Source organism: Runella salmonicolor, from assembly GCF_024158025.1.
Classification (GTDB): Bacteria; Bacteroidota; Bacteroidia; order Cytophagales; family Spirosomataceae; genus Runella; species Runella salmonicolor.
The window spans coordinates 461371-519041 of sequence record NZ_JAMZEL010000002.1 but is presented as its reverse complement, the minus strand read 5'-3'; the positions used below and the strand labels follow the sequence as shown (position 1 = coordinate 519041).

The 57671-nt window shown below is 45.8% G+C and carries 41 protein-coding genes and 2 tRNA genes (2 of these 43 only partly in view); 22 read left to right on the top strand and 21 right to left on the bottom strand.

Going from position 1 to position 57671, the window contains the following annotated elements; genetic code table 11:
• Together NCI00_RS08060 and NCI00_RS08055 are read left to right on the top strand one after the other, a co-directional pair.
• On the top strand, positions 1-501 hold the final stretch of the coding sequence (locus tag NCI00_RS08060) for a glycoside hydrolase family 95 protein (protein ID WP_253526590.1). It extends 2181 nt beyond the left edge of the window; the window shows 501 of its 2682 coding nt (coding positions 2182-2682); the start codon falls outside the window, past its left edge; its stop codon occupies positions 499-501.
• Positions 498-2648, top strand: coding sequence for a glycoside hydrolase family 31 protein (locus tag NCI00_RS08055; RefSeq protein ID WP_253526589.1), 2151 nt, complete (start codon positions 498-500; stop codon positions 2646-2648). Before NCI00_RS08060 ends, NCI00_RS08055 begins: the two co-directional genes overlap by 4 nt.
• 167 nt (positions 2649-2815) lie before the next feature.
• On the opposite strand, the gene NCI00_RS08050 is transcribed toward NCI00_RS08055, so the two are convergent.
• A complete protein-coding gene (locus tag NCI00_RS08050) occupies positions 2816-4798 on the bottom strand; it encodes a S9 family peptidase (protein WP_253526588.1) in 1983 nt (660 codons plus the stop codon).
• A 252-nt stretch (positions 4799-5050) separates the two neighbouring features.
• Here NCI00_RS08050 and NCI00_RS08045 point away from each other — a divergent pair, with 252 nt between their 5' ends.
• The 4 genes from NCI00_RS08045 (at position 5051) to NCI00_RS08030 (ending at position 9244) form a co-directional block, all read left to right on the top strand.
• Positions 5051-5737: an ABC transporter ATP-binding protein gene (locus NCI00_RS08045; RefSeq protein WP_253526587.1), complete on the top strand. Its 687-nt coding sequence runs from the start codon at positions 5051-5053 to the stop codon at positions 5735-5737.
• Between the two features lie 18 nt (positions 5738-5755).
• The gene (locus tag NCI00_RS08040) at positions 5756-6715 is read left to right on the top strand and encodes an HlyD family secretion protein (protein ID WP_253526586.1); all 960 of its coding nucleotides are present in this window, start codon (positions 5756-5758) and stop codon (positions 6713-6715) included.
• A gap of 89 nt (positions 6716-6804) precedes the next feature.
• Complete coding sequence (locus tag NCI00_RS08035) at positions 6805-7923, top strand: ABC transporter permease (protein ID WP_166557633.1); 1119 nt, start codon at positions 6805-6807, stop codon at positions 7921-7923.
• Positions 7924-7933: 10 nt separating this feature from the next.
• Entirely contained in the window at positions 7934-9244 is a 1311-nt protein-coding gene (locus NCI00_RS08030; RefSeq protein WP_253526585.1) for a TolC family protein, read from the top strand.
• A gap of 154 nt (positions 9245-9398) precedes the next feature.
• Here NCI00_RS08030 and NCI00_RS08025 read toward each other — a convergent pair whose 3' ends face one another.
• From NCI00_RS08025 to NCI00_RS08010, 4 genes are all read right to left on the bottom strand, one after another.
• Entirely contained in the window at positions 9399-11864 is a 2466-nt protein-coding gene (locus tag NCI00_RS08025) for a TonB-dependent receptor (RefSeq protein WP_253526584.1), read from the bottom strand.
• A gap of 257 nt (positions 11865-12121) precedes the next feature.
• Positions 12122-12195, bottom strand: a tRNA-Asp gene (locus NCI00_RS08020).
• 35 nt (positions 12196-12230) lie between these two features.
• Positions 12231-12307, bottom strand: a tRNA-Asp gene (locus tag NCI00_RS08015).
• Between the two features lie 28 nt (positions 12308-12335).
• Positions 12336-12500 (bottom strand): hypothetical protein, encoded by a 165-nt coding sequence (locus NCI00_RS08010; protein WP_253526583.1) that lies wholly within the window; start codon positions 12498-12500, stop codon positions 12336-12338.
• Positions 12501-12527: 27 nt separating this feature from the next.
• Between NCI00_RS08010 and NCI00_RS08005 the strand changes: the two genes are divergently transcribed.
• Both NCI00_RS08005 and NCI00_RS08000 read left to right on the top strand, forming a co-directional pair.
• Positions 12528-13628 carry a Nif3-like dinuclear metal center hexameric protein gene (locus tag NCI00_RS08005; protein ID WP_253526581.1) on the top strand — a complete coding sequence of 367 codons (1101 nt, stop codon included), beginning with the start codon at positions 12528-12530 and terminating at the stop codon, positions 13626-13628.
• Between the two features lie 42 nt (positions 13629-13670).
• The gene (locus tag NCI00_RS08000; protein WP_166557617.1) at positions 13671-14402 is read left to right on the top strand and encodes a zinc ribbon domain-containing protein; all 732 of its coding nucleotides are present in this window, start codon (positions 13671-13673) and stop codon (positions 14400-14402) included.
• A 166-nt stretch (positions 14403-14568) separates the two neighbouring features.
• Here the strand turns inward: NCI00_RS08000 and NCI00_RS07995 are convergent, their stop codons facing one another.
• Both NCI00_RS07995 and NCI00_RS07990 read right to left on the bottom strand, forming a co-directional pair.
• Positions 14569-16266 carry a sodium:solute symporter family protein gene (locus NCI00_RS07995; RefSeq protein ID WP_253526579.1) on the bottom strand — a complete coding sequence of 566 codons (1698 nt, stop codon included), beginning with the start codon at positions 16264-16266 and terminating at the stop codon, positions 14569-14571.
• 88 nt (positions 16267-16354) lie between these two features.
• Positions 16355-16519 (bottom strand): hypothetical protein, encoded by a 165-nt coding sequence (locus NCI00_RS07990; RefSeq protein ID WP_253526577.1) that lies wholly within the window; start codon positions 16517-16519, stop codon positions 16355-16357.
• Positions 16520-16735: 216 nt separating this feature from the next.
• On the opposite strand from NCI00_RS07990, the gene NCI00_RS07985 reads away from it, so the two are divergent.
• From NCI00_RS07985 to NCI00_RS07975, 3 genes are all read left to right on the top strand, one after another.
• Entirely contained in the window at positions 16736-17494 is a 759-nt protein-coding gene (locus tag NCI00_RS07985) for an SDR family NAD(P)-dependent oxidoreductase (RefSeq protein ID WP_253526575.1), read from the top strand.
• Positions 17495-17606: 112 nt separating this feature from the next.
• Positions 17607-18083: a nuclear transport factor 2 family protein gene (locus NCI00_RS07980; RefSeq protein ID WP_166557614.1), complete on the top strand. Its 477-nt coding sequence runs from the start codon at positions 17607-17609 to the stop codon at positions 18081-18083.
• A 40-nt stretch (positions 18084-18123) separates the two neighbouring features.
• The gene (locus tag NCI00_RS07975; RefSeq protein WP_114065495.1) at positions 18124-18900 is read left to right on the top strand and encodes an SDR family NAD(P)-dependent oxidoreductase; all 777 of its coding nucleotides are present in this window, start codon (positions 18124-18126) and stop codon (positions 18898-18900) included.
• A 49-nt stretch (positions 18901-18949) separates the two neighbouring features.
• On the opposite strand, the gene NCI00_RS07970 is transcribed toward NCI00_RS07975, so the two are convergent.
• The 5 genes from NCI00_RS07970 to NCI00_RS07950 all read right to left on the bottom strand — a co-directional run bounded on the left by NCI00_RS07970 (position 18950) and on the right by NCI00_RS07950 (position 28585).
• Positions 18950-19450 carry a dihydrofolate reductase gene (locus tag NCI00_RS07970; protein ID WP_253526573.1) on the bottom strand — a complete coding sequence of 167 codons (501 nt, stop codon included), beginning with the start codon at positions 19448-19450 and terminating at the stop codon, positions 18950-18952.
• Positions 19451-19805: 355 nt separating this feature from the next.
• Positions 19806-22133: an OmpA family protein gene (locus tag NCI00_RS07965; RefSeq protein ID WP_253526572.1), complete on the bottom strand. Its 2328-nt coding sequence runs from the start codon at positions 22131-22133 to the stop codon at positions 19806-19808.
• A 141-nt stretch (positions 22134-22274) separates the two neighbouring features.
• On the bottom strand, positions 22275-23690 hold the full coding sequence (gene tilS, locus NCI00_RS07960) for a tRNA lysidine(34) synthetase TilS (RefSeq protein ID WP_253526571.1): 1416 nt from the start codon (positions 23688-23690) through the stop codon (positions 22275-22277).
• A gap of 42 nt (positions 23691-23732) precedes the next feature.
• Positions 23733-24728, bottom strand: coding sequence for a sugar phosphate isomerase/epimerase family protein (locus NCI00_RS07955; protein ID WP_253526570.1), 996 nt, complete (start codon positions 24726-24728; stop codon positions 23733-23735).
• 107 nt (positions 24729-24835) lie between these two features.
• Positions 24836-28585 carry a ThuA domain-containing protein gene (locus NCI00_RS07950; protein ID WP_253526569.1) on the bottom strand — a complete coding sequence of 1250 codons (3750 nt, stop codon included), beginning with the start codon at positions 28583-28585 and terminating at the stop codon, positions 24836-24838.
• 164 nt (positions 28586-28749) lie between these two features.
• Between NCI00_RS07950 and NCI00_RS07945 the strand changes: the two genes are divergently transcribed.
• The 3 genes from NCI00_RS07945 (at position 28750) to NCI00_RS07935 (ending at position 33362) form a co-directional block, all read left to right on the top strand.
• Positions 28750-29469: an NUDIX hydrolase gene (locus NCI00_RS07945; protein WP_253526568.1), complete on the top strand. Its 720-nt coding sequence runs from the start codon at positions 28750-28752 to the stop codon at positions 29467-29469.
• Between the two features lie 112 nt (positions 29470-29581).
• Complete coding sequence (gene pepT, locus NCI00_RS07940; RefSeq protein ID WP_253526567.1) at positions 29582-30829, top strand: peptidase T; 1248 nt, start codon at positions 29582-29584, stop codon at positions 30827-30829.
• A gap of 64 nt (positions 30830-30893) precedes the next feature.
• On the top strand, positions 30894-33362 hold the full coding sequence (locus NCI00_RS07935; protein WP_253526566.1) for a TonB-dependent receptor: 2469 nt from the start codon (positions 30894-30896) through the stop codon (positions 33360-33362).
• 64 nt (positions 33363-33426) lie between these two features.
• Here NCI00_RS07935 and NCI00_RS07930 read toward each other — a convergent pair whose 3' ends face one another.
• A complete protein-coding gene (locus NCI00_RS07930; RefSeq protein WP_253526564.1) occupies positions 33427-34407 on the bottom strand; it encodes a phytanoyl-CoA dioxygenase family protein in 981 nt (326 codons plus the stop codon).
• Positions 34408-34662: 255 nt separating this feature from the next.
• On the opposite strand from NCI00_RS07930, the gene NCI00_RS07925 reads away from it, so the two are divergent.
• Both NCI00_RS07925 and NCI00_RS07920 read left to right on the top strand, forming a co-directional pair.
• Positions 34663-34986 carry a GxxExxY protein gene (locus tag NCI00_RS07925; protein WP_253526862.1) on the top strand — a complete coding sequence of 108 codons (324 nt, stop codon included), beginning with the start codon at positions 34663-34665 and terminating at the stop codon, positions 34984-34986.
• A gap of 182 nt (positions 34987-35168) precedes the next feature.
• Positions 35169-36020, top strand: a complete 852-nt coding sequence (locus NCI00_RS07920; protein ID WP_253526562.1) for a helix-turn-helix domain-containing protein — start codon at positions 35169-35171, stop codon at positions 36018-36020.
• 38 nt (positions 36021-36058) lie between these two features.
• Here the strand turns inward: NCI00_RS07920 and NCI00_RS07915 are convergent, their stop codons facing one another.
• The 4 genes from NCI00_RS07915 to NCI00_RS07900 all read right to left on the bottom strand — a co-directional run bounded on the left by NCI00_RS07915 (position 36059) and on the right by NCI00_RS07900 (position 45766).
• Entirely contained in the window at positions 36059-38656 is a 2598-nt protein-coding gene (locus tag NCI00_RS07915) for a penicillin-binding protein 1A (protein WP_253526560.1), read from the bottom strand.
• Between the two features lie 211 nt (positions 38657-38867).
• On the bottom strand, positions 38868-39746 hold the full coding sequence (locus tag NCI00_RS07910) for a transglutaminase family protein (protein ID WP_253526558.1): 879 nt from the start codon (positions 39744-39746) through the stop codon (positions 38868-38870).
• Entirely contained in the window at positions 39736-42303 is a 2568-nt protein-coding gene (locus tag NCI00_RS07905; RefSeq protein WP_253526556.1) for a circularly permuted type 2 ATP-grasp protein, read from the bottom strand. Before NCI00_RS07905 ends, NCI00_RS07910 begins: the two co-directional genes overlap by 11 nt.
• A gap of 49 nt (positions 42304-42352) precedes the next feature.
• A complete protein-coding gene (locus NCI00_RS07900) occupies positions 42353-45766 on the bottom strand; it encodes a transglutaminase family protein (RefSeq protein ID WP_253526554.1) in 3414 nt (1137 codons plus the stop codon).
• Positions 45767-46052: 286 nt separating this feature from the next.
• Here NCI00_RS07900 and NCI00_RS07895 point away from each other — a divergent pair, with 286 nt between their 5' ends.
• The 5 genes from NCI00_RS07895 (at position 46053) to NCI00_RS07875 (ending at position 52564) form a co-directional block, all read left to right on the top strand.
• Complete coding sequence (locus NCI00_RS07895) at positions 46053-47567, top strand: glycoside hydrolase (RefSeq protein WP_253526552.1); 1515 nt, start codon at positions 46053-46055, stop codon at positions 47565-47567.
• 194 nt (positions 47568-47761) lie between these two features.
• Complete coding sequence (locus tag NCI00_RS07890; protein ID WP_253526550.1) at positions 47762-48496, top strand: hypothetical protein; 735 nt, start codon at positions 47762-47764, stop codon at positions 48494-48496.
• 101 nt (positions 48497-48597) lie between these two features.
• Positions 48598-49104 carry a DUF2911 domain-containing protein gene (locus NCI00_RS07885; protein ID WP_253526548.1) on the top strand — a complete coding sequence of 169 codons (507 nt, stop codon included), beginning with the start codon at positions 48598-48600 and terminating at the stop codon, positions 49102-49104.
• Between the two features lie 242 nt (positions 49105-49346).
• Positions 49347-50282 carry a sugar phosphate isomerase/epimerase family protein gene (locus NCI00_RS07880; protein ID WP_114065517.1) on the top strand — a complete coding sequence of 312 codons (936 nt, stop codon included), beginning with the start codon at positions 49347-49349 and terminating at the stop codon, positions 50280-50282.
• A gap of 224 nt (positions 50283-50506) precedes the next feature.
• On the top strand, positions 50507-52564 hold the full coding sequence (locus NCI00_RS07875) for a BatA domain-containing protein (protein WP_253526546.1): 2058 nt from the start codon (positions 50507-50509) through the stop codon (positions 52562-52564).
• Positions 52565-52666: 102 nt separating this feature from the next.
• Here the strand turns inward: NCI00_RS07875 and NCI00_RS07870 are convergent, their stop codons facing one another.
• Complete coding sequence (locus tag NCI00_RS07870) at positions 52667-53911, bottom strand: hypothetical protein (RefSeq protein ID WP_253526544.1); 1245 nt, start codon at positions 53909-53911, stop codon at positions 52667-52669.
• 58 nt (positions 53912-53969) lie between these two features.
• Positions 53970-54308 (bottom strand): potassium transporter KefB, encoded by a 339-nt coding sequence (locus NCI00_RS07865; RefSeq protein WP_253526542.1) that lies wholly within the window; start codon positions 54306-54308, stop codon positions 53970-53972.
• Positions 54309-54580: 272 nt separating this feature from the next.
• On the opposite strand from NCI00_RS07865, the gene NCI00_RS07860 reads away from it, so the two are divergent.
• The gene (locus NCI00_RS07860) at positions 54581-55426 is read left to right on the top strand and encodes an MBL fold metallo-hydrolase (RefSeq protein WP_253526540.1); all 846 of its coding nucleotides are present in this window, start codon (positions 54581-54583) and stop codon (positions 55424-55426) included.
• 106 nt (positions 55427-55532) lie between these two features.
• On the opposite strand, the gene NCI00_RS07855 is transcribed toward NCI00_RS07860, so the two are convergent.
• Positions 55533-56156: a CatB-related O-acetyltransferase gene (locus NCI00_RS07855; protein ID WP_253526539.1), complete on the bottom strand. Its 624-nt coding sequence runs from the start codon at positions 56154-56156 to the stop codon at positions 55533-55535.
• A gap of 63 nt (positions 56157-56219) precedes the next feature.
• Positions 56220-57671: the 3' portion of a TonB-dependent receptor gene (locus NCI00_RS07850; RefSeq protein ID WP_253526538.1), read on the bottom strand. Its footprint extends 954 nt past the window's final position; only the last 1452 of its 2406 coding nucleotides appear in the window; its start codon lies beyond the right edge, outside the window — the gene reads right to left on this strand; its stop codon occupies positions 56220-56222.

Genomic DNA, 57671 nt, shown 5'->3' with positions numbered 1-57671 from the left:
AACGGCGCAAACTTGTCTACACAGTCGGGTGGTGGAACCTATCCCAACTTATTTGACGCGCACCCTCCTTTTCAGATTGACGGAAATTTTGGGGGTACTGCTGGTATTACCGAAATGTTGCTGCAAAGCCATACGGGCGAAATCAGCTTGCTGCCTGCCCTGCCTGAGGCTTGGCCCAAAGGTTCTGTGAAAGGAATCAAAGCCCGTGGGAATTTCGACGTAACTATTGAATGGGAGGGGGGAAAACTAACCCAAGCGAGTGTGTTGTCCAACCTCGGCGGTGTGTGTCGGTTGCGTACAAAGGTACCCGTTAAAGTGGTTGAAATGCCCTCATTATCAACTCAATCCGTCGCAATTAACCCGCTCAATCCCGAAACCGAAACTTTGAAGTTTGTCAAAAACCCCGATGAAAAGTTGGTGGATGTACCGTTGGAAGAAACTTATCTCATTGAATTTCAGACCGAAAAAGGAAAACGTTATACCCTTGTACCATCAAAATGAAAAAATCTATTTATAAAACAGTGTTGTTGCTGGGCTTGCTTTCGGCAAACTTCAGGGTTTCTGCCCAATTAATGCAATGGAAAGAAATCGCTTCGGGTGTCTGGAAAGTGTCTGTGGGTAAGCCCGAAGCGTATAATCTGCTGACGGCTTCGGGCGCTCAGCCCAATACCAATGCCTTGAAAAATATGGGTACGACGGGATTTCCGTTGAACCAAAACGAGATTTCGGTGCAGCTCCGAGATGGTAAAACCTATCTACGCTTTCCTCTGGATAGGGGAGAACAACTCTTTGGCTTCGGGCTCAACTTTCAGACCGTTCATCAACGGGGAAAAATCTTGCAGCTGCACATGGACCATTATGGTAACAAAGACAACGGCCGTACTCATGCGCCCGTTCCTTTTTATGTGTCGTCCAAAGGTTACGGGGTGTTTGTGAATTCGGCGCGTTATATCAATGTGTACGCGGGCACCGCCGTCCGGACCGACAGCAAAAATCCGCCGTTGCTGAAAGACCGTAATACTGACAAAAACTGGCAAGCCCAACCATATTCCGATGCGGTCGAAATGCTCGTACCAGCGGGGGGCGTGGAGCTGTATGTTTTTGGTGGGCCATCGCCGATGGAAGCCGTGCGGCGGTTTAATTTATTCAACGGTGGGGGCTGCCTGCCGCCGCGTTGGGGGCTAGGTTTTACGCAACGCGTCAATCGTTTGTATTCTGATAAAGATGTGCAAAAAGAAGCGGCCGAATTTGAAGAAAAGGGCTATCCGTTGGATTTTATCGGTCTCGAACCTGGCTGGCAGAGCAAATCCTATCCTTGCACTTTTGAGTGGGACAAAACCCGTTTTCCTCAGCCTGCTGCTTTTGTAAATGAGATGCTCAGCAAGGGCGTTCGCATCAATCTTTGGACCAATCCTTACGTATCACCCGAGGCCTCAATTTTTCCCAAAATTGCGCCTTTTACGGGCTCACATTCGGTTTGGGTGGGAGCCGTGCCCGATTTAACGATACCCAAAGCGCAGTCCATTTATTGGGGGCAATTTGACAAAGACCACGTCAGTATAGGCGTTAGCGGGTATAAAATCGACGAAGTGGATGGCTTTGATTCGTGGCTTTGGCCCGATGTGGCTACGTTTCCTTCGGGGCTCAGTGCCGAGCAAATGCGCCAGACATACGGGGTGTTGGTGATGAAACAAAGCACCGATATGTTTCGTAAACACAACCGACGTACCTACGGGTTGGTGCGGGCTTCCAATGCAGGCGGAGTATCGTTGCCGTACGTTATTTACAACGATAATTACAGCCACGAAGATTTTATTACGGGCTTGATTAACAGCGGTTTTTCGGGAACCCTGTGGACTCCAGAAGTGCGGGCTTCCAAGACGGGTGAAGAATGGTTGCGGCGGTTTCAATCGGTGTGCTTTTCACCGATGGCCATGATTAATGCGTGGGCTAGCAGCACTAAACCTTGGACATTTCCTGAAGTGGCGGAGCAAATCAAAGAAATTTCGCAACTACGGATGCGCATGATGCCGTATTGGTACACCGAATTTGCCAAGTATCATTTTGAAGGTACGCCGCCGTTTCGGGCCGTTAATCTTGAACCCGATTTTAAGACGGAGCTAAAAAAGGAACTTCTGAATGCCAATTTGGAAGAAAATCCCTACGCCGTGGCCGTCAACAAAGAAATCAAAGACCAGTACATGGCGGGAGAATACCTGTTGGTAGCGCCAATGTTTACGGGCCAGACCTCCCGTAAAGTGGTGTTGCCGAAAGGAAAATGGTATGATTTTTACACGGGCAAGTTGGTGGGAGAGGGCGAGGTGATTACCGTTACGCCGGGGTTGGATAAAATTCCCGTTTTCGTCAAAGACGGGGGGATTATTCCGATGATGCCCGTAATGTTACACGCCCCTAAACCCGACCAAAAAGTAGACCTTGAAGTTCGTCATTACGGTCAAAAACCTGCTCAATACAAGCTCTACGATGACGACGGTGAAACCTTCGATTATGAAAAAGGTCAGTTTAGTTGGCGAACTCTCACCGCTGAGCGCCAAGCTAACGGCGAATGGAAAGGAACTATCTCCAATCCCGAAAACGGCAAACCCAACACCGTTGGGAACGTGACTTGGAAATTTATGACGCCTTAGAAGGAAGTATTTTTCTGATTAATTTTATTGAAGAAGTAAAAAATCAAAGGTAAGAATTAATAGAGGTATAAAAAGCCGCCGTTGGTGGAATAACACCAACGGCGTTGCTTCAGCTTTTCCTATTTCTGAGCTCTTATTTCATACCTCCTACTTCTAAATTCCTACCTTTACTTCTTCAAATAAGCATTAAACCATTTGATGTAGCGTTCAAAACGGTCTTTTTGGAAGCTTGGGTTGGTGATACCGTGGAACTGGCCCGGATAAATAATCAATTCCGTGGGTGTGCCAAGTGAGCGTAAGGCCTGATACATCTGTTCGCTGCCTACCGACGGAACGTTAAAGTCACTTTCGCCCACCATAAATTGGGTAGGTGTTTTGATGCGGTCGGCTTTGAGGAAAGGATAGGACAGGGCCACGTATTTATCGAAATTTTTCCACGGGGAGCCTAGTTCGTTTTCGTACTGCAAAATGTACTGATCTACGCCGTACAGCGACGAAATCATCGCCACACCTGCCCCGCTGGAGGCCGCTTTAAAACGCGTATCCGAAGCAATCGTGTAATTCGTTAAAATACCGCCGTAGCTCCAGCCGCCGATGCCCAATTTTTCGGGGTCAGCAATGCCGTTTTGGACCAAATAATCCGTTGCCCCCAAAATATCCAATACTTCTTTGTTGCCCCAATCGGCCGAAATAATTTTGCTATACTCTAATCCGCGGCCGTTTGAACCGCGATAATTGACGGCCACAACGGCATACCCTGCCGCAGACAACATCTGGCGACTCAAATCAAAACTAAATTCATCCTGCGCTACTGGGCCACCGTGAATAAACAGAATCGTGGGCAACTTAACGCCTTTTACCGCGTTGGCGGGGCGGTACAGAAGGTTGGAAACGCTAGCTCCATCTTTGCTTTTTGAGGTAAACCCTTCGACGGTGGCCAAAGCCAGTGGCGCCAGAAAAGCCTCTTGATGGGTGGTCAAGCGGCGAAGGTTGCCGCTTTCGAAAGCGTATAGTTCACTAGGCGTTTGTGGGTCGCTCATGACCGTGAGTATAGCGCCTGAAGGGTGCCGTTCGAGCGCCGAAACGCTTCGGTTACCTGTCAATGTTTTGGTCATTTTTCCGTCAGCTACGGCAAATTGAGCCACGTAACGAGTGCGGTCGTCAGTGACTAAGGCGTGCACATACGCACCGTCTTTGGTCCAAAGTGGAGAACCGACAGGACGGTCGAGCGTTTTGCTCAACAATTTTGGCTCGCCTCCGTCCTTGGATACCACACACAAAATCGTTTGATCATACATGAAGTAATTATCGGAGGAGGTAGAGCGCACATAAGCGATTTGTTTTCCGTCGGGGCTCCATTCAGGGCCTGAATCGCGGCCCGTCCAAGTAGTGACCTGCTTCATGACGGCATTGGGTTTGGCATCTATTATCCAAATATCGGTATTGGCATTGCGGTCGGGGTCGGCGGTGCGGTTGCTCACAAAGGCAATCTGCGTACCATCAGGCGACCATCTAGGCGACGATTCATTGTAGATGCCTTTGGTCAGGGTGTCTATTTTCTTAGTAACCAAGTCGTACAGGTACAAATGTGTCGTTTTTTTTGTGAGGTAGCCCTCTACATCCTGTTTGAATTTAAAACGGTCGATGACGATGGGCTTAGCGGTTTTGGATTTTGAAGTGTCTGGGTCGTTGCTAATCACTAAGGCGATTTTTTTACCATCTGGTGACCATGCATAGTCCGACAAACTCCCTTTTTTCAAATCGGTCAATTGCCGTGCTTCGCCGCCGCGAACGTCCATCAGCCAAATCTGACTGCTCGTTAGCCCATTACGGGAAGAGGTAAACGACAAATATTTACCGTCTGGGCTCCAGCGAGGCTGTGATTCTCCATCGGGGCTGTAAGTGAGTTGAATCGACTCTTTGCCATCCCATGAGTTCATCCAAATGTCAGCGTTGCGTTTGTTTTTGACTGAATCTACCGACGACAGGGTGTAAGCCACCCACTTTCCGTCGGGCGAGATTTGAGGGTCACTTAGCGTTTGGAGACGATATACATCTGAGGGTTTTAAGGGGCGTTTGGTGGTGGTTTGGGCATAAGTGCCAAAAACGAAAATCAGTGCTGTAAAAGTTAAAATAAAGCTTTTTTTCATGTTGGATTGCTAATGAAGTTTGATGGTTGAGAGAAATAAATATGGAGCGGCAAATTATGCAATAAAACTTAAATGACCACGTGGGCCGTAGCTTGATAATGAATAAACTTGAGCGACAAATTGTTTACCCTTCATAAAACAATTTTCATTTAATCATAAAAATTTTCGACTTATTTGTCGTACTTAAAAACAATTTCAATGTAAATTGATTATTATAGTACAATTTCGTACTAATTACGATGATGCTTATTTATGATTGCAGAATTAAAAGGGGCAAGTAAGGAATACCAAACGGGCGACCAAACGATTGTTGCATTACAGCCTACGGATTTCCAGTTGAACGAAGGTGAGCTGACGCTCATTATAGGGCCCTCTGGCTCAGGGAAAACCACCCTTCTCTCTATGTTGGGGTGTGTAATATACCCAACTCATGGAGATTTGTGGGTGGATGGTAACCATATTAATGAGATGAAACAAAGCCAATTGGCTCGGTTACGGCTGGAAAAAATTGGATTTGTGTTTCAGAGCTTCAATCTACTTTCTCCCCTCAGCGCCCAAGATAACATAGAATTGCCCCTAAAACTGCTGGGCGTTGGTGCAGATGAACGCAAACGACGCGTGCAAAAAGCCCTCGAAACCGTTGGTATGACCGACAGAAGAAAAAATTTACCCAAGACCCTATCAGGAGGGCAACAGCAACGGATTGCAATCGCCCGCGCCTTAGTAACTGAGCCTAAGTTGGTGCTCTGTGATGAGCCCACGGCTTCATTAGATAAAGATTCTATGGTTGTAGTAATGAAAGAATTACAAACATTGGCCCGGCAGGGTAAAGCCGTGGCCGTGGTGACGCACGACCCACGTTTACAACAATACGCAGACCGTGCCGTGGAAGTGAAAAACGGTTTTGTAACTCCCATTGATTTGACAAAATTAGGATAATAAAAGCCTTAAAACGCGATGAATAAAATTGCACTAATGAAAAATGGATGCTGTATCCTTGTGATGGTATTGACCTTGGCGAGCTGTGGCGACAAAAAAAACAAAGAAGAAACGACCGCCAAGGCCGACTCGATTCCTAAGCCCACGACCAAGAATCAGATTTTGGGAGTGGCGCGTATTGAGCCCGAAGATGGCATTATGAGCCTTACCGCAGGTACCAGTGGGCGGGTGTTGAGCGTAATGATAGACGATAATCAAGCGGTAAAAAAAGGGCAAGTGCTGCTAGATGTTGAAGTAGTTTTGGAAAATGCCCAATTGCGCCAAGCTCAGAGTAAAGTTGGTACCCAACAGGCCACTATCGCAGCCAATCAGGCAACGCTCGAAGCGCTGAAAATAACTCAAAACAATGCACGGGATAATTATGAACGCAATCTTGAACTATATAAAGGGAACGCCCAAACCCAACAAGCTTTGAACGATAGTAAAGCAACATTTGACAAACTCACCAAAGATATCCAGACCGCCGAGGCCAACATCCGCCAAGCACAAGCTAAGGTAGAAGAGATAAAAGCAGATATTAATTACTTCAGAGCCGTAGTCGAAAAAAAGAGAGTAGGGGCTTTGATGGGGGGAAAAGTGCTGAAGGTTTTGGTAAAAACGGGTGATTATGTGAATAATGATACCAAAATCGCTGATTTTGCCCCAGATGGTGCATTGTTTGCCAAAACCGAAGTAGATGAACTCTACGCCGAACGAGTGCAGTTAGGACAAAAAGCCTTTATTCTCTCTCAAACATCAGGCGATACCTTGGCCACGGGTACTGTGACTTACGCGGCGGATTATCTAAAGCAAAAATCGCTTTTCAAGGACCAATCAACCGAGCAAGAGGACCGTCGCGTGAGGGATGTATCGATTCGCCTTGAATCAGGCAAAATGCCGCTGATTGGTAGCCGCGTAGATTGTATTATTGTTTTGTAGTAACGGAAAACGGAAATAGGAAGTCGGAAATCAGAACCGCGCGGGCAATTCCGTTGGAAATCAGAAAATGCCTAACGAACTAACAAAAAATGCTGAAAGAAGCCTTTAAATTTATGTGGTACGACAAGGCCAAGATGTTTGGAATCTTGTTTGGTATCATCTTGTCCGTGTTTTTGATTGGGCAACAACTCGGTATCTGCTTTGCACTTTTGGGAGGAACGATTTCGTTGGCCGAAAACAACAAGCAGTACGTTTGGGTAGTAAGCGACAAAAGCCAGCAAGTCAGTGATTTGCCCCTGTTGGATATGCGTATATCGCGGGAATTGATGACGGTGGCAGGGGTGTTGAGGGTCAATACAATGGTGGTAGGGGCGGGGAGTGCTAAGTTTAAAGACGGAACCAAAACCCCCATCACGCTCATTGGGACACAATCGCCGAGACACATCGGTGGGCCTTGGAATTTTGTCAAAGGGAGTCTGGAGGATTTGCAGCAAGAAGGGGCCATAATTACCGATGAATACGACCAGATTTCTTCCAAGAAAATCAAGATGGGTGACCATTTTGAATTCAACGGCAACCGCGTTTTTTTGAGCGGAAATACCCGAGGAGCAAAAGGCTTGGGCGTAGCGTATGGTTTTACGACCGTTGAACGTGTACGTAAACTGTGCAAAATTCCCACGACCCAGGCGTCGGCATTTTTGGTGGAGATTGAAAAAGGCTACACCAATCAGCAAGTTGTTGAAAATATTAACAAGGAAATCATGGGCGTCAAAGCCCGTGATGGACAAGCATATACCGACGAAAGTTTAAAATATTTTGCGCTCAATAGCGGCATTGTCGCTTCGTTTGGGTTGTTGGTTATTTTTGCCATTGTCACGGGTTTTGCCATCGTGGGCTTGACGATGTTTTCGGCCGTCAACGACCGCCTTAAAGACTACGGAACGCTCAAAGCCATTGGGGGTACCAACGGCATCATTCGTCAACTGATTCTATGGCAAGCGGTACTCTATTCGGTGGTGGGTTTTGGGGTGGCCTATGTGCTGCTCAGGGGCTTTGTAAATGTGACAAAAACCAGCCTCAATATTAAAATTACGCCTTATTTAACGCTCTTCCTGATTGGAGTTACGCTTTTTATTGCCATTCTGGGGAGTTTGTTTGCCATGCGTAAAATCATCAAAATGGAGCCTGCACAGGTATTTAGAACTTAAAAATTTAGCCATGAAAAAGGCATTCGTTTGCATCTACATAATTTTATTCTGTTTTCAAATGGCATCGGCGCAGCGACTAACGCTCGATGATGCCATTAAAATGGCGTTGGAAAACCGCTGGGAACTCAAAAATCAACAATTGCAAGTTCAGTTGGCCGAAGGAGAAAACGACAAATTGAAAGCCAAGTGGCTTCCCCAAATCAACGCATCGGCCGATATGCGCTGGAATACGCAGTTGCAAACCTCGGTTTTTAAAAATGCGCCTTTTGCCAACGGGCAAGATGTAAAATTGGTTTTAGGGGTACCATTTAATAATAATGTGGGGCTCAGTGCCGAGCAAAAAGTCTATGATGCGGCCACAAAATACGACCGTCAGCTCAACCAAGCCACGGTTGAAAGTCAAACCGTGACGATTGAAAAAATAAAGTCAGATTTAAAATTGGCCGTGACGGAGGCTTACTTCGGGGCATTGTTTCAGGGGGAGAAACTGGTTTTGGCCCAGAAAACCGTGGAGCGAACAAAGGCATATTGGGAAGCGGGAAAAACGAAGTTTGAAAAAGGGACATTGCTCAAAAATGACTTCGAGCGCCTACTATTGGATTACAATAATGCCCAATCCAACCTCAATAAATCTCGACAAGACGAGGCGTTGAGCATCGAAAATTTAAAATACCAAATCGGCTTAAAAAGTGAGGGAAGAGTTGAATTGACCGAAAACTTAACCTCTTTGTTTCAACAAAATCAATCGTTGTCATTGGACGGCCCAGTTGATCAGCGTCCCGAAATTTTGCAAGAGCAGGCTGCTTTGAAAATCAATGAGTTGACCGAACAAAAACAAAAAGCGCGTCTAGCCCCAGTGGTATCGGCCTATGGAAATTATACGGCCTTACAGCTGAATGATACTTTCAACCCTTTTGCTGCTGGTACGTGGTTTCCGTTCAATTACCTTGGCCTGAAGCTCAACGTTCCCGTTTTTGACGGAAAACAAACGACTTTTTTGAAACGTGATTACGCAATTAGGGCCCAAGTAAATCGTAATAACGTGGAGAAACTCAAGGCAGATTTTGACCATGAGGCTCGGAGCGCTATCAAGACCCTGAACCAAGAAAAAATCAACTTGGAGGATACAAAAGCCAATTTGACCTTGGCCCAACAAATTTTAGAAACCGATCGTTTTCGCTACGAAAAAGGCACTATTTTGCTTTCAGATTTAAAAAATACCGAATACAGCCTGCAAAGTGCCGAAAACAATTACCTCACGAGCGTTTATAACTTTTTGGTGGCCGCTGTGCGATACAAAAAAGCCGTGGGAGTATTATGATTTTTTGTGTAAAGTGCTTCTCCATCGGCGTCAGAAAGGACATAAAACAAAAAAAGCTCAGATTTCTCTGAGCTTGTGGTGGATATGAATAAAGCCAGAAATAGCCATTTCTGGGAAACAAAATCATGGCTTTTGGCGAAACAACCTTTGGGGCTTAGAACTCGCGCTCGCCAAATTCGCTCGCTGGCAACTTGGTTTTTCGATCGGTTTTGTTGAAACTATACGAGAGGTTTAACAAGAAAATATTGGTTTCTTGGACGTAATTGGTAGTGGTGTAAAAATTGCTACCCCAAGTCGAAATTCGTTGTTCGTTGACTTTCATTTTCCCGAATGATGTATTTTGCCAAAGCAGCGAAACACTCATTTTGTTGTTCATAAATGATTTCTTGACCGAAAAATTAGGCTGATAAAACCGCGAGTCCTCGCCCTGCGCGGTGTTTCTCGCCGATAAATACGACAAATTGAACTGCGTACTTAGAGTTGGCGTAATTTGATAATTAAGGTTGGAATTTATGGAATACACCCAGCCTTGGCTATTGACCACCACCGACTTATCAAACAATGTTCCTTTGATTTTCAGGTTATAAACGTTTCCGCCGACAAAGACTTTTAGCTTTTTAACGGGCGAAATTGTCACCCCTATTTCCGAACCCATCAACCGCGCCTTGCCTGCGTTGGTGTAAATTCTGTTTAAAATGGTATCGTTATAAACACTGTTGACGCGGTTAACGATGTCGGTAATTTGCTGGCGATACACATTCCAGTACAACGACACTTTCTTAAAATCTTTGGTCAATCCCAACTCATAAATTCCCACAAATTCAGGGCGGATGTTGGGGTCGCCTTGTTCGAGGGTTTCGCTGTGTTCGCGTTCGGGATAAGGATTCAGCTCATTATTGGTCGAACGTTGCACGCGGCGGCTGTAGGCGGCTTTGAGTCGCAGGTCTTTTCCCATATCGTACAGCAAATTGGCCGAAGGGAACAAATTTGACAATTTCAAGTCATTGGGTTTGCCACCACGGTCGTCTGTAAATTCACGAAGGGCATTCTCATACCGCAATCCCGACGAAAATTCTAGTTTTTTGTACTTGCCTGCGTACTGCGCATACAGGCCATGAATGCGGTTATAAATGGCAACGTTGGCCGTAAAAGCAGGATTGACCACCAACGGCTGATTATTGCCGTTTTTATCCGAATAAACAAACACACCCTCTTGGTTTTGTTGACGGTACTGGTAGCCCATTGATAGTTTTCCAATGCCTATTTGCTTTTCATAATCTGCTTTGAGGCGAAGGGCCCGGAGCGGATTAGAGCCTGTGTTGAGGGTGTATTGAAGGGTGTCTCTGAGATTATTGATGTTGATATTGCTGTTTTTGGTAAAGCCATCAATCAGCGCATTTTCGTACAGACCCGAAACGCTCAAGGTCGAGGCGTTTTTGAATTTGTGGGTATAATCGAGGTTTACCACCTTAAACTGGCCCGATTTTAGTACCAAGTTGGGGTTAAAATACTGCGTTCTTCCCACTACTTGATTGGTAAGCAGGTTGGTTTTGGTGTTGTTTCGGTAATAAATATCGGCCGTGCGATACTGGTCGCGGGCACCAAGATACACCCCCGCAGAAAGCTCATCCGATTTTGAAATGGTATAAATGACCGATGCCCGGGCGCCGTAGTTATCTCGTTTTAGGCTCCGCTCGCCGTCGCTTGGAAATTGGGTCAATACGTTATTAATAATGGTATAAACATCTCCTTCTCTTCTCCCAGCAATGTCGTTTTTGAGGTAATTTCCCGAAACTGTCACGTCCCACTTTCCTTTGCGATAATTGAGCGTGGCATCGGCCCCGTAGCGAAGGGGTTCAGTCGCGTTTTCGTAGGCTTTCAGGCGCGGCAGGCCGTATTGGACGTTGGTGGTCAGCGACAAACCGTCGTTGGTGCCTGTTTTCGTAACAATATTGATGATTCCTGCTTTGCCGTCGGCGTCGTATTTGGCCGAGGGAGCCGTTATCATTTCTATTTTTTCAATGGTATTGGCAGGAATTTGCGACAAAATCGTGGCGGCATCAATCTGCGAAGGTTTGCCATTGACCAAAATCAAAAAGCCTTTTGACCCTCTGACCGTAATTTCTCCTTCGGCATTGACCATCACCGAGGGGATGTTTTTGAGGACGTCGGTGGCCGTACCACCGCGTGCCACTTCAAACTGTTCGGCTTTGAAAACCTGTTTTTCGAGGGTCGCTACCACGTTGGGTTTGATGCCCGTTACCGTCACTACGTCCAGTTGTTGACTCGATGGACTGAGCGCAATCGAGCCTAAATCAAGCCTTTGGCTGGCTTTGTCATAACTTACCTCAATGTATTTGGTTTTATACCCTACATATTCGACCTTAATAACGTACTTATCATCTTTTAAGCCCACAAACTGAAATGACCCTTTGTCGTCGGCCACTTCTCCCTTAACCATACTCCCCTGCGACTTAGACTCCAGTCGAATCGTGGCAAAAGCCAGTGGCTCTGTCGTCAGCGAGTCAACGAGTTTGCCTTTGATAAAACTACCTGATTGGGTAAAAGCCGCCAGAGAAATGTGCAGCAGCAAAGGGAGAAGCAAAATTTTTCTTAACATGTGAATGGGGTGAGATAAACAAACACCCAAAAATACGACAAAATACGTTCAAAAGTTTCGGTTTTTGAATCAATCTCAAAATGGAGGTGGGGGAAATTAAACCCATTTGTGGTTCTAATGGGTGATGTTTTTGATACCCGTACAATTTTAATCAAAACGGTATCAAAAATAAGCAATATGATTGTCCAAAAAAGTGCCCTAGAAGCGCCAGAAAGGGCATAAAACAAAAAAAGCTCAGATTTCTCTGAGCTTCCAAGCGGTCCGGACGGGACTCGAACCCGCGACCCCCTGCGTGACAGGCAGGTATTCTAACCAGCTGAACTACCGAACCATTTTTACTTTGAAAGAACGTTACTAAAACACTGTTGGCGGTCCGGACGGGACTCGAACCCGCGACCCCCTGCGTGACAGGCAGGTATTCTAACCAACTGAACTACCGAACCATTGTATGTTTTATTTACTAAACTACTTTTATGGGTGACCAAAAACATTAGAAACTGTTGTAACGTTTTGTGTTTTGGTTTCTGCTAAAAGTGGTGCAAAAGTAGTATTTTTAGCGTTCAATGCAATACATTCACCAAATAAAAGCACGCTTTTTTTATAAAAAAATGTGCTTTTATGTTCGAAAATTCTCATTTCTAAAGAGTTACAAAATTAAATAAAATGACGATTGTCAAAGAAATTACCCATTACTTAGAACAACTTGCCCCCCTTTCTTACCAAGAGTCGTATGATAATGCAGGTTTGATTGTCGGAAATACGCAAACTGAGGTGACGGGCGTACTGCTCACGCTTGACTCGACGGAGGCCGTAGTGGAGGAGGCTATTGCTAAAGGCTGTAATCTGATTGTGGCGCACCATCCGATTGTGTTTAAAGGACTCAAAAAATTAAACGGGCGCAATTACGTTGAGCGGACTATCATCAAAGCTATTAAAAATGACATCGCCATTTACGCCATCCATACCAATCTAGATCATGTAATGGGGGGAGTAAACTCAATGATTGCCGAGCGACTTCAACTTCAAAAGGTCAGGGTTTTAGCGCCCAAATCGGATACACTACTAAAATTAGTTAGTTTTGTCCCGACAGAAGTTACCCAAGCAGTCTTGGACGCACTGTATGAAGCGGGTGTGGGGGCCATTGGAAATTATGACCATTGTAGTTTTCGGGTAAATGGTACGGGCACATTCCGACCTAATGAAATGGCAAATCCCTTCATCGGGAGCGCTCAGAAAGATGAAGAAGTAACCGAAAATCGGATTGAAGTAATCTTTCCGGCTCATTTGCAGGGAAAAGTACTCAATGCGCTCAAACAGGCTCATCCGTATGAGGAAGTAGCGTATTATATTTCCGCTTTGCAAAATCTAAACCAAGAAGTGGGGGCGGGTGCCGTAGGCGAATTGCCGAAGGCCATGACGGGAGATGAATTTTTAACGCATTTGAAAGACACAATGGGCTTGCAGATGATTCGCCATACCGCTTTGGTGAGCGATTCTATCAAAAAAGTGGCGGTGTGCGGGGGGGCAGGTGGCTTTCTCCTCAACGACGCCATTGGAGCCAATGCCGACGTTTTTGTCACGGCCGATTACAAGTACCACGAGTTTTTTGATGCCGACGGACGAATTCTCATTTGTGATGTCGGACATTATGAAAGTGAAGTTTACACAAAAGAATTATTACAGCGATATTTGTCGAAAAAATTCGTTAATTTTGCGACAATTTTGTCGGAAACTAATACAAATCCAGTCTTTTACCGCTCTTGAGTAAAAGGTTGAAAATCGAAAATTGTAAATCGTAAATACTGAATGGAACTGACAGTCGCGCAGAAACTGGACTTGCTCCTTAAATTGCAAGAAATTGACTCTCAATTAGATGACATCAAAAAAATCCGTGGCGACTTGCCCGAAGAAGTAAGAGATTTAGAAGATGACATTGCAGGATTTGAAACCCGCATCGGGAAGTTCAACAGCGAAATCAGCGCTCTTGAAGATGAAATCAGTCGTTACAAAGCCGCAAAGAAAGACGCGGAAAAACTGATTGCCCGCTATAAGGAGCAACAGATGAACGTTCGTAACAACCGTGAATACGACGCCATCACCAAAGAAATGGAGCTTCAATCCCTTGAAATTGAGCTTGCCGAAAAGAAATCTCGGGAGGCTGATTACAAAGTGAAGGCCAAAAAAGAAGAAATCGCCGCTACTGATGCTTTACTCAAAGAGCGTCGCGAAGACTTGAAAGCTAAAAAACAAGAGCTGGATGTTATCACTTCTGAAAGTCACGAAGACGAGAAAAAGCTTTTAGAAAAACGCGATCTCCAGGCTACCAAAGTAGAAGACCGTTTGTATAAATCCTACACGAAGATTCGTAACAACTCAGGCAACGGCCTTGGTGTAGTAACGGTTCGTCGCGGGGCTTGCGGAGGTTGTTTCAATGTTGTACCTCCACAACGTCAGGCTGATATTCGTGAGAAGAAGAAAATCATCGTTTGTGAACACTGCGGCCGTATCTTCGCCGATGTAGACACTGAATATAAGTAATCAATCGTCGGTGATGCTTTTCGTTTGGAGGGCATTGCTATGGGTACTAACAAAAAAGCTGCACAACGACTGTGCAGCTTTTTTGGTTTACAAAGTATCGGTTGTGAGCAACCGATACCAGTGTCTTTGGTTGCTCACAACCAAAGACACTGGTGTGGTGAACCTTTTAGGCTTTATCGGGGGCTTTTTCGACCGTAAATTGCCAAAGCCAGGCAAACAAAATGACCAGAATACAGCCAACGACGTTGAGCCATAAAAACGCCATTACGTCAGAAAGCCAGCATACCACTACGCCAATTTCGGCCAGTACAGCTCCCCAAAATGTGGCTTTTCCACCGAGATTTTTAAAATAGAAAGCTACCAAAAATATTCCCAAAATAACCCCGTAAAACAATGACCCTAAGATGTTTACAGCTTCAATCATGCTGCCCAATTTGCTGGCGTATTGCGCCACTGCCACACAAAATACGCCCCAACCGATGGTAGCCACGCGCGAGGCAGTAAGGTAATGGTTTTCGGAGGCATCTTTACGGTACAGGCGTTTGTAAATGTCCACAATACTCGTAGAAGCCAATGAACTGTAAGCCGCCGCAATAGAACCCATAGAGGCGCTAAAAATAACCGCAATGAGTAAGCCGATGAGCCCGATGGGCAAACGGTCGAGCACAAACCGTAAAAAAACGTAATTTACATCGCTGGTGTCGGCCGTGGGATTGTTCTTTTTGATAAGGGCAACAGTTTCATTACGTATCTCTTTTGCAATGCCTTCATTGGTTTGCAGCATTGTTTTTTGACGGGTTACTTCTGCCTCATCTTCCCTATCCATGGCTTTTGCCAAGGCGTTGACGGTTTGTTGTCGCTCAAAGGTTAGCTTTTGGTGTTTCTGTTCAAGTTGCTGATAGTCAGTTGCATATACGCTTGTTTTGAGTTTGTCGGTTTCTACTTTGTTGAAAAACAAAGGGGCTGGATTGTATTGGTAATACACAAAAACCAGCACGCCCACCAACAAAATCAGGAATTGCATCGGGATTTTGAGCAAACCATTCATCATCAGACCCAAGCGGCTTTGGCCGATAGATTCACCCGTAAGATAACGCCCTACCTGCGATTGGTCGGTGCCGAAATAGGAAAGCTGTAAGAAAAAACCACCGATAATCCCTGACCAGATATTGTAGCGGCTATTGGGGTCAAAATGAAAATCAATGGTGTTGAGTCGGCCTGCTTTACCCGCTATTTTGAGGGCATCTACAAAACCTACATCGGCGGGTAGTAGATGCACCACCATGTAGCCCGCCACGCACATCGCCACGGTCACAATCATCATCTGTTGGACGTGCGTATGGGAGATGGCCTTCGTACCGCCAGACACGGTGTATATTAACACCACGGTTCCCATAAAAATATTGGTCCACATGATGTCCCAACCCAAAATAGTGGCTAAAATGATGGAAGGGGCATAAATGGAGAGTCCAGTAGAAAGGCCTCGGGAAAGCAAAAATAGCGTTACGGTAAACATCCGTACGCGCATATCAAACCGTTTTTCTAAAAACTCGTAGGCGGTAAATACCTTGAGGCGGTGAAAAATAGGAATGAAAGTGATACTCAAAACGACCATGGCGAGCGGTAGGCCGAAATAAAATTGAACGAAGCGCATTCCGTCCGAAAACCCTTGCCCGGGCGCCGACAAAAATGTAATGGCGCTGGCTTGGGTTGCCATCACCGAAAAACAGACGTGATACCACGGAAGCGACTGATTGGCAATGAGGTAATCTTCCATGTTTTGTGTGCCTCGGCTGCGATAAACTCCGTATAAAACGATAAAGCCAAGCGTACCAATCAGTACAATCCAGTCAATAGAACTCATTGAGAAAGTGGTGTTATGACATGGCCCGAAAGCCCGTGCGGTTAAGAGTTAGGAACTATAAATGTTGGAATTTTATTCGGCAGAAAAATCAGTCAAAATAGTGCATCATTGCGTAAAATAATACGATGAGCACGATTAAAGTCCCAATCACAATCCCGTACATTTGGGGCCAAGTTTTTATGAAAGGCGGAAGGCCTTCGTACTCATTTTCGGAAGGGGGCGAGGAGTGCGGCGTTTGGTCAGTTATTTTCATAGGGGGTAGTTAGAGGTAATAGTCTATCAACTTTCGGGTATATTTGTTTTACAACGGAAAATTAACCAAAATGCGTGCCGTAAAATTAGTTCTAATCTACTGGTTTCGATTTTTTATGGTGTAGAAAGTCAAAAAATTAGACTAAATCGTAGTAAAAATGGATTCAATTGCATTTTTTTAGTTTTGAATATACGCATTCATTCATTTTCAACCCTCATGATGTTTAAAGACCAAGTAGTAATTATTACCGGCGGTTGCTCCGGAATCGGGCGGGCGGCGGCTTTTCGTTTTGCACAAGAAGGAGCGAAATTATTCATTGCCGACCTGTCTGAAAAAGCGGGCGATGTTTTGATGGAAGAGCTTGAAAAAGTGGGAGCAGATGCGGCTTTTGCCCGCATTGATGTGACGGATGCCGAAGATGTAGAACGCATGGTTACGGATTGTATTCAGCGTTTTGGGGGGATTCATGTGCTCGTCAACAGTGCAGGTGTTTTGGGGCCGCGCGCTCGGACTGAACGGTATCCTGTCGAAGACTTTAAAAAAGTAATGGAAATCAATGTTTTCGGCCTGTTTAATTGTATGCAGGCTGTTTTACCCCATTTTTTGACGAAAAAAAGCGGGAATATCGTCAATCTTGCTTCGGTGGCGGGCTTGGGGGGCTTTGCGGGGCACGTGGGTTATTCGGCGAGTAAACACGCCGTGGTGGGCATGACCCGCACCGCCGCCCTTGAATACGCCAAATATGGGATTCGCATCAATGCCGTTTGCCCCTCGTTTACGATGACGCCCATGCTCGAAAACGCCATGACCAACGACGACACCAATTACCTAGATGCGCTTCAAAATGCTATTCCCATGAAACGATTCGGAAAGCCCGAAGAAATTGCCGACGCCATTATTTACGCGGCTTCTTCGGCGGCTTCTTTTATGACTGGGCACACGCTTGTGATGGACGGAGGGCTGCTGATAGCGTAGCGCCGTTGGTAATGTGTCGTTGGGTTCTTGAACCCAACAACCAACGATAGCGGTTTCTTAAAACCCTGAAATACGAGTACATCCTTTTTTTGCACAATCCTATTTTAATACAATGCACCCAAATCAAGCCCTCATTGAACGTTTTTATACGGCTTTTCAGCAGAAAGATTTCCGTACCATGCAGGCCTGTTATCATCCAGATGTTCGTTTTTCTGATCCTGTTTTTCCTAAATTAAAGGGCGCTGAAGCAGGACTGATGTGGGAAATGCTCCTGACCAGAAGCGCGGATTTAACGATTACGTTTGGGAATGTTCAGGCCGATTACCGAAGTGGCAGTTGCGACTGGGAAGCTACGTATACCTTTTCTGCCACGGGTCGTACCGTTCATAACGTAATACACGCCGAATTTTTGTTCAAAAATGACCTCATTTCGCGCCACGACGACCGCTTTAGCTTTTATGAATGGTCGTCGCAGGCATTGGGACTGACGGGGAAATTATTGGGCTGGAGCCGATTTTTGGAGAAAAAAATACAACGAAAAGCGGCGGATGGCCTCCGAAATTTTATCCAGAAAAAAGCCAAAAACTAAAAGTCGGATTTTATACCATCATCTTACCTAAACCAAAGTTATGAACAGCGAATCAGCAAAAAATCTTTTTGATTTGACGGGCAAAGTTGCCGTTATCACGGGGGCCAGCAAAGGCATTGGCGAGCAAATTGCGCGTTATTTTGCCCAATTTGGCGCAAAAGTCATCATCAGTAGTCGTAAACTCGCTGATTTGGAGCTGCTCGCTGAAGAAATTCGCCAAACGGGTGCCGATGTCACGGCCGTTGAGGCAAACATGGGCGACGAAGCCCACATCAAACATCTGTGTGACAAAGCCGTTGAAATCTACGGAGGAATTGATATTTTGGTCAATAATGCAGCCTCCAATCCCTATTACGGACCCACCGTTGACTGTCCAGATGCGGCTTTCGACAAAATCATGGACATCAACGTAAAAGCGCCTTTTCAACTCAGTAAATGGGTGCATCCCGTCATGAAACTACGGGGGGGAGGCAGTATTATCAACATAAGTAGTATTGCGGGAGAAACACCCGACCCAGGTTTGGGGATATACAGTGTCAGCAAGTCAGCCTTGAATATGTTGACTAAAGTTTTTGCCAAAGAGTGGGGTGACGATGGCATACGGGTCAATGCGGTCTGTCCGGGACTGATTAAAACGAAATTCAGTAAAGCCTTGTGGGAAAACGAAAAGACGCTGAATCATTTTACCAAACGAATTCCGATTTCTCGCATGGGAACGGTCGAAGAAGTAGCCTCTCTGGTGCTTTATCTTGCTTCTGATGCCTCGGGCTATTGTACGGGCGGAATCTACACCGTAGACGGTGGCACAACCATTTGATTGAGCCCTGACATGTTTTGTAAGGCTAAGAAAATCCCCCATCTGGATTTTATGGATTCTTCGTTTTATCGTACACTAAAAAAGAATAAGCGTAGGCATGTTGCGCGTCGGTGGGGAAATCCTGCCGACTTTTTAGTTTAAATTCAGATTCGGAAAATTCAGGAAAAAAAGCGTCTCCTTCAAATGTACCGTGTACAAGGGTTAAGTGGATGATGTCGGCCAATGGCAATGCCTGACGGTAGATTTCCGCCCCGCCAATGACAAACACCTCTTTGTCATTTTTGCAGGCTTCGAGGGCTTCTTGTAGACTTCCCGCCCGGGTAAAACCTTCTTCCAAAACATAATCTTCTTGACGCGTAATGACAAAATTGCCAACTTCTGACGCTAAACGGTCGGGAGTATCGTAGCTTTTTCGACCCATAATCATTCGGCAACCTTTTGTGACCGCAAAAAAATTGGCCCAGTCGTTGGGTAAATGTGGCCAAGGTAAGCGCCCCTGCAAGCCAATGGCTCGGTTTTCTGACATGGCGCTGATTAATGAAATTTGCATGAGTTGTTAGGTTGGATTAATCGTTAATCTGTGTTTAAGACTTCTAAGTTAATGTAGGTCGGTATCAGTTAACCGTAAAACTGCAAAATAATAAAAGTCAAATGTAAATGTAGGGGCAGGCCTCGCGTCTGCCCGTTTTGAGAGCCGTAAAACTGCTACTGCGACCCCATCCCTTCATTATTCTGTTTTACATTCTGCAGTTTTGTGTTTTGCGGTTATCATTTTTCTGTTTTACATTCTTCATTTTTCTGTTTTGCGGTTCTAAATCTAAAAGGTCTAGGGCCCCAAAAAACAAAACAGCGAAGCCCAATAGCCTCGCCGTTTGTTTCCTATCCTTACTATACTGCTATTACTTTTACTTTCCAGTTAGTGCTTCCCCAACTCCACCTTTGACCGATAAAATCTTGAATTCTGTTCGGCGATTGAGGCGGTGTTCTGCATCTTCACAATTTGCCCCATCAACACAATCGTTGACCAATTCAGACTCTCCATATCCACGGGCTACCAAACGTGATGGAGTGATTCCTTTGCGGACCAGATAATCAAAGGCGGCGCGGGCACGGCGCTCTGAGAGGCGCAGATTATACACGTCGCTGGCGCGGCTATCGGTAAATGACCGCAACTCAATTTGCATCGTAGGATACTTCTTCATCAGGCTTACTACTTTATCCAATTCTTTAGCGGCTTCGGGACGAATGAAAAACTTATCCAAATCGTAATAAATATTATCGAGGGTAAACACGTCGCCTGTGCCGTACATGCTCAGGTCGCTTTCCACGATTTTTTTCTTCGTTTTCTTATTCTTGTTAATGGTTTGTTCGTTGGTCGCCAATTCGTCGCCCTCGGCCCGCAAATCGTAGTTGCGGCTTGGGTCAACTTCAAACTCATATCCACCATCGGGGCCCGTTACTATGGTGCGTTCAGCACCCGTTTTCTGGTCTTTTAAGGTTACTTTTACGCCTTCTTGTGGCGCTTGATTTACCTCACGTTTTACCGTTCCGCGCAAAATCGTGTTCTCGCTCTTATTAAGGTAAATCGACACGCTCATCTGTGGATTGGCCGACTGGGTCATCGTTGAGAAACGAACATTGTTGGTGGCGTATCCTTCTTTGATGGCCTTAAAGTCGTAATCGGTTTGTGCTTCTAAGCAAATCTTTGTGGCACCATCGATTCCCGTTTGTTGAATGTCTTGGTTAGAACCATTTTTTACGATTCTAACGTCGGCGCCTTCGATGGGAGTGTTGGTTTTGGCATCAAGAACTAAGATTTCTAGCGGTCGGCAGGTGCGAGTAAAGCGGTAAATATTATCGTCAGATACGCCTTTGCTGCGGTTGGAGCTGAAGTAGCCAGTACCTAATTCTTTGTCGCTGATTAGTCCAAAGTCATCTTTTTCGGAGTTGATGGGTGCACCCAAATTTTTTACGCCTTTGTAGGCAATCCCTTCCTTAAGCTCGGCATAAAAAATATCCAGACCGCCCATTCCTTCGTGACCGTCGGAGGCAAAGTAGAGATTGCCTCCTGCGTCGATGAACGGAAACATTTCATTGCCTTCGGTATTAATTTCTTTGCCTAAATTGACAGGCGTGCCCCATTGTCCATTGTTGTATTCTACCACGTAAACGTCCGTGCCGCCAAATCCACCGGGCATATCCGAGACAAAATAAAGTTTGGTGTCGTCGGGTGAAAGTGCGGGGTGGCCCGTAGAATAATCGTCGCTATTAAAGGGGAGTTCTTTGACACCGCCCCAATCTTTGCCTTTTTGGTCGGCAATGTATAATTTCAATTTGTTGATTCCGTCGTTGCTTTTCTTGCTTTTTCCACCGTTGTAGTTGTTACGGGTAAAGACCACTTTGGTGTAATCTTTGAAGAAAGTAGCGGGGCCTTCGTGGTACTTAGTATTGAGCGTGCGGCTAAATTTCTCGGCTTTGGTGACGGGCATCGGCAAATCGGGGGTGGGAGTAGCCTCCGCGAGTGTGCCTGTGTTGCCATTGGTGGCAGAAGCACCGCCTAAGGTTCCCGCGGAGTTGAAGTAGGTGTCGCGTACGCCTTTGAGTGCCGAGGTGTCGGGGGTGAAATAGAGATCAAGGAACGGCGTTTGGTTCCAGTTAAAAACCCGTTTGATGATTCCTGATTCGGCTCGTGAGGAAACAAAGACCAACCCACCTTTGAAATACATCGGGCTAAAATCGGCCTGTTTGGAGTTGACTGGCAAATACTCTACGCGATACATGGCCGAATCTTTGTAAAAACGATTCATGTCCATGTACGTAACCGCAAACTTTCGACCGCGTAAATCGGACGATTGTAGGTCGGCGTACTTCCCGTACATTTTTTGCGATTCGCGGTGTTTGCCATTGCTTGCCAGCGCTTGGGCGTAATAGAGATAGTTGCGGCTGTCGGCATCGGCAAAACTTTCTACCAATTGTCCGTAAACTCTTTCCGCATTGCGGGTGTCTTGGAGGCGCCGGTAGCTGTAAGCCAATTTTTCTAGCGCCTCTTTGCGTTCGACAGGGTCAGACTTTTTGTCAACGCGAAGGAATTCTTCGTAGCCCCGCACAGCATCGGCATAGCTGTATTCGTCAAAAGCCCGATTGGCCGAACGGAGTCTGGCGTTTTGGGCGAATGCGTTGAGTGTCATCAGGGCCAGAACAAATCCCAACGCGATTTTACCTACGGTTTTCATAATTGCAAAAGTGTTACAGTAGCAGGAAAATAGGATTCTATCTGTCAGGTTTCAATTACTGTGCCAAAAAATAAAAGTAAGTTTTTTTTGGGATAAAAACTATTGAGGCGAAGTTGAGTGTGTGAAATAACTATCTGTTTTTCAGTTAGATGTGTCTTGTGAAAATTTTAAAATTCTCACAGTTGTTTCGCTAATTTTAAAACGTTCATCCAATCGAAGGCCTACCAGCCAAGCTATTTCGCCGTCTGATTCGAGTACGTAGACTTGGTTTTTTTGATTTCTGGGCACCTTTGCATCGACCAAAAAGTCACTGATTTTCTTCCTTTTTCCCTTCATGCCCAAAGGACAGAACCAATCGCCAGGCTGCCAAAGACGCAGCTTGAGCGGAAATGTTAGCGCATCTGCATCCATATAAGCGACTTCATTTTTATTTTCTATAAAGGTGGTTTCACCAGTTGTCCACGTTAAATGCCCTCCACCATAGTTAATTTCACCGCTAGGTTCATTCAATTCGTAGGACGCTGAGCTAGGTGTTTGGGTAGGAGCGACGAGCCACTTACCTCGGTCCATAACCAATGTATGCGTTGGTGAAAAATACCTTTTGCCCGTTTGCCCTTTTCGGTTGAGCCAAATGAGTTTTGATTGTTGGTACGTAAAACCAAAGTCCGTGAGCCACTGAGCCAATAACTCTACGGGAGCAACTTGCTGTTCTAATGGTGCAATAGCAATCCATATTGTGCTACCTTCGGCCCAAATGATTTCAGCCTCAATGGTTTTTCGGCTCGCTGCCAGCAGGTTTTCGGTGGCTTTGACGCGCTCGGCCAACGTGGCAACGGAGGCCGCTACATTTGGGTTAAGTTCCCTTAAAATAGGAACGACGTGGTGGCGTAGCCGATTGCGGGCATAATCTACGGAAGCGTTGGAACTGTCTTCCCGCCAAGGCAATTGATTTTGCGTTAGAAAAGCCTGTATGTTGTTTCGTAGGGCAAAAAGCAGCGGGCGAACCAATCGGTCTTTTTTGGGCAAAATCCCGTGCAAACCTGCCAAGCCCGTACCCCGCGTCAGGTTAAGCAGGACGGTTTCGAGGAGGTCATCTTGGTGGTGAGCAGTGAGAATATAGTCATAGCGAAATTGCTGACGGATTTCTTCAAACCAAGGATAACGCAATTCGCGGGCGGCCATTTGGGTAGAAATACCCCGTTTTTTGGCAAATGCCTTGGTCTCAAACCGCTGAACATGACAGTCAACTCCGTATTTTTGGGCCAGTTGTTGTACAAATAATTGGTCGCCTTCCGAATCTTCGCCCCGTAATTGGAAGTTGCAATGCGCAATGCCGAATGAAAAACCAGCCTCATGGCAAAGTTGCGTCAAAACAACCGAATCAATGCCCCCGCTCACCGTCAGTAGCAATCGGTCGGTGGGCGTAAAAAGTTGGTTCTCGGTAATAAAACGTAAGAAAGCTTGCAGCATTGGTCGGTTATTGGCTTGGCAAAGATACGTATAAAAAAAGAACGTCGTCGAGGCAGACTCCTCGACGACGTTAATAAGAAAATGCATTGGTAAAGCCTAGATGCTTACCGATGTTAAGAACTTGAATGGTTAGCTTAATAAGGCTTTTTCCAACAGTGCCTTGGTGGCCTTTATGCCTGCGTCTTCGTCTAAATAATTTTCTTTGGAGCCCATCATTTTCATCACGCCGCCTTCGTACTCAATTCCAATGTAGCCTTTGAAGCTATTAGGAAGATTGGCTTTAACAATCGGCATCATTTTTTCGAAATCTACGTCCGTACAATTGCCATTTGCGTCGAATTTGTGCGTTTTGGCGCTGACGCCCTTGGCAAAAGGCATCAACTTTTTAACGCCTTCGTACTTATCAAAGTCGTTGAGTATTTTGGCATTCATAAACCCTTCCATCGTCATGACTTTGGGTTTTTCGCGCTCGGTAAAATTGCCAAAATCAGGCAGTGAGCCTGCATAAGGGTTTTTTACTTGTTTGAGAAGGCTAACTAGCCAGTCGGGGTTGGTCGAGACGTTGATGTGATTTTCGATGATGACTCCGATACCCGCTTTTTCTCCGAATTCTACCAATTTTCCGTACCCTTCAACGCCCGCTTTCATTAATTCCTCGGGAGTGCCGTCGCCCGTCATGTTTACCCTGATGGAATGACAGCCCAAAAATTTGGCGGCTTCAATCCATTTGTAGTGATTTTCAACGGCCTGCTGGCGCTTAGCTGCGTCGTTAGCGCCCAAATCTCCTTCGTTATCGACCATGATAAGCACGTTGGTGACCCCCAAATCAGCGGTTCGTTGTTTGAGTTCGCTGAGGTAGGCTTGGTCTTTGGCTTTGTCTTGCCAAAACATAGAAACGTATTCTACGGCGCTGATGCCAAATTCGTTTTTGGCCTTGGCGGGAAAATCCATGTTTTTGAGTTTGCCACTGAACAACGAACCTGCCAACGAAAACTCGGCCAACGAAATGGTAAACCAAGGCTTGGCGGCAGCCAAGGCAGATTCGGCCACAAAACTTGCGGCAGTAACCATCCCCAATTGATTCAGGAATTGGCGACGATTGAGGTGATTGTCTTGAAATGTCATTTTTGTAAATGTTTAAAATTTAACGACGGCAAGCAGTTCCACTGTGGGTTTTAAACCCTGCCGACGTTTGCTATCTTGGTTTTAAACCTTGCCGACGTTAATGCGTTTTATTCCTTTTTTCCTTCAAACACCATTCCCATGGCTTCTAGCTTGATTTTGGAAACATGAGCGCTTTCGTCACGGACGAAATAAACGGTGGCTTTGCCATCGGCGTCAAATTTATCGGGAGTGCCCGTGGAACTGATTTCGCCGCCTTGGCCTCCAGCATCCATGATTACCTTGCCATCTTTCACCTTCACCTCGATATATTCAAAAGGCAATCCTGTCATTTTGTATTTACCAGCGTAGGCACTAATATCATTTTTGGGGGCAGCATCGACCGCAGGCACATTGCCCAAGGCGGGAGTATCGGTTTTGAATTCGATTCCCATCACGACCATGAGCGAGCCTTCCGCTTTTGGATTTTGGAAAACCAGATAAACATCATGAATGCCTTCGGTGGGGGTAAGGTTGATTTTTGCGGCATTTCCTCCAAAACCTCCTTTGTCGGTGGCTTCAATAAATCCAGATTCGCCGATGAGTTTACCCGTAGGTGAGCCTAAACGAAGCTCAATGTTACCGCCTTGTGCATTTAACTGGGCTTTGGGAGTAGCAACGACTAATTCTACTCGCTGAATACCTGTTAAATCAGCCTGATTGAGTCCGATGTAAGCGCCAGATTTGCTGGGAATCACGAGGTCATTTCCACCAAACGACATTTTGTTGACCGACTCATATTTGTCAAAACCGTGCGGACTTATTTTAGCATTCCGAAGGGTATAGGTTTGTTCTGAGGCAAGCGAGGGCAATCCTTTGTTACCTTGGTCTTCGTAAGACGCCCGGAGAATAAATACCCCTTGTCCTTTATCCCCAGCTGGTACTTTGGTCGTGTATGAACCCGCCACTGGCAATGAATTCGTATTGGCTTTTTGGTTAGAAAGGCTCAAAATATATTTTACCATGTCGCCTGCATCAGCGGCTGAAAGTTGTGGGTGGCCGGCCATGGGCGTTTCGCCCCATACGCCGCTGCCGCCTGAGATGACTTTTTTTGCGAGTTTTTCGATGGCACTGGCATCGCCTTTGTATTTTTGGGCAATGGCGCTGTACATGGGCCCGATGGATTTTTTGTCAATGCTATGACAGGCCTGGCAGTCGCTGGCGGCAATGAGTTTTTTGCCAGTGGCAAAACCCGCACTCGCATCCGCTGAGCGGTGGCCTTGGGCAATGGCTATTTTGTCATATCCTTCGGCCAAATAGTCAATGCTTACGGCTACTTGTTCGGGCTTGATTTTTCCGTTGGCGAGGCTTCCGTCTTCTTTGTCGCTTACTTTTACCTCATAATCAAACGATTTGTTGGCGAAAAAGAAAGTCTTGTTGCTTTTGGGTAAGTCAAAGGTCAATACTGGCGGCTCGTTGCCAGCGGTCAATTCCAACGATTGAGAATTAGAAGCGCCTTTTGCATCGGTCACGGTTAAGGTGGCTTTATACACTCCCGCTTTGGCCAGCGCCAACGTTGGATTTGCTTCGTTTACAACTTTGTTAAAACCGTCTTTGGAGGTAATTTTCCAAGAATATTTCAGCGCATCACCATCTGCATCGGTTGTTCCTTTTGATGAGAGGTTTACTTTGAAGGGAACCGAGCCACCCATTTTGTCGGCGGCTACCTGTACCACGGGTTTTCTGTTTCCGCCGTTGTATTCAATCCTTATCAAACGCGCGTCATCGTTGGCTGTAAACCAGCCCGAGCCGTATTCGAGCATGTACAAATCGCCATTGGCATCAAACTCCATGTCCATCGGATTGCTGAATTTATAGCTTGGCATAAAGCGGTCCATCGAAACATAGTTGCCGTCTTTATCCATCGTAACGGCCATAATCCAGCCGCGCATCCAGTCGTAAGTCAGGATTTTGCCATCATAATACTTGGGGAAAGCACGAGCGGCATTTTTGAAATCTTCGCTGTAAAATACGGGACCCGCCATGGCATTGCGACCGCCGCTTCCCACCATCGGAAACTCGGGAGATTCGCCGTAAGGATACCAAATAAAAGCTTTTTGGGCGGGTGGTAGTTCTTTTAAGCCAGTGTTGTTGGGAGAGGTATTGATGGGCTTGGTCGCGTCCCATTTTTCGCCCGATTTATTATTCGCAAAATCAAATCTGTTATAGGCTTTGTTGTCGCCCACGAAGTGTGGCCATCCAAAGTTACCCGCTTTGCGTGCCTGACCCACTTCGTCGTGCCCCGCAGGGCCTCGGTCGTCGGCGGGTTTGTTGGCGTCAGGACCTACTTCGCCCCAATACACAAAACCCGTTTTCTGGTCAACTGAGATGCGGAATGGGTTACGGTGGCCCATGGTATAGATTTCGGGGCGGGTTTGTGGTGTCCCTTTGGGGAATAAATTTCCTTCGGGAATGGTGTAGCTACCGTCAGGTTGTGGTTTGATGCGAATGATTTTTCCGCGTAAATCATTGGTATTGGCCGATGATTTTTGGGCGTCCCAAGATTCGCGGCCCGGGCGCTCGTCGCTGGGGCTGAAACCGTTGGATCCGTGGGGGTTGGTATTGTCGCCCGTTGATAAGTAGAGATTCCCCGCTTTATCCCAAGCGATGGAGCCGCCCGTGTGGCAACATTCTTCGCGTTGGGTGGCAACTTCCAAGATTACTTTTTTTGAACTCATAACCAACTCGTCACCGCGTAATTCGTAACGGGTTAAGATGTTTTTGGGCTCACCACCCGCGGGGGAATAATAGAGGTAAATCCAGTGATTTTGGGCGAAATTAGGGTCTTTACTCAATCCCAAAACGCCATCTTCGCCTTCCGAAACTTTTCCTTCTTTGCTGGTATACTTAGTGTTTACGTCGAGCTTGGCAATGGTTTTGAGTTGCTTTGTTTTGGTGTTATAAAGTCGAATTTCTCCTTTACGTTGGATGAATAAAATGCGCCCGTCGCCCAACACGGAAAGTTCCATGGGTTCGTCCAGTTTTTCTTCCAAAACCACTTTTGTAAAACGGTTTTCGTCGGGACGTGCTTTGGTATAATCCAAAGGTTTGGGCGCATCGCCTCCCATAACGTAGTTCAAACCAGCCCAGATGTGATTGAGAAAAAGAGGTTCCGAGAAGGTCTCATCGGTATGCCCCATAGCGGTATAAAATGCTCTTCCTCCGTCAAATTCTTGGTACCAGCTCATGGGGTGATTGTCTCCGTTTTTGCCTCCCTGATAGGTTTTTTCATCAATTTTTAGGAGTACATTAATGCTTGGACTGATGTTTTTAAAGGCATAAAATTCATCGGTGCGTTCAAACTCATCAGGCATTCCCTTGGTAGCCCAATGGTTTTTCATGGCTACGATAAATTTCCCTTTTTGAACGTTGCTTGGAACAGAAGGATGGTCTAAAAAATAGGCCCCCGCCAAGCGTCCGTACCACGGCCAGTCGTATTCGGTATCGGTTGCGGCGTGAATGCCTAAATACCCGCCACCCGCTTGGATATAGTGTTCAAAATCAGCCTGTTGGTTGGAGTTGAGTACGTCGCCAGTCGTATTTAGAAATACTACCGCACGATAACGTTTTAGGTTTTCTGGGTTGAATTGCGTGGCATCTTCGGTCAAATCAACGGTGAACCCTTTTTCTTGGGCCATTTTTTGAAAAGCGACTTTTCCTGCCTCAATCGAAGCGTGCCGGAAGGCTGCCGTCTTGCTGAAAATCAACACGCGGCGTTCGGGCGACTGCCCAAAAACCATTGCTGCGCCACATATCAGCAATCCCCAACTGAGAAGCAGGAAACGGACTGATTTTCGGGTGTTTACGTTTACTTTTTTCATGAATAAAACGAGTTGAAACTGATAGGTTAACTTGGTAATGTTTTAATTTTAACAGAGATAATTTTGTTATTATCTCATTATGGGACAATAATAACTGATTTTATTTTATTACTCAAATTTTTACGTATTTTTGCCTAAACCCTTATGCCGTATATATCCCCATTATGAATGAACTTGAAGATTTTTTAGCGTTAAAACACCGTTTTATCCCCCAACTTTCAGTCGATTGCGTGATTTTTGGTTTTCATAATCAACAACTCAAAGTATTGTTACTGAAATTAAAAAACTTAGATTTATGGGCGTTGCCCGGCGGCTATGTAGAGCAGAGCGAAGGAATTGACGATGCTGCTCAGCGAATTTTGGAAGAGCGGACGGGCCTGAGAGATATTTATTTGGAACAATTTCGGGTATTTGGTTCGGCAGACCGCTCCACCAAGGAATTTATCCAAAAAATCATGGAAGTGCACCACCCAGAATCGATGAACGAGCCATGGGTGTTGCAGCGCTATGTTTCCATTGGTTATTATGCTTTGGTAGACTTTTCAAAAGTGAACCCCACGCCAGATTTTTTGTCTGAATACTGTGAGTGGTTTGAGATGAAGCAATTGCCCAAATTGGCCTTTGATCACCGCGAAATCATTCAAAAAGCGCTGGAAACCCTGCGTATAACGCTGGATTCTAAGTTAGTAGGCTCCAATCTTCTGCCCGAAACATTCACGATGATGGAACTACAAAGCCTGTACGAGACTATTTTGGAGATGCCCCTTCGTAGGAATAATTTTCAGCGAAAAATGCTGAGTTTGGATATTTTAGAACGAATCGAAAAGCTGTACACAGGAGCGGCCAACAAAGCGCCCTACCTGTATCGATTTAAAAAATCGTAGTTAATTTCCATTCAAAACCTTTCATTGAACGTCAATATTTAAAGGTTTGGTAAATTGAAAACCGTTTAGCATCTTGCTATTCGGTTTTTTTATTCACTCAGCCCACCAACTCATGTCATCAACTCCCTCTACTGTGCTTGATCGCTTTCTGCGATACGTTCAAATTGATACGCAATCCGACCCTCATTCTACCGCGCAGCCTTCAACCGAAAAACAAAAGGATTTGAGCCGATTGTTGGTCACGGAACTTTTTGAAATGGGGATTTTAGACGCGCACCTCGATGAGCATGGCTATGTGTACGCCACGCTCCCCGCCAACACGACCAAATACAACGTGCCAGTAATTTGTTTTTGTTCGCACGTTGATACCTCACCCGATTGCTCGGGGGCGGGGGTAAAGCCAATCGTGCATACTAAGTGGGACGGCACTGACATTGTACTTCCCGATGATTCATCGCAGGTGCTACGTCAATCAGAACATCCTGATTTAACCGCCCAAATTGGCAATGACATTGTAACCGCCAGCGGTACGACGCTGCTCGGAGCCGACAACAAGGCGGGCGTGGCGGAAATTATGGATGCAGTTTATTTTTTGATTAATAATCCTGACATCAAACACGGAACCGTCAAAATCCTTTTTACCCCCGATGAGGAAATCGGGCGTGGTACTGCCAAGGTAGATTTAGAAAAACTGGGGGCGGATTTTGGGTATACTATTGATGGTGAGAGTGTTGGTACGTTGGAAGACGAAACTTTTAGCGCGGATGCCGTCAAAATTACGATTTCAGGTGTAAGTACGCACCCTGGTTTTGCGAAAGGAAAACTCGAAAATGCGCTTAAAATTGCGGCAGATGTGCTGGCCGCTTTGCCAAAAGACACTTTGTCGCCCGAAACGACCGAAGACATGGAGGGGTTTATTCACCCGACCCATATCGAAGGAATTTTGGAAAAAGTAACCCTCGGATTTATCATTCGTGATTTTACAGTGTCAGGATTGCACGAAAAAGAAACGTATTTGAAGGGTATTTTGGACAAGGTTTTAGCAAATTATCCCCATTCTACCGCCCATTTTGAGGTGATAGAGCAATACCGAAACATGAAGGAGGTGCTGGACCAACACCCACAGGTGAGCGACTATGCGCTGGAAGCGATTCGGCGCAGCGGTCTTACTGCCAAGCGTCGGAGTATTCGTGGGGGGACCGACGGGTCGCGGCTTTCATTCATGGGGTTGCCGTGTCCAAATATCTTTGCGGGCGAACACGCATTTCACTCAAAATTGGAATGGGTTTCGGTGCAAGATATGCAAAAGGCCGTCGAAGTGATTGTGAATCTTTGTCAAATTTGGGAAGAAAAAGCGTAGTCATTTGCGCTACAGCTGATACATTATTAACTGCCATTTGATAAACTAAACCGTTAAAATACCGATGTTCCGTAACAGCCTATTTACACTTTTTGCGGCGTCTTGCATTGCGTTGAGCGCCTTTCGTTTCGACGATAATTGGTTAGACAAAATTGTGTCAAAATTTGAAGCTTACCAACGAAATTCTCCTCAGGAAAAAGCCTATCTGCACTTGGATCGACCGTATTATTCGGCCGGTGAAACAATTTGGTTTAAGGCCTACTTAATTAACAGCGGCAGTCACACTGCCGACTCGGTCAGTCAAGTTTTGTACGTGGACTTGGTCGATAAATCGACTGGGAAAGTGGTTTTGTTGAAGAAAATTGAAATGATTGGCGGATTGGGTGAAGGCGATTTAGCCCTCAAAGATTCCCTCAAAGCGGGCGACTATATGGTCAGGGCCTATACAAACTGGATGCGTAATTTTGCGGAAGATTTCTTTTTTCACCGTGACTTGCCCATTTTTCGGGCGGAGGCATCACCGACTGTTTATCCTTCCAACGCCGACGACATCGACGTGCAGTTTATGCCCGAAGGCGGTCAATTGGTGCTGGGAATTGAGGGAAGAGTGGCTTTTAAAGCAACCAATATTTTGGGGAAAGGGGCCGACATTACGGGGGCGGTGCTCAATCAGGCCAATGATACGCTGGTGGGATTTTCAACCCTCAAATTTGGCATGGGGTATTTTACCATCACGCCCGAGCCGGGAGAGAAATACCGTATTGAGGTGCGAAAGCCAGACGGTAAATATGTGAGTTACGCTTTTCCTGAACCGCAAAAAGAAGGAATCGTGATGATGGTGGACAATGTTTCCAACAAAGAAAATGTAAGGGTGATTCTTAAACACAACAAGGTTGTTTCGGCAACGAGCGAACTCGCACTGATAGCCCAAACGAGGGGAGAAATAATGTACGCCGCCAAAACGTCGATGGCCAAAAAGATGTCACTTTTCAGTATTCCAAGGGCCAATCTTCCCGAGGGAATTACACAATTGACGGTTTTTGACGAAAAAGGTTTGCCCGTTTGTGAACGCCTGGTTTTTGTCAACAAAAATCAGCCTTTGTCGCTAGAATTGAAGGCTGACAAAGCGGTTTATAAAAGCCGTGAAAAGGTAGAGTTGGAACTGACGGCAAAAGACGCGGCGGGCAATCCCGTCAGCGGGAGTTTTTCCTTAGCCGTGACCGATGCGGGGCAAGTGCTTGAAAAAGAGATGTATGGCGTAAATATTCGTTCGTATACCTTGCTGACATCCGACTTAAAGGGCGCGGTTGAGCAGCCTTCTTATTATTTTGATACAAAAAATCCCAATAACGTGCGTGACCTAGAAGTGTTGATGATGACGCAGGGATGGCGGAGATTTGCTTGGAAAAATGCCTTGGAAGATTCGCTTGTGGCCAATAAATATTTTGTGGAAGAAGGGATTTCATTAATGGGAAAGGTAGTACGCAGCAACAAAAAACAGCCAGGAAAAGTAAAGTTGACTTATATGTTGCAATCCAATGGGAAGGACAGCACCCGTGCGGTTTTTATGGGCGAAACGGCAGAAACGGGCGAATTTGCCGCCCTAAATTTGGACGTTCGCGACACCACAAATCTCTTGATTCAAGCCGTGTCGGAACGCGGAAATCGTAATTTTAATATCTTGCTGGATGCTTTCCAACCAGCTACCGTGACCGTCACTAAAGTGCCTTTTAACAGTATTCAGTTTGATGCCAATGAGTTGGCCGAGTATTTGAAGCGAGCAGATGAATATTTACAAATAGAGCGCAAAATCCGGGAAAGCCGCGAGAAAATTTTGCAGGAAGTGGTAGTCAGAGCCCGAAAAAGCGACCAAATAAAAAAAGACAGCCGCCGTGCTATTTACGGCACACCCGATGCCACCATCAAATTTGACCAAATTAATTCATCGGGGGCAATGACCATCTTTGACGTTATTCAGGGGCGTGTAGCGGGCGTAACCGTGACGGGTAGCGGGTTTAATCGTACGGTGCAGATTCGAGGCTCGGCCAACTTCAGCGGCGTGGTAGAACCGCTGTTTGTACTCGATGGAATGCCCGTCGATAAAGCCTCCATTATGAATATTTCACCCGTGGATGTAGAAGCTGTTGATATTCTGAAAGGAGCGTCGGCGGCCATTTATGGAAGTCGAGGCGGAGGCGGTGTTATTGCAATTTTGACCAAAAGAGGCAGTGAAAATTATGATTGGTCCAAAGACAAAGAGCCCGTGCCCGGTACGCTAGTAACCAAACTGCTGGGCTACAGTCCAGTTCGTGAATTCTACGCACCGCGCTATGATAAAGCGGCTCCTGAGCACGTAAGGCCCGATTTTCGTCCAACAGTATTTTGGGCACCGATGGTACAGACCGATAAAGAAGGAAAAGCAAAGGTGACATTTTTTACGTCGGATGCTCAAACACAACTCAATCTTCGGGTAGAAGGGATGACCCCTAAGGGGCAATTTGGGGCGACGACGAAGCAGCTTAAAGCTAAATAAATGTAATGATAGCAAGAACCGTTTTCAGCATATATAAAGCTGAGAACGGTTCTTGCTTTATCGCTTACCAGTTTTCTAGTCCAAGCAGTTTCTTGCCTAGTTCATTCAATTCAGCGACGCCGTACTTGGTTTGCTCCCAGTTGCGCGGGTCGCCGGGAAAGGCGTATCCTTCGGGAGAAATACGGTTTTTCCACGAATTAATCCGCCACTGTCGCATCGACTCATTATCTTCCTCGGCGGGCATCATGGAGATGTACTGCGCAATGCGCACTTTGTTACCCGATAAATTTGGCCGAATGCCGTGGGGTTGCGAGCTGTTGAAAATCAACAAATCGCCTGCTTCCAGTTTGACTTTGACTAAGTATTGTTCTAGTCCCGTAATGTCGGGTTTGAAGTGGTTACGGTCTTCGGGTTGGGTCAATTTCCAGGTATCATACGTCCGGAAAAGCTCAGGAATGCATTGGAATCCGCCCATGTTTTCGTCGGTTTGGTCTGCCAAAGCCAATACCCCCTGCACATTTTGGGGTTTGGTTTCGGGGTCATAGTCCCAATGAATAAAACCTTTGTATTCAAACCCAGGCCGAATCGGGAAGTTCAGATTGGCGCGGTCGATGGTTACCCACAGTTTTTCGGTGCCCCAAATATCCACAAATGCATCATAAACCCGCTGCATCTGGCGGTTATTCCAGAGGTGTTGGTTGTTATATACTTCCACCATTCCTGTTCCCGTCAATTCTTTCATTTTCATTTCTGCACGGGGAGGGGCGTACCATGTTTCGGGGTCATTAGGGTCTTTTTCTTCAAATTCCCACAAGAACTGCGCAGTGCGCTCGGCTTGTTCTTTCGGAACGGCATTTTTAATGACAATATAGCCATTGTGAATCCAAAATGCCCAATCTTCTTCGCTCAATACCCGAAGGGGTTGGCCGTTGGAACGGTCGCTCAGCTTGATATGACTGCTGGTAGCCGTTGAGGGGTTGCCGGGAATGTCTTTATGGTTTTGGTTGGGGGTGGCCATTGTGGGGGCCATAGTTTGCGCTTCCATGTTATGTCTTATTTTGAATTGAAATAATGATACAAAGATAGTGGCTTTCGATGGCCGATTTCTACCCCGATTATTGCTATAATTTGAACAATATTGATTTATTAATTATAAATTTATGGCTAATTTGTAAATATAAACTAATTTACCTCCGTGAATCTCCGTTTCTCCGTGGTTTAAAAATTGATAACCACAGAGGGAAGGAGGGACACGGAGAAAATAAGATACCCTATGATTGAAAATGAAATTACCTAAAAAATTATTGGGTGTGCTATTGAAGTGCACCGAGAGTTTGGACCGGGATTGTTGGAGTCGGCGTATGAAGAGTGTCTGTTTTATGTGCTAAACCAAAATCAAATTTACACGGAGCGTCAAAAGGCAATGCCGCTGCTATTTAAAGGAGTTCATCTGGATTGTGGATACAGACTTGATTTGTTTGTTGAGCGCAAAGTAATTGTTGAACTCAAAGCCGTTGAGGCGATCAATGATGTTCACAAAGCGCAACTCATGACGTATATGAAGTTGGCTAAATGCAAGGTGGGATTACTGATTAACTTTAATGTGGTGAGGCTCAAAGACTGAATTGTGAGGTGGATTGTCTAACCTCTGTGAATCTCCGTTTCTCCGTGGTTAAAAAAATAACAACCACAGAGAGAAAGAGAGACACAGAGAAAAGTAACCTCTGTGAATCTCAGTTTCTCCGTGGTTTAAAATAATAACCATGGAGGGAAAGAGGGACACAGAGAAAAAAAACTCAACGAAAGATGAAAATACAATTTGAAGAATTAAATATAGCCTCCGACAGTTCGTTTAAGGTCATGCTTAACCCGAGGATGAATGACTTCTTTTTTTGGCACTTCCACCCCGAATTTGAGCTGGTCTATATCGAAGGCGTAAACGGAAATCGGCACGTTGGAGAGCACATTTCTCGCTACCAAGGCAGTGATTTGGTATTTATTGGGTCCAATATTCCCCATTTGAATTTTGATTATGGTGTGAAGGAAGAATACGAAAAAATAGTGATTCACCTTCGGCCCGATTTTTTGGGGGAATCATTTGGCGCTATACCTGAGTTGGCAAGCGTATTCCAACTTTTTGAGAAAGCCCAATTGGGAATAGGATTTGGAAAAGAAACGACTAGAAAAATAAGCGAACGCCTAAAAAAAATCTACTATCTACCTCATTTTGAACAGTTTTTGGAAGTGTTAAGCATTTTTCAACTCTTGGCCTCTGCAACGGATATTGAATTGCTTCATACCAAACCCGTTGAAAATCAGTACACTAAAAAAGACCAAGAGCGCCTCAAACGCCTGTATCGGTTTATGGATGAAAACTACCAGCGCAAAATCGAAATCGACGAAGTGGCCGAACTGAGCCATCTGAGCAATGCCGCTTTTTGTCGTTATTTTAAGAAAATGACGCGGCTGACCTTTACCGAATTTCTCAACCATTACCGCGTCAACCAAGCCAAGAAGCTGTTGTTGATGGACAAAAACGTGACCGAAAGCTGCTTTGAGTGCGGCTTTGAAAGTCTGTCGTATTTTAACCGCACGTTCAAAAAAGTAACGGGTGAAAACCCGTTGACTTTTAAAAAACGATATTTGAATAGGGGATAAATTCGTAAAAACTGAACCGAAAAGACCTTAGAATACTCCTACGAATTTATCGTATCCACTGGCACATCCGGAATCTCAATGTCGGGGTCAATCGACGGAGGTAGCATAAAGAGAGAGTCTTTAATGGCGTTGGTTGAGTCAGGTACTTGCTCGATTGGCGACGAAGGTGCGCAACCTTTATAGGGCTTGATGATGGTGATTGTGGGTTTGGGAAAAGGCCCGCGTTTATAACCAATGCTGGCATCATCGTACACTTTTTCCAGAAAACGCCCCACCAAAGGCAAGGCTGTTTTGGCTCCCTCGCCCAGATTCGTACTTCTGAAGTGGATACTGCGGTCGTCGCCGCCCACCCAGCCGCCTACCACGAGGTCTTTGGTGACACCCATGAACCAGCCGTCGGAGTTGTTGGAAGTGGTGCCCGTTTTTCCGCCAATCTCAAAACCATTTTTAAACAAACTGCCAAACGTCCAGATGTTTTGCGAAGTCCCTCCGGGTTCTTCGATACCCCCTTTGAGCATGTGAACCATCAAAAACGCGGATTCTTCGCTGATGACCTGTTTGCTTTGCGGGGCAAATTCCTCAATCACGCTCCCGTTGGCATCTTCGATCCGCGCCACCACTACGGGGTCGGTATGACGGCCGCCGTTGGGGAATACCGCGTAAGCCGCCACCATATCAAACAACGACACATCAAACGGCCCCAATCCGATGGACGGAACGGCTTTCAGCGTGGTCGTGATGCCAAGTTTATGGGCGTAATTCACCACCGATTGCGCGCCAATTTTGTTTGTTAGATGTGCCGTAACCGAATTGATAGAGCGCGCTAAAGCCCGTCGGAGGGTTAGTTCTTGATAAGTAAAACCACCCGTGGAGTTTTTGGGTCGCCAGATTCGGGTTGTATCGCGTCCGCGAACTTTTTCCCGAACTTCAATCTGAAACGGCTCATCGACCATTTTATCGCATGGGCTCATGTTAAACGCTGAGCTGTCGATAGCGGCGCAATAAACAAAGGGCTTAAAGGTAGAGCCGGGCTGGCGTTTTCCTTGCTGAACGGCGTCGTATTTGAAGAATTTATAGTTCAAACCACCCACCCAAGCTTTTATTTGCCCCGTGTAAGGGTCCATGGCCATCATACCCGCGCGCAGAATGCGCTTGTAATAATTGAGTGAATCTATCGAGCTCATCATGACTTTTTTCTCACGACCCGTTTTCCAGTCGTAAATGGTCATGGTGTCTCTTTTGTTCATATAATACCAAACGGAATCCTGCCGGGCGGCTGAATCCAGTTTTGCAAATTGCTTTGATAATAACTTGTAACGGTCGGTGCGTTTGGCCACGTCGTTCAAAAAATTCGGGATTTCGTTGCCCTGCTCGTCGCGCCACGGATTTTGATTCAACCAATGATTTTCAAAGCTTTGCTGCAGCATCCGCATCCGCTCAGCTACGGCTGCTACGGCGTGTCGTTGCATCCGAGAATCAATCGTTGTCCGAATTTTTAGGCCATCAGTGTAAGGGTCATAATCGTTTTCTTCGCCCCATTTTTGGATAAAATCTTCCACACTTCCGTTGAAATACTGATAAATGGCGTATTCATCGTCTTCTTCGTTGAAGCGCTCGGGTGTCAGGCGAAGTTCGATGGGAAGTTTACTGAGAGAATCGGCTTGGCTTTGTTTCAAATAGTTGTATTTCACCATTTGAGACAACACTGTATTACGACGTACGAGTGACTTATCGTAGTTTTTTGTCGGGTTGTAGGTGTTGGTGGCTTTCTGGAGACCCACCAATACCGCAGCCTCTTGTATGTTAAGTTCGTAAGGTGATTTGTTGAAATAATACCGAGCAGCCGTTTTGATGCCGTAGGTATTGTTGGAATAGTCAACGGTATTGAAGTACATCGTCAGAATTTCTTCTTTCGAAAAGTTCCGTTCCAGCCGAATCGCCGTGAGCCATTCTTTGGTTTTATAAACAACCGTTCGCACGAGCGGAATATAACCAAGCAATCCCCTTGCGGAGCGTTTACGGGTTTTGAACAGTTTCTTCGCCAATTGTTGTGTAATGGTACTTCCGCCGCCGCGCTCACCGCCTTTTAAAATACCGACGGCTACTCCCATCAATGCCCGTGAGTCAATGCCTGAGTGCTCATAGAAACGGGCGTCTTCGGTCGCAATGAGGGCTTTTACAAGGTTTGGAGAAAGGCTATCGTAGTCAATGGGAGTACGATTTTCGGTATAAAATTTCCCAATCAATTGCCCGTCAGAAGAATAAATTTCGGAGGCTTGGGCCACCTTGGGGTTTTGTAAATCTTCGACGCTGGGCATACTGCCACACAACCATAAAAAGTTGGTTTCGACACAAAAGATGTAAAAAGCAAACGCGGCGGTCCCGTACACAAATGCTTTCCAAGTCAGGATGACGGGCCGGTAGTAGGGGGAGTTAACATCAACACGAGAATAAAAACTTCTTTTTAACGAGGTACGATACGCCTGTAAGGTATGAGTCCAGTTTTGTAGCCGTTCCTTGCCCACTATTTTACCCAATAAATTGTAAAATAACGACAGCAACAGACCGAATGCCCGTTTTACAGGAGCAATGAGTTTTTGCCAAATCACGTTCAGTTTCTCCAAAAATTCACGCATAAATCAATGCATAATGGGTTTGAGCGTCAAAGATAGCTTTTTTGATAGATACCAAAAAACGAAGTGTTTTTACGAATTGTCATTATGTAGTCTGGAAATCATATTATACAGCGGTTATGACTATTTCAAGACAACCAATGACAAACACAAACTCATGACCAATTAATGGCAACTCATGACTAATGCGTGACAATCCATGACTACAAAACGTCTATCCAAGTTCGAGCGGGACTAAATTGACCGCGACGGATAAGGTATGCTTGCCAGAACTGAAAATGATGCCCTTCAGCGGGGCTATGTCGCCGTAATCCCGTCCGTAGGCCGTGATAATGTGCCTTTCTTGCGGAATCATGTCGTTGGTGGGGTCAAATTCGCACCAACCCATGTTAGGAATATAAACCGACAGCCACGCGTGGGAAGCATCCGAACCTTGCAATTTTTTCTTGCCGGGTGGGGGTAAGGTCTCAATATAGCCGCTTACGTAACGGGCTGGAAACCCCAAACTTCGCAGGCAAGCAATGGCCAGATGAGAAAAATCTTGACATACGCCTTTGCGCTCTTTCAAGACGGTTTTGAGGGGTGTATTAACGCTCGTGAAGTCGGAAACAAAAGCAAATTCAGTAAATATTTTATGGCACAACCTCCGCACGCAGTCGTATAAAGGAAGGGTATCGGCAAAACAATCGCGGGCAAAATCCTTGATTTCATCGTCCCACGTAATAAACGGACTCGGCAACATATACTGCAACAGTTCCGCTTTCAATAAATGGGTATTCCAAACGTAGTGACGGGCTTCCTGACAGGTCATGGAGAGGCTTTCCGACAAAATGGTTTTGGGGAAACTTTCCACGGCACTTTCGGCTATGACTTCCAATTCTTTGTGCGAAACATCAATGGAAAAATAATGCAATGTATTGCCAAAAAAATCGGTTCTCGGTACCACTTCAACGGGGTGGGGCGTGATGTGGAGCGAAAAAGAATGACAAAGTTGTCCCTTCATGGTTTGCGGTTTCAAACAAACCAAGCTGTGGTAGGTGTTTACTGGTACCACATATTTATAGTGCGTTCGATGCGTTAGCTTATACTTCATGAATGTCGTTGTTATCCGTCCCCTCCAACAAAACATTTTGAATGACGGTATGCATGAAATACAAATGGGTCAAGCTAAGGGTAACTGACGAAATCAAATCGGTCACCTCCGATAACAGACCATCTAAGTTTTCCCGAAACAAGGTGCTGGGCTGACAGGCGCTTAGTTTGGAAATATCGGCCAGTTTGATTTTAGCTGACGCCTCCAAAACGGCTTTTTCGGCTTGATTTAAACGGTCTGATTGGGCATTTTTAGGAAGTTGACTTAGACAGTTCGACAACATATCTAGTTGATACACCAGCGAATAAGGGAGCTTATTGTCCAATAAAACCATGTCGAGGGTAGCTTCTAAATTAAAGCTGGTTTTGTAAATCTGACGGTAATGAACCAGCAGGTGTTGATTGGTCAACAAGGCTTCAATAAGTTCACTCTCAATGTTTTCGTCATTTTTGAAGCTAAAAAAAGAGCGAATAATACTGATGCGAGATAGTACCCGCTCTACGAGTTTGCCCGCTTCCAACAGATAGTAGCCGTTGTCGCGCGGCATGGATTCAGAAATGATGCCGTAGAAAGTAAACAGGCGAATGTGCAGTTTGTCCAACACTTTTTGAAAACCGTTGGGGTTTTGAATGTCGGCGTTGACGACCTTTTTTTGACTGTTTTCAATCAGGTTAATAATCCGGCGGGTGTCGTTGTTCCATTTGTCGCTGACGCTAATGACCGCCATCAGAAATGAGCCTAAATGCGAGGCCACCGAGCCTGATTTTTGGGCGTTCCGTATCAATTCAATGATTTCTACGTACGGATTCTCGCGAATTTCTTCATTCTTTTCGTCCGTAAAGCCTGGATAGGTAAAGGTCAGGTGTGTGATGGATTGCAACAAAATGTCGATGTACTCTGATTTGTATGAACCCCTGAAAGCCACGTTTTCGTTGAGTGCGTTGATGACGATGGTCAAAAATTTGGTCAGCGCCATGGTGCGTTCGCTGTAGCGGCCCACCCAAAACAGGTTTTCGGCGGTACGGCTCGGCAGCGAAGTATGGTGAATAACGGGCAGGGATTTAGGAACAATAATTTTGGTCTTGACCTCGGGCATCGTGTCCGAAACAATCCAAGTGTCTTTGGAAATTCCGCCGTACTGATTTGAAATGATATACCTGTCTTTTTCGGCCGAACTGCGGGTCAAGCCGCCCTGCATCACCTGATAGTCATTGCCATCGGAGACCAAAAAAGCCCGGAGCGAAGCCAAGCGAGGCTCGATTTTCCCATCAATCAGCGACGGAGTGGTTGAAAGGCTCACTTCTTCCTGCGCCACATATTCGTGCGGGTTTTGGAGAATGGCGTTCCGGAGGTCGCTGAGCTGTTCGTTGGTCAACAGACGCCCGTACATGGACCGAAATTTTTGCTTTCGATTGGCTTTTTTGATGATTAAACGGTGAAGGTTGGCCAACACGAAATTGCGCTCTTTGGGTTGGCCGCACCACCAAGTTGCAATCGACGGCATGATGAGCTCTTCCCCCAAAAAATAGCGGCACGTAATGTTCATAAAGGCCAGAAAGGCACTGTTTTCGAGCACGCTTGCGCCAGGCGGGTTCAGCACCGTAACATTACCCGAGCGAATGACGTGCAACAGCCCGGGTACACCCAGGCGCGAATCTTCCCGCAGTTCGAGGGGGTCACACCAATCATCGTCAACGCGGCGCACGATGACATCCACGCGTTCCAAACCGTCGATGGATTTTAACCAAACGTAGCCGTTGCGGACCAATAAATCGTCGCCTTGGGCCAGCGTATAGCCTAAATAAGAGGCCAAATAAGCGTGCTCAAAATAGGTTTCGTTGTTGGAGCCGGGTGTAAGGTAAACAATGTTAGGATTTTCTTTGCCCCGATTGGCAAATCCTGCAACGGTTTGACTAAAATGATTGAAAAAAGGAGAAAGCCGATTCACAAACATTCCTTCGGTCAATTCGGGCAGCAATTTGCTCATGATGCGGCGGTTTTCGAGCGTATAACCTGCCCCTGAAGGAACTTGAGTACGGTTATCGACGAGCCACATCCGGCCATCGGGGCCCCGCGCCATGTCGGCGGCGTACAAAATCAATTGATTTTGGGAAGGGATTTTGATGTCAAAACAAGGTCTACAAAAACCCGTATTGTCAAACACCAATTCGGGAGGTAAAATATCATCTTTGACCAGTTTTTGGGGGCCATAGATGTCTTTCAGCATCAAGTCGAGCACCAATGCTCTTTGTTTGAGGCCTCTTGAAATATGATCCCATTCCTTTTGCTCAATGAGAAAAGGAATGGGGTCGAGTTGCCAAGGGCGGTTCAGGCCATCCGAGCTGTCATAAATATTGTACGTAACACCGTTTTCCCGTAATCTATTGATAATCTCCTGATTACGCACTTCTAGCTCTTTGATTCCCAGTCGTTCGAGCGACGCAAATAGCGTTTGCCAGTGGGGCTTAACGCGACCATCGGGGCCGATGGTTTCGTCGTAGGAATTGATTTCCTGTCGATACGATTGGAATAAATCAAGAGCGGTGCCTGTGTGCATTAGGGATTGGTTACGAATAATATCAAAAAGGTATTATGGCCCTAAATTACTACTTTGCGCGCCAAAATCTTCGTAAATCCAGCGTATTTGGATATTCAGGATTGATTAACTCAATCGGCGTATCAATTTTTAGGTCTTTCTTGCTTTCGGCCACAAACCGCGAAATGGTGGAAGTAGCCTGCTGAACGGGTACTGATGCCTCCTGATTTTCGTTGGGTGGCGTGTGTCCAAAGCCCCAAAAACGGCTGATTTTTCGGGATTCGGCTTCGTAACTATTGACGGGATAAGTGTCAAAACTACGGCCTCCGGGGTGCGACACAAAATAGGTGCAGCCGCCCAATACGCGGTTGTTCCAAGTGTCTACCACGTCAAATACCAGCGGTGCATCTACCCCGACCGTTGGGTGAAGTGCCGATGGCGGGTTCCAGGCTTTGTAGCGTATACCCGCCACAAATTCACTTTTGACGGCGGTACTGCGGAGTGGAACCCGGCAGCCGTTACAAACCAAAATGTGCCGGTCTTGCACAAAACCGCTTACTTTTACCTGCAAACGTTCAAGCGAAGAGTCGACAAAACGCGCTGTTCCTGAGCTAGATAACTCTTCTCCAAGTACGTGCCAAGGCTCAATGCCAAGACGTATTTCGAGTTGCATATTGTCGACCGTGATGTTGCCGTAATGCGGAAAACGGAATTCAAAGAAAGGGTCAAACCAAGAAATATCGAAGGCATAACCTGCATCTTTGAGGTCGTTGACCACATCGATCATGTCGAGATAGGCAAAGTGTGGCAACAAAAAGCGGTCGTGCAATTCGGTGCCCCAACGAATCAGTTTTTTCTTGTAAGGTTGTTTCCAGAATTTGGCAATCAATGCCCGTACCAACAAGGTCTGCACCAAGTTCATGTGCTTATGAGGCGGCATGTCAAACGCCCTGAATTCCAGAATCCCCAATCGCCCCGTCGAAGAATCGGGGGAATACAGTTTGTCAATGCAGAATTCCGTGCGGTGGGTGTTGCCCGTCACATCCACCAACAGGTTGCGGAATATTCGGTCGACCATCCAAAACGGCACTTCTCCTTCATCGGGTATTTGGTCAAAGGCAATTTCGGCTTCGTACAGGCGCTCGTCGCGGCCTTCGTCGATGCGGGGCGCTTGACTCGTTGGGCCAATGAATGAACCCGCAAACAAATAACTGAGCGCGGGGTGGTGCTGCCAATAGGTAATCAAACTGCGCAGTAAATCGGGCCGACGAAGTACGGGGCTGTCGGCAGGAGTAGCTCCACCAATGGTGACGTGGTTGCCGCCGCCCGTGCCAGTATGCCGCCCATCCACCATAAACTTGTCGGTGCCCAAACGGGCAAAAAAGGCCTCTTCATAGAGGGCACTGATGTTGTCTACCAATTCTCCCCACGATTTGGAAGGATGAATGTTGACTTCGATAACGCCCGGGTCGGGAGAGACAATCAGTTTTTGTAAACGATAATCCGACGGAGGCGTATAGCCTTCAATTCGTACAGGAATTTGGAGTTTTTCGGCCGTGGCTTCGATAGAAGCCATCAAATCTAAGTAATGTTCTAAATATTCGGTAGGAGGAAGAAACACGTACACAATACCATCGCGCTCTTCCACCGAAAGGGCCGTTTTGAAGGTGTCAACTTCATAGGCCACCGTTTTCTCGGCTTCTTTTTCGTCAGTTTTTTCTTTTTTTACCGTCGAAACAGGAGCTTTATAGTCGGGAGCAATGGTGCCGTAGCGTTTTTCAACCACGCCTCCGTATTCGCCCAACGGCGGCAAATCTTCAAACGGACTCCGCTCTATGGGGTCTTCGCGCTTGTCTTTGGTTACCTCAGGCAGTGATTCCAAAGGCAAACGTAATCCAACGGGGGAATTGCCTGGAATCAGGAAACAATGATTACGTCTAAACTGCCACACACAGCTTGTCCAAGCCTGCGTCCGCCAATCCCATTTGATGGGTAAAACGTAGCCTGCTGGGTTATTTAAGCCTTTTTCCAATAGTTTTGCCAACGTCTGACGCTCAACCGAATCTTTCAGATTGACGGCCAACGGGTCGATATTGACAGGGAGTTTTCCTTCCTCCAAGGCCCAATAAATGGGGTCTTCGTAGGTGGGCGTTAAATTGTTAGGATTGATTCCGAGATATTTGGTCAGTTCAGACGCAAATAATTCAGCATCTCTAAACGTAAATTTTGGACCATCTTCTTTGGCCACCAATGCGTCGTTTTTCCACAACGTTTGGCCGTCTTTACGCCAGTAGAGTGCGTATTGCCAGCGCGGAAACAACTCCCCGGGGTACCATTTCCCTTGTCCAAAATGAAGCAAGCCGCCATGTGCAAACCGATTTTTGAGGCGCAGGGCCAAGTCATAGGCCAGTTTACGTTTCAGCGGGCCGTCGGCGGTGGAATTCCATTCGGGCGATTCAAAATCATCAATTGAAACAAAAGTCGGCTCGCCGCCCATCGTGAGCCGTACGTCGCCTTCCTGCAAATCCTTTTCTACGTCATTGCCCACTTGCATGATGTTTGCCCACTGTTCTTCGGTGTAGGGCTTGGTGACGCGGGGGTCTTCGTGGATGCGGTAGACGCGGTTGTCGAATTCAAAACTTACTTCACAAATGTCGGTCGCACCCGTTACGGGGGCAGCGCTGGCGTAGTCTGGGGTACAGCATAACGGAATGTGTCCCTCACTCGCAAAAAGCCCCGAAGTAGGGTCAAGTCCAATCCAGCCGGCGCCAGGCACGTAGGCCTCGGCCCACGCGTGCAGATCCGTAAAGTCGGCTTCGGGTCCAGAAGGGCCATCGAGCGATTTTACGTCGGAGGTCAGCTGAACCAAATAGCCCGACACGAAGCGCGACGCTATCCCCAAATGCCGAAGAATCTGCACCAACAGCCAAGCTGAATCGCGGCATGAGCCGCTCAGACTGCTGAGGGTTTGTTCGCAGGTCTGAACGCCGGGTTCCATACGAACATTATAAAAGATGTCTTTGAAAAGTTTTTGGTTGAGATAGACCAGATAATCAACGGTTTTGATGTCGGTCGTAATCTTGTTTTTCTCAATCCAATCCATCAACATCGGTCCCGCCTCGCGAGCCTCCAGATAGGGGGTTAGTTCATTTTTGAGGAGTTTGTCGTACTGAAAAGGGAATTTTTCGGCGTATTCTTCCACAAAAAAGTCAAACGGATTGATGACTTGCATTTTGGCAATGACTTCCACTTCGATGCTCAGTTCGGTCGTTTTTTCGGGAAAAACCACCCGTGCCTGATAATTACCAAAAGGGTCCTGCTGCCAGTTGATAAAATGGTTTTTGGGCGAAATCTTAAACGAGTATCCTTCAATCGGCGTGCGCGAGTGAGGGGCAGGGCGCAACCGAAAAATGTGCGGTGAAAGGCTGACACTTCGGTCGAAGATGTATTTAGTTTTGTGGGAAATAGCAACTTTTATCGACATATACAATCAATTTGATACGAACTTTGGACGATTTATGTAAAAAAAATCAAAAATGCGGTTAAAAGTAAATTAACCAATAAAAAATCATAGATTCTCTTGAAAGGTGTATAAATTCTCGATTTTTTATCCCTAAATGTAAACGTATATATTGATATTGAGATGGGTTGGGGGCTAAATCCCCCAACTTTTTAGGAAGTCCTCGCGGTAGCTACTGCCGATGGGTTTAGAGTAATCGTTGGGTTTTTGGTACTTTACTTATGAAAAGTAAGCAAAAATAAAAACTCCCATGAAGCAGCTGTTCCTCTTACTGATACTCGGTTTTCACGTCAGTATAGCCCAAAAACTCAACATCGACCCCAGCGTTACGTACCAAACCATGCATAGTTTTGGGGCTTCGGATTGTTGGTCTATGCAGATGGTGGGCCGATATTATCCGATTGAAAAACGCAACAAGATTGCAGAACTGCTTTTCAGTAAGGAGTTTGACACCGCCGGAAATCCCAAAGGGATTGGGCTGTCGATGTGGCGGTTTAATATTGGTGCTGGAAGTACGGAACAGGGCACGGGCAGCAAAATCGCCAACGAATGGCGCCGAGCGGAGTGTTTTTTGGAAAATGGGAAATATGATTGGACAAAACAACAAGGACAACAATGGTTTTTGGAGGCAGCCAAGCGCCATGGTGTTGATTTTACGCTGGGGTTTCTCAATTCTGCGCCCGTTTCAATGACCAAAAACGGGCTGTCGATTGGCAGTGGAACCCTGGGAGAATGGAATTTTGACAAATCAAAAATGAATGATTTTGCTGATTTTCTGGCCCAAGTTTCGGCTAGATTCAACTTCGATTACCTGAGTCCGTTCAACGAGCCGCAATGGGATTGGGGCCCTAAATCAAAATCGGGCTTTGGCTCGCAGGAAGGCACGCCCATCAACAACGAAAACATCGCTTGGGCCACCCGAAAGATTGACGAAACCTTTGGGCAGAAAAAGCTAAAAACGCGCATCGTGTTGACCGAAGCGGCCCAAATTGATTATTTGTACAAATCCAAAACCAACCGTTCGGAGGTGCATCAGGACAATCAAATCGAGGCTTTTTTTGACAAATCGAGCCCAAACTACGTGGGAAACCTAAAATCGGTTGAAAGTCTAATGTGCGGTCACAGTTATTTTACAACTTCGCCCACCGCCGAGCTCATCAAGAAAAGGCAGGATTTAGGGGAGAAAATAATGCAACAAAACATCCCGTATTGGCAATCAGAATATTGTATTTTGGGAGATAATGCGGGCGAAATCAAAGGAAACGGGGTGGATTTAGGCATGAAAACGGCCCTGTACGTTGCCAAAGTGATTCATGCCGACCTCACGCACGCCCATGCTTCGGCTTGGCATTGGTGGCTTTCGGTGAGTGCCAATGATTTTAAAGACGGTTTGATTTACGTCTTTAACAACGGCGCAAAAGGAGAAAATGACAAGAATAAATTTGATGGAGAAGTAATGGATTCCAAATTGTTGTGGGCATTGGGAAATTATAGCCGATTTATTAGACCCAATATGAAACGAATCAAAGTGGATATGGCGGCTGAAAACGTGCTGGTGTCGGGATATTCCTCCAAGAATCAAGTTGTCGTGGTTTTTGTAAACAATAGTGGCAGTCAACGGGTTGAATTACCAAAAATGCGTAGGAAACAAAAAATAGACGCTTATGTCACCTCCCAAACCGAAAATTTGACGCACCGAAAAGTCAATAAAAACATTCTCGAATTACCCGCTGAATCGGTCGTGACGCTGGTAATTACATATTAAAAATGTGTAAGCGGGGTTATTTCGCCAAGTAACATAATTTATTTAAAGCTTAGGTTTTGAAGGAATTTGGAGAAAATAAATTCCTTTTAAACTGCATTTTATCAGAAATTCACTGTATTTTAGTTGCCTTTCCGCCCATTATTGTCATTGATTTTATCAAATTGACTACGTTCATTCATTTTTGTATTCATATCATGGAAAAGACACTCTACTTCGCTTCCCTGTTTTTTCTGTGTTTTTGGGCGAAAGCACAGGAAAACAAACCGTATAACTACATTGTACCTGAATCAAAAATTGCTGATTCTGACCATACCATCGAAGTCAATAAGAAAGGTGATACCGTTTTTATTGCGCATTACAAAGGGCAAGATTTGATCAACCGCAGCAATCAGGATTTTACCAAAACCTACAAAGGCACTCCTTTTTTTAAGAATGGTTGGTACCGTGGTAAAGTCCAAACGGGTACTGGAATGGAATGGGAGTTTGTAATGGCCTATAACATCCAGAAAGAGGAGGTTTATTTGTCAAACAACCCTAATATGGAAGCTACCGTGATGAGACCCGTCTCGTTTACAATGGCAGGACACACATTCCGACAGTACAAAAACCAATATTACGAGGTTATTTACGAAGGGGGGAGTCAGATTTGGAAAGAGTACGGGTGCACATTGATTTTTAGTAAATCGGGGCAACGAACGGGCTATGAAGCTGAGGGCGGCGTCAATGAATACGACGGAGAATTTGTGAAAAGTGTCAAGTATTACCTGAAAGAAGGGGATAAATTACGAGAAATCCCTTCTAAAAATCGACTATTTAAACTGTTTGGCGCCAAATCTAATGATGTGAAAAACTACGCAAAAACCAAAGGGCTCAATCTTTCTAAGGAAACTAATTTGGTCTCTTTATTTAGATATTACGACTCTTTGTAGGTAAAGATCACGAAAAAAACATAGTTTTTTTGGGCTAGTTCACAACTTTTTAAACCTAAAAACGTTTCACAGTAAGTTCATTAAACAAATAACAAACAAACATGAGAAATTCAATTTTTGCCTTATTCCTTTCGATTATTGCGCTTAATTTTGCCTGTAGTCAAAATCCCCCTAAAAGTCCACTCATTACGGTAGATGGTAAAGACGTGAAAGTGGTCTTTGGACAGCCTTCCAAGCGCGGTCGGGTTATTTTTGGGGCTGAAGGTAGCCAAAGCCTTGAAAAATACGGCAAAGTATGGCGTACTGGTGCCAACGAAGCAACCGTGATTACCTTCAAAAAAGATGGACAATTTGGTGGCAAACCCGTAAAAGCGGGTGACTACGGATTGTTTTCAATTCCTGGTGAAAAAGAATGGGTTGTCATCCTCAACAGTGAGCCAAAACAATGGGGAGCCTATAACTATAAGCAAGATAAAGACGTGTTGCGCATCACTGTGCCAACCATTGCTTTGAAAGAACCAGTGGAAAAACTAAATTTTGAAGTAAAAGACAACGCCCTGATTTTTATGTGGGATACGTCGAGTTTCTCGGTGCCATTGAAATTTTAGTGACTTGCTAATAATATTTTCTAAAGCCTGACCTTAGGGTCGGGCTTTTTTATGGGAAAGAGAATTAATCAAAAGTTTAGCAAACCGAGTGGGCTGTCTTCACAACATTCGCGTTGGTGGTGCCCTTTTCTGATTTGAAGTGAATAGGAATTTTAAGAAACCACGACAAATACGCCCGACGGACTGTTAAATTTCTGCTTAAAAAGTCTTTTCCTACCAAACCTCTTATTTTGTTAACCCCTATGTCTGTCCTAAACCGTCGCCAAACCCTTGCCGTTCTGGCTTCTACCGCTGGAGCGGGTCTATTGCCCGAGACTGCCACCGCCGCCGTTGCTAAAAAGCCCGCGTTCATTCCTTGCCTCAATATGAGCACAATTCGGGGGCAAAAATTGGGATTTGTCAAGGAACTAGAAACGGCCTCAAAGGCTGGTTTTCGTTCGGTAGAAATCTGGATGGATACGCTCCAAAATTTTATAAAAGAAGGAAATACGCCCGCTCAGGCCCGCAAAATTGTGGGAGATTTGGGCATAACCATCGAAAATGCCATTGGTTTTGCGCCTTGGATTGTGGACGATGAAGCTGCCCGCGCCAAAGGCCTCGCCCAACTTAAAACAGAAATGGAGCTGTTGGCGGAAGTGGGCTGTATGCGTGTTGCCACGCCCTCCGTAGGGGCCCAAACGCCTCAATCGCCCAAAATAGATTTACAAAAAGCCGCCGAACGCTACCGCGCCATTCTCGAAATCAGCGACCAAACCAAGGTGATTCCGCACTTGGAATTGTGGGGTTTTTCGAAAAACCTGAACAAATTGAGCGAAGTGATGTACGTAGCCACCGAAAGCGGCCACCCGTCTGCACGTTTGTTATTGGATGTGTACCATTTATATAAGGGCGGTTCTAGCCTTGACACGCTGAAACTGGTGGGAAAACCGGGCGTTGAAATTTTCCATATCAACGATTATCCCGCTTCGTTGCCCCGTGAGACCATCGTCGATGCCGACCGCATTTATCCGGGCGACGGCGTGGCACCCATTGCCCAAATCCTGAAAACCATCAAAAATCCAGATCGCCCCATTGTGCTTTCGTTGGAGGTTTTCAACAAAACATACTACGCCCAGGACGCACTTGTTGTGGCCAAAACGGGATTGGATAAAATCAATAAAGTCATTGCGGGGATTTAGGATGTTTTGCGTGGTGGCGTCGGGTTTGAGTACCCGACGCCACGGTTTATACTTTTTTATCCCGAAAATAATCGTAATTTGGAAGATAATACGGATTGGCGTTTAGAGCATAAACGTTTTGCACGATATTTGCGTTAGTTATATATTTAAAATTAACGTATGCTCCGGCCGCTAATTTTAAGCCATGCCGTGACTATATAACACCGATAATACCCAAAACCCGAATGCAGTTTATTTTTCCGACCTTTTTATGGAGTTTGCTGGCGGTAGGCATTCCCATTGCCATCCATTTATTCAACTTCCGCCGCACTCGGCGCGTTTTCTTCTCCAATGTCTCGCTTTTGAAAAACGTCGAAATGGAAACGAGTTCGTTTCGACGCCTGAAACAATACCTCATTCTAGCCACCCGGGTTTTGGCCATCTCTGCCTTGGTTTTTGCGTTTGCCCAGCCTTATTTGCCCAGCAAAAACAAAGCAGGCACCAATGCTCAAAGCGTAACGAGCTCCTACATCGACAATTCGTTTTCGATGCAAAATGAGGACAATAATCAGAGGTATCTGGACGTAGCCACGGGAAAATTAGACCAATTGCTGACGCTTTTTCGTAACGCAACGCGCCTGCAACTGATTACCAATGATTTCAGTCCCGAAGAGCAACAATTGACGACCACCGACCGCATCAAAGACCGCTTGACGACCCTGAAGTTGGCCCATACTCCGCGCAATTTTGCGAGCATATACAAACGTCAGGCCAATTTATTGGGGCGGTATGCGGGCAGTGGCAAAAATCAGTTGTTCTGGTTTTCTGATTTTCAAAAAAGCACCGCTGGCGACCTGTCCAATCTTAAGGTAGATTCGCTTAATCGGCTGTATATCATTCCCGTACAAACGACTGCTTCCCAAAACGTGTACGTTGATTCGGTGTGGCTCAATACGCCTTTTGTGCGGGAGTTTCAAAACAATGTGCTCTATGTGCGGGTGAGCAATGCAGGCAATGACGACGTGCGGAATCTGGTCGTAAAGCTGTATTTAGACGATGTTCAGGTGTCTACGGCTCCCGTCAATTTAGCTCCCAAAGGAGCGGCCACCACGGCTTTTAACTTCAACGTTCGGGGTAAAGGCTTTAAACGCGGTCGTGTAACGTTCGACGATTTACCGATTACGTTTGATAATGAATACTTTTTTGTGCTCAATGCCTCGCCGCTCATTCGCGTGCTACATGTGGCAGGCCAACCTAATCCTGCCCGCTCGGTAGAGAAGGTATTTGCCAACGATAGCCTCTTTACCCTGCGTACCGTCAGCGCCAACAACGCTGATATTGGTCTTTTGAAACAGTCTGATTTGGTGGTTCTTGAAAGTGTAGAGCGCGTGGAAGGTGCGATGCGCAGCGAAATTGAGAATTTCACGAAGCGCGGTGGAAGCGTGTTGGTGATTCCGCCATCCAACCCTGATATAGTTTCGTACGGCGGTTTTTTGTCGTCGTTGGGTGTGGGTGGATTGCAAGAACGGCCTTCCGACGAAGCCATTCCCTTGGCGAATCCTGAAAGGGGAAGCCCTTTTTTTAGTGATGTTTTTGAACAATCGGTTCGGCAAGAAAACCTCGAATTGCCCGTTTCAAAGCCCGTTTGGCAGTGGCAACCGGGGGGAGCAAAATTGCTTTCCTTACGCAGTGGTGACGTATTTTTGAGCCAGTCGGCCATTCAGCGCGGTAAAGTGTACGTGATGGCCAATCCTTTGTCGGAGTCATTCGGGAGTTTTGCCCAAAATGCCTTGTTTGTACCAGTGATGTACAAGATTGCAGCGCAGAGCGTACGAGAGCAGCGCACCGCCTATTCTTTCGACGAAAATACCGTCTCGCTTACGGTGCCTGAATCATCACAAAACACCATTTTCAAACTCAAAAAGGACAAAATTGAGTTGATTCCTGTTCAACGGCTCAACGGTAATCAATTGACATTGGAGTTGCCTAAAAGCAACCAATTGAATGCCAATCAAGACTTGGATGCGGGCTATTATGAACTTCAGAAAGACGGCCAAACGGTTCAACTGTTGGCTTTTAACCACGATAATCTGGAATCACAATTGGATTATTATACCCCCGCCGAACTGCGCAAACTGTTTGCCAATCAGCCCAATGTGCAGGTTTTTGACAATGTTGCCGATGGTGATTTTGTGAAAGAATTTCAAAAACAAAACCTCGGCGTCAGCCTTTGGAGTTATTTCCTTTGGGCCGCGCTGCTCTTCTTATTACTGGAAATTCTGGTGATTCGGTTTGTGAAGTAGAAGTATTAGCCTATTTTCATCTACGTATTAAAATTTCACCCTTACGCTTTGATAATCAAAATGTAAGGGTGAGAAATAAATTCAAATCTGCGACCCATTCCTTTATTTAAACCCGAAGATTAACGGAAAGATAAAGGTCACAACAATCGTCCATAAGACATAAATTGGCAGATAAAACGCCATGGTTTTGCCAACTTCGTTGATGTTGGTTTTCTTCGAAAATACCTTGTAGAGCTGCGCCGTGACCAGCAAAAGGTTGATGAGTATCAGCACATTACTTCCCAAAACTGCGGCCCTATTTGGTGTGATTCCCCATTCTGAAATCCTGAACAGGATGGCCGATAGAGCAATGCCATTTACAATGATGGTTACCACGGATAACAGAAAAAGCACCAGAATTTCTGCCTTACTTTTCGTAGCCGTCGAGGTTTCGGCAACAGAAAAGAAAATGATGGCCATCACGCCAATTAATAACGCATTGAAAATCAATAAAAACTCCCGGTCGTTATAAGGGTCTTTGCCCGAATAAACCATTGCCCCCAGATAAATAACCAGCATCACTAAGACCAAGGGACTGAAAATTTTAGCAATTACGGGCGAAACTTTACCCACCAATTGAGGATTGGTTTGGGTAAGGTAGGTGCCTATAATTGGGGCAGCAGGCAGCCCGAAGAAAACAACATTTTCGAAATAAAACTTTTCAATATCAATGCCAATCAGCTTGAAAAGGCCCACAGTAATGGCCGTCATGATGCCGCCCGCAATCAGGATGAGGGTTGTCATTACTACCAAATCGCCGTTGTATTTTAAATAGCTAAGACGTTTCTCATCGTTGTTGCGTGCCTCACCCACAAAAGCAAAGCTTAATATTGACCAAAGAAATAACAGTAAATGAATACACGATAACACCAATGTATCGCTTTGCTTCACTTTGGGAAGGGAATTGATAAAAATCAAACCCACAAGGGTAGTGCCAACGATAATAGCGATTTTAGAAATTGATAATTGATTCTTCCAAGCAAAGTACGCCGACAGCGCGGGAAAAATAATAAAACCGATGTTTCTGGAATAGAAAAACTCTTCGTCGATGGATAAAAACGCGGGGAGCTTAGCAATAAGACCTGCCACCAGCGTTGCAATTATCACAAACAGAAGCTCACCGCGAGTACCCCAGTTGATTTCGTCAGTTTCGTAATTCAGCCTTTCATTCCAGAAATCTGCGAGTGAGTTGCCTTTAAGCTCTGGATATAAGGCACTAAACGCTCGTTTAAAATTCACCTTATTGGTTCGGTACAGCTTTTCGAGTTGCCCAGGGTCGTTTAAATGGGTCAGTATTTCGGCTTTCATGAGTATATATTTTTAAATTTATTAGTCAATATCATTCATTCAAATGCGTGAAAGCAGCCTAATCCCACAACGTGCCGTCCAATCCCAAAACAATCCCAATCCACAGCACAAAGAAGAATCCAATCAAGCTCACTAGGTATGTCAATATTTTTGACCAATTGCCCCGCTGGCGCTGATAATCCATGAAAAAGAAAAATGCGCCTCCCATGGCACCCGCTAACGGTACAATAATGAGTGGTCTAAGCATCCATAGCTTTCCCCATGCTGGGTTAGGCTCTCTGACTCCAAGCAGAAAGATAGTGATCACAGTGAGGGCAATCCCTGCACCCACCAACGTGGGTTTCACCAAAGATGCTGGATGGATGGGCGGTGTTGTTAAATGGTTTCTCTTGGTCATGGTAAATGGTTTTTTGGTAGTGTATTTTGGATACAAAGTAGTGTCAAATGGCTAAAAGTACTTTGTAATGCAAAGTAAATGATTTATAAAAATAATATCCAAATAAATGACCGTTTTTTTTATTAGCAAGGCTACAATTAAACATAGGATGAGGCGGCTTTTCGAGTGCTGGATTTTGCCTAATTAGGGAGAAAAGAGATATTTTTACCCCAAAAACAGTAAAGTTGCCTACCTAACCTGTTTATTAAACATAACCAAATGCCGTTGAGCTCATGTCCCTGATTGCCGCTTTCCAAAAAGACGAAGTTCTTCTTCAAGATATTGAACAGCACCGCCAAAATACCGAAGGCTTCCGAATCTGGTGGCTGGGCCAAAGCGGTTTTTTGATTCAGTGGCAAAACAAACACTTGCTTTTTGACCCTTATTTGTCGGATTCGTTATCGGTGAAATATGCCGCAACCGATAAACCCCACACGCGCATGAGTGAGCGGGCCATAGCCCCTGCGTTGCTTACCATGATTGATGTAGTGACTTCTTCGCACAACCACACCGACCATTTGGATGCTGAGACGTTAGGCCCACTGTTTGACGTTAATCCTGATATTCAATTCGTGATTCCTGAAGCAAATCGCGCGTTTGTGGGCGAGCGCCTGAAGTGCGCGGTGGATTGGCCAATTGGGTTAAATGACGGCGAAAGCGTCGTTGTGGGTGGATTTAAAATCTACGGCGTTCCGGCGGCGCACAATGCCTTGGAGCGCGACGCCGAAGGGCGTTGCAAATTCATGGGATTTGTGGCCGAGTTTGGTGGTTATCGGGTGTATCACTCGGGCGACACGCTCTGGTATGATGGCATCGTAGATGTGTTGAAACCTTTTGCGGTCGATGTGGCCTTCTTACCCATCAACGGCAATAAGCCCGAGCGCCGCGTGGCGGGAAATCTTTCGGCCGAAGAAGCCGCGCGTTTGGGCGTGGAAATTGGCGCAAAACTCGTTATTCCGCACCATTATGATTTGTTTACGTTTAACACCGAAGACCCGCAGGAGTTTATAAAACAAGCAAAATTATACGGGACCCCGCATCGAGTCTTGAATATTGGGGAAGGGGTGAGGGTTGAATAGTTGGAATTGGCGAAGGGTGTATACATGGCCAGAGGCCTGAAAATAGTCGTCACGGCTCGGGCCGCCCCGTCGCGGGACGCGAGCGACTGCGAAAAGCCATCGTTTTTTATTCGATTAATTGGGCGATATTGTTATCGGTCAGATTTTGAATGTTTTTTGTTATTTTCTCAATGTCCCAATCCCACCATTTCAGCGCTAAGAGTTTGGCAATTGTATCGTCAGAAAAGCGTTTTTTGATTTCGGTGGCAGGGTTGCCGCCAACAATTGAATAAGGTTCAACATCTTTTATAACGGTCGAATTTGTGGCAATAATGGCTCCATCTCCAATGGTTACCCCTGCCATGATGGTCGCATTGTAGCCAATCCAAACATCATTTCCAATGCGGATGTCGCCTTTGTGAGGGTAGGTTTTTCCGTCCATCGCTTTCTCCCAACCATTCCCAAAAATTGCAAAAGGATAGGTTGTCAAGGCATTGGTTAGGTGATTTGCCCCGTTCATGATGAATGTTACATTAGAAGCAATCATGCAAAATTTCCCAATGACCAATTGGTCGCCAATGAAGTCAAAATGATATTTTACGTTTTTTTCAAAGTTTTCAACATTGTCAAAGTCATCATAGTAAGTATAGTCGCCCACAATAATGTTGGGATTTTTGACAATGTTTTTCAAAAAGCAAAGCCTGTCATAATGAGCAAGCGGGAATATTTTGTCTTTATCTGGTCCTATCATGCTGTTGTCAAGGGTATATTTTGTTTATAAGGACGCAAAACCCGTGAACTAATCATTCGTCCATCAATTCACGCTTTTTTCCAAACTCTCAAAATTCATCATGTTGGTTTTCTCTTCTTTTTTGCGAATGCCGAAGTTGTAGACCACCGTACACCCAAAACGGCGCGTGTCGCTTTGGCGCATTCCTGAGGCCGAAATACTGCCTTGTTTCAGCGTAAATTGATTGTTGGAAGTGAAGAAAACGTCATTGGCTGAGAGCGTCACGGTGAGTTTACGGTCCAGAAAACGACGATTAACGTTTATGTTCAACGCCCCGAAATTGCTCAACTCATAAAATTGTAATTGGCCTTTCATCCGGAGGTAGCCGTTGAGACTGAGCGTGGAGCGCGGGTCGATTTTGAGTTGGTGAAAGGTAAAAATGGACCACGAGCCGCGCTGAAACGTGAGCGGACGTCCTTCATAAAGCCCGTCGTATTTGTTGTGATTGTATTGCGTGCCTACCACAAAGAAGTATTTTCCGCCCGGCGGAATAGCGCCCATCAATCGAAAATAGGTTTCCTGATTTTTGCCTAAGTTGTCGTAGGTGCGGTAGGCGAGGCTGGGGTTTTTGACGTCCTGATACACCACATTCGTGAAAATATCGCTCGTATAGTTGCGGCCAATGGCAAATATCGGACGGTCTTGCACACTGATGTTGGCCTCGATGTTTTGCGTAAACTGCGGCCGAAGCGTCGGATTTCCAGTTTCGTACAAGTATTGGTCGAGGTAGCGCGGAAAAGGATTTAGATATTCATAAACGGGCCGCGTGATGGAACGACGGTACACCAAATAACCGCGCATTTCGTAGCCTGCGATTTTGGCAACGCGCCGGCTGAGAAAAACATAAGGGAACAAATCAACACGACGAAGCTGAAAAGAGGTATCGCTCGGAACGCGCTGCTGACCGTTCATGACGGTGCTTTCGAGGCGCGTTCCCACTTTGATTACGAAGGCATCAATGGTTTTTGACGCCTGTACGTAAGCCGCGCTGATGTTTTCGTCGTATTCAAACGTACGGGTGCGGAACGTATCGGGCCTACGGCTACTGCCGCTGACGCTGAAATATTCGGATTCGTTGGTGAAACGCTGAATAGCGGTTTTTAAACCTGCTTCAACCACCAGTTTTTGGGGTAACTGAAATTTTAAATCGGTACGGGCGGAGAATGAATGACGCCGATTGCCAATGGTTCCGTCGCCGCCAATGGCTGCTTTGGCGGGTTTTAAATAGGCTGTACTGAATACCTGTGTCCCTTCATATTTTGAAAAACCGTAGGTGACATCGGCCGTGAGTTCTGAGCCGATGGTGTCCAATTTATATTTGGCCGAAATATCCTGATTGAATCCAAACGTCTGGGTGTTGTTACGGAGCGTATTGGTGTTTTCGGTCACAATGATGGGCTCGCTAATGCGGCTGATTTGATTGTGATTATCGGCAAAAGACTCATAACTATTGTAGGAAATACGGTCGTCAAAATT

Bases quoted from the DNA above. Each gene is read 5' to 3' on its own strand.
- NCI00_RS07930 (WP_253526564.1), bottom strand. From the start codon at position 34,407: ATGGAAGCGCAAACTATGGCCCCCACAATGGCCACCCCCAACCAAAAC.
- NCI00_RS07915 (WP_253526560.1), bottom strand. From the start codon at position 38,656: ATGCGTGAATTTTTGGAGAAACTGAACGTGATTTGGCAAAAACTCATT.
- NCI00_RS07920 (WP_253526562.1), top strand. From the start codon at position 35,169: ATGAAAATACAATTTGAAGAATTAAATATAGCCTCCGACAGTTCGTTT.
- NCI00_RS07955 (WP_253526570.1), bottom strand. From the start codon at position 24,728: ATGACATTTCAAGACAATCACCTCAATCGTCGCCAATTCCTGAATCAA.
- NCI00_RS07865 (WP_253526542.1), bottom strand. From the start codon at position 54,308: ATGACCAAGAGAAACCATTTAACAACACCGCCCATCCATCCAGCATCT.
- NCI00_RS07980 (WP_166557614.1), top strand. From the start codon at position 17,607: ATGCACCCAAATCAAGCCCTCATTGAACGTTTTTATACGGCTTTTCAG.
- NCI00_RS08055 (WP_253526589.1), top strand. From the start codon at position 498: ATGAAAAAATCTATTTATAAAACAGTGTTGTTGCTGGGCTTGCTTTCG.
- NCI00_RS07860 (WP_253526540.1), top strand. From the start codon at position 54,581: ATGTCCCTGATTGCCGCTTTCCAAAAAGACGAAGTTCTTCTTCAAGAT.
- NCI00_RS08010 (WP_253526583.1), bottom strand. From the start codon at position 12,500: ATGAGAATTTTCGAACATAAAAGCACATTTTTTTATAAAAAAAGCGTG.
- NCI00_RS07895 (WP_253526552.1), top strand. From the start codon at position 46,053: ATGAAGCAGCTGTTCCTCTTACTGATACTCGGTTTTCACGTCAGTATA.
- NCI00_RS07995 (WP_253526579.1), bottom strand. From the start codon at position 16,266: ATGAGTTCTATTGACTGGATTGTACTGATTGGTACGCTTGGCTTTATC.
- NCI00_RS07945 (WP_253526568.1), top strand. From the start codon at position 28,750: ATGAATGAACTTGAAGATTTTTTAGCGTTAAAACACCGTTTTATCCCC.
- NCI00_RS08045 (WP_253526587.1), top strand. From the start codon at position 5,051: ATGATTGCAGAATTAAAAGGGGCAAGTAAGGAATACCAAACGGGCGAC.
- NCI00_RS08025 (WP_253526584.1), bottom strand. From the start codon at position 11,864: ATGTTAAGAAAAATTTTGCTTCTCCCTTTGCTGCTGCACATTTCTCTG.
- NCI00_RS07935 (WP_253526566.1), top strand. From the start codon at position 30,894: ATGTTCCGTAACAGCCTATTTACACTTTTTGCGGCGTCTTGCATTGCG.
- NCI00_RS08040 (WP_253526586.1), top strand. From the start codon at position 5,756: ATGAATAAAATTGCACTAATGAAAAATGGATGCTGTATCCTTGTGATG.
- NCI00_RS07970 (WP_253526573.1), bottom strand. From the start codon at position 19,450: ATGCAAATTTCATTAATCAGCGCCATGTCAGAAAACCGAGCCATTGGC.
- NCI00_RS07870 (WP_253526544.1), bottom strand. From the start codon at position 53,911: ATGAAAGCCGAAATACTGACCCATTTAAACGACCCTGGGCAACTCGAA.
- NCI00_RS07985 (WP_253526575.1), top strand. From the start codon at position 16,736: ATGATGTTTAAAGACCAAGTAGTAATTATTACCGGCGGTTGCTCCGGA.
- NCI00_RS07990 (WP_253526577.1), bottom strand. From the start codon at position 16,519: ATGAAAATAACTGACCAAACGCCGCACTCCTCGCCCCCTTCCGAAAAT.
- NCI00_RS08050 (WP_253526588.1), bottom strand. From the start codon at position 4,798: ATGAAAAAAAGCTTTATTTTAACTTTTACAGCACTGATTTTCGTTTTT.
- NCI00_RS08035 (WP_166557633.1), top strand. From the start codon at position 6,805: ATGCTGAAAGAAGCCTTTAAATTTATGTGGTACGACAAGGCCAAGATG.
- NCI00_RS08000 (WP_166557617.1), top strand. From the start codon at position 13,671: ATGGAACTGACAGTCGCGCAGAAACTGGACTTGCTCCTTAAATTGCAA.
- NCI00_RS07855 (WP_253526539.1), bottom strand. From the start codon at position 56,156: ATGATAGGACCAGATAAAGACAAAATATTCCCGCTTGCTCATTATGAC.
- NCI00_RS07900 (WP_253526554.1), bottom strand. From the start codon at position 45,766: ATGTCGATAAAAGTTGCTATTTCCCACAAAACTAAATACATCTTCGAC.
- NCI00_RS07965 (WP_253526572.1), bottom strand. From the start codon at position 22,133: ATGAAAACCGTAGGTAAAATCGCGTTGGGATTTGTTCTGGCCCTGATG.
- NCI00_RS08005 (WP_253526581.1), top strand. From the start codon at position 12,528: ATGACGATTGTCAAAGAAATTACCCATTACTTAGAACAACTTGCCCCC.
- NCI00_RS07890 (WP_253526550.1), top strand. From the start codon at position 47,762: ATGGAAAAGACACTCTACTTCGCTTCCCTGTTTTTTCTGTGTTTTTGG.
- NCI00_RS07905 (WP_253526556.1), bottom strand. From the start codon at position 42,303: ATGCACACAGGCACCGCTCTTGATTTATTCCAATCGTATCGACAGGAA.
- NCI00_RS07875 (WP_253526546.1), top strand. From the start codon at position 50,507: ATGCAGTTTATTTTTCCGACCTTTTTATGGAGTTTGCTGGCGGTAGGC.
- NCI00_RS07885 (WP_253526548.1), top strand. From the start codon at position 48,598: ATGAGAAATTCAATTTTTGCCTTATTCCTTTCGATTATTGCGCTTAAT.
- tilS (WP_253526571.1), bottom strand. From the start codon at position 23,690: ATGCATTTTCTTATTAACGTCGTCGAGGAGTCTGCCTCGACGACGTTC.
- NCI00_RS07910 (WP_253526558.1), bottom strand. From the start codon at position 39,746: ATGAAGTATAAGCTAACGCATCGAACGCACTATAAATATGTGGTACCA.
- NCI00_RS08030 (WP_253526585.1), top strand. From the start codon at position 7,934: ATGAAAAAGGCATTCGTTTGCATCTACATAATTTTATTCTGTTTTCAA.
- pepT (WP_253526567.1), top strand. From the start codon at position 29,582: ATGTCATCAACTCCCTCTACTGTGCTTGATCGCTTTCTGCGATACGTT.
- NCI00_RS07880 (WP_114065517.1), top strand. From the start codon at position 49,347: ATGTCTGTCCTAAACCGTCGCCAAACCCTTGCCGTTCTGGCTTCTACC.
- NCI00_RS07975 (WP_114065495.1), top strand. From the start codon at position 18,124: ATGAACAGCGAATCAGCAAAAAATCTTTTTGATTTGACGGGCAAAGTT.
- NCI00_RS07950 (WP_253526569.1), bottom strand. From the start codon at position 28,585: ATGAAAAAAGTAAACGTAAACACCCGAAAATCAGTCCGTTTCCTGCTT.